Raw genomic sequence first — 57,195 nt, 5'->3', positions numbered from 1 at the left:
TCATGGACCAGGGCGCTTATTATGGCGATGCCGTCCCGGGCAAGTCGCCCTGGCTCGACAGCGACATGGGCATTACCGACTATGGTCATCGCGGCGTGCCGAACGTCTATCTGTCGGCGCCGTTGCTTTCGACCGGCACCTGGAACTCGGCGCATTTCGCCAACAAGGAATATGACGGCCTGGTCGCCAACTTCGTCGCTGCCCTCGATCTCGAGGCGCAAAAGGCGGTTGCCGGCAAGATCCAGACGCTGCTGCTTGACGAAACCCCGATCATCTTCGGCTATTTCTACGACTATATGTCGGCGGCCAAGAAGGGTGCGACGGGCATCGAAGTGACGGCCATGGCCCATCTCTTCCTGCACAACGCCAAGCTTCCGGCCTGATAACATCCTCGCGTTCCGTGCCGCCCCGCGTCGTCCGGGGCGGCTCCCTTTCCTTGGAAACCGGGGGATGCACCGATTTTCTACTATTCCTTGAAGCGCTTGCTCCTGTCGCTTCTGACGCTCTTTCTCCTGAGCGTGCTGGTCTTTGCGGGCGGTCGCATGCTGCCCGGCAATGTCGGACGCGCCATGCTCGGCCCCTTCGCCGATCAGCGTGCCGTCGATGCGCTCAATCACGAAATGGGCACCGACCGGCCGCTTATCGTGCAATATACCAGCTGGGCCGGCGGCCTGTTGCAAGGTGATCTCGGCAAATCCTACGCTTACCGCGCGCCGGTGTCGCAATTCCTTTGGACCGCCACGGTCAACTCGGCAAAGCTTGCCGGCGTGGTCTTCCTGATCGTCGTGCCGCTCGGCATTCTGGGCGGCGTGATTGCGGCGCTCAACCGAGGACGTGTCGTCGACAGGTCCATAACGGTGACGGGGCTGTCGTTGACGGTTGTTCCGGAGTTCGTCTCCGGCATCGTGCTGATCCTGATCTTCGGCGTCTGGCGACACTGGTTCCCGATTTCCGCCACTTGGCCCAACAATGCCGGCTTTTTCACCCAGATCTATTACCTGATCCTGCCGGCGTTCCCGCTGGTTTTCGTGCTGTTCGGCTATATCGCCCGCATGGCCCGCGCCGGCACGATCGAGGCGCTCGATTCCGAATATACGAGAACGGCGATCCTCAAGGGCCTGACCTATCCGCAGGTCATATGGCGGCATGTGCTGAGAAACGCCCTGCTGCCGACCATCAGCGTCGTCGCGACGCAGACGGTCTACCTGATTGGCGGCCTCGTCGTCATCGAGATCGTCTTCCACTATCAGGGCATCGGCAGCCTGATCTACACGGCCGCGAACAAGAAGGATTTCCCGATGCTGCAGGCGGGCGTCATGGTGGTCGGGGCATTGTTCATGATCGCCACCACGCTCGCTGACTTGCTGCAGGCCAGCCTCAACCCGCGCATCCGCTTCGGAGGCGTCCAATGACCGAGATCACGGCCTCGACTCCGATCATTGCGGAAAAGCCGCCGACCGCCTGGGACGACTTCAAGCACAATCTTGGTCGCATCCTGCGTTCGGGCTCGTTCCTGATCGGTGCCATTATCGTGCTGTTCTGGATTTTTTGCGCCATCTTCGGCCATTCGATCGTGCCTTACGATCCCTTTGCCGACGACATGCTGAATTCGCTGCTGCCGCCCGATGGCGACCATTGGTTCGGCACCGATCAGCTTGGCCGCGACGTGTTTTCGCGCGTCATTTCCGGGGCTCGCGACATCCTTACGGTCGCGCCGCTTGCAACAATGATCAGCACCGTGCTCGGCACCGCGCTTGGCCTGGCAATGGGCTATTTCGGCGGCTGGGTGGACGAAGTCATCAGCCGTCTCGTCGATGCGGTGCTGGCGCTGCCCACGGTTATCGTCGCTCTCCTGGCACTGACGGCCCTGGGCACCTCGACCGTCACCGTGCTTTTCGTCATCGGCTTTTCCTATTCGCCGATCATCGCGCGAACCGTGCGCGCTTCGGTGCTCGCCGAGCGCAGTCTCGATTATGTCGCGGCGGCCGAGCTCAGGCGCGAGAACCGGCTCTACATTATGTTCATGGAAATCCTGCCGAACGTGATCGGGCCGATCCTGGTCGAATTCACCGTCCGCCTTGGTTATTCGATCTTCACCGTGGCGACGCTTTCCTTCATCGGCTTCGGCATTCAGCCGCCGTCGCCGGACTGGGGCCTGTCGATTGCCTCCAATTACGGCCTGATCGGCGGCGGTTACTGGTGGACCGTCGTCTTCGACGGCGTCGCCATCGCCTCACTGGTGATCGGCGTAAACCTGATGGCTGATGGCATTGCGAGTGCGCTCGATGACTGACACGAACACCCCAACCGTCAAGATCGAGAACCTCGAAGTCCAGTACCGGGTGCGCGGCAAAGGCCGCAAGGTGCTCGACAACATCAACCTCGAAATCCGCAAGGGCGAGTGTTACGGCCTGGTCGGCGAGTCCGGCTGCGGCAAGTCGACCGCCGCCTATACGGCGCTGCGCTATCTGCCGCGCAATGGCTCGGTCACCAAGGGCCGCATCCTCATCGATGGCGACGACCTGATGAAGATGAGCGAGGCGCGCCTGCGCGACATGCGCCGCCACGAGGTCGCCATGGTCTACCAGGACCCCGGCAAGGCGTTGAACCCGTCGATCCGCATCGGTGACCAGGTGGCCGAAGTCTTCGAGCTTCTCGGCGTGCCGAAAGCCGAGCGTGCAAAGAAGGTGGAGGAGGTGCTGGCCAAGGTCCGCATTGCCGATCCGCATGACGTCGTGCTGCGTTATCCGCATCAGCTTTCCGGCGGCATGCAGCAGCGCGTGGCCATTGCCATGGCGCTGGCGAGCGAGCCGTCGCTGCTCGTGCTCGACGAGCCGACCACCGGCCTCGACGCCACGGTCGAGGCGGAGGTGCTGGACCTTATCCTGCAGCTGCGCAAGGAATTGTCGACCTCGATCCTGTTCATCAGCCACAATCTCGGCGTCATCGCCACAATGTGCGACCGCGTTGGTGTCCTCTATGCCGGCCGGCTGGTGGAGGAAGGCGATACGCAAGACATCTTCCACAATCCGCGCCATCCCTACACCGTCGGGCTGCTGCGCTGCCTGCCGCAGCGCGGCCGCTCGAAGAATGTCGCGCCGCTGACCACCATTCCCGGCTTTCTGCCCAATGCAGGTTCTGTCATCCCCGGCTGCATCTATGCCGATCGCTGTCCGCTCGCCGACGATCACTGTCGCAAGGTCGAGCCGCCCTTCTACGATCTCGGTGACGGCCGCCACAGCAAGTGCCACTATCATGAGCGGGTCGGCGAATTGCAGAACATCGTCGAGCCGCCGCTCGCCACCGTCGCCGACGATTCCTCCTTCCAGCCGATCCTCGAGCTCACCAATGTCAGCAAGACTTTTGGTCGAGGCGGGGTGAATTTCCGCGCGCTGAACGATGTCTCGCTTGCCATGTATCCTGGCGAAACGCTCGGCATTGTCGGCGAATCCGGCAGCGGCAAAACGACGCTTGCCCGCAGCATCCTCGGCATCATCAAGCCTGACCCGAAAAGCCATATCCGGCTCGAGGGCAGGGAGGTCGCGCCGACGCTCGGCAAACGCTCGCGCGCCGAGGTGAAATCGCTGCAGATCGTCTTCCAGAACCCGGATTCGGCGCTTAACCGCTCGCATACGGTCAAGCGCATGATCGGCCGCACCATCGAACGGTTGACGGAACTGGCCGCCTCTGCCCGTGTCTCCCGCGTTCTCGACCTCACGCGCTCCGTCCGTCTGGCCGACCGCTATCTCAACATGCGGCCGCGCCAGCTTTCTGGTGGGCTCAAGCAGCGTGTGGCGATCGCGCGCGCCTTTGCCGGCGATCCACGGGTCCTGGTGCTCGATGAGCCGACCTCGGCGCTGGACGTCTCGGTGCAGGCCGCGATCCTCAACCTGCTGGTCGAGCTGCAGAACACCAAGCGGGTGAGCTATATCTTTATCTCGCACGACCTCGGCGTGGTGCGCTATCTCTCCGACCGTATCGCTGTCTTCTATCTCGGCCGTGTGCTGGAGATCGGCCCCGCCGAGGCGGTGTTCTCCGGTCCGCATCATCCCTATACCGAAGCCTTGCTCTCCTCGGTGCCGACGATCGAGGGCACGCCGTCGGAGCGGGTCAAACTGACAGGCGAAATCCCGAGCGCCATGAAGCCGCCAAGCGGCTGCGTCTTCCACACCCGCTGCGCCCGCAAGATCGGCAAGATCTGCGAGGAACAGGTGCCGGAGCTGCGCGATATCGAGCGTGGGCATGCGATGCGCTGCCACTTGCCGGTGGAAGAATTGCACCGCGAGGCGATTCCTCAGGCGGCGGAATAGGGCGCCAAGCCTAACGGCAGGTGGTCTCTGAAATTATTTTGCGCTGCGGGACCGTCATGCCCGTGTCGGCGAAAATTTTTCCTCAATATTAGAATATATAATTGACAGATTTAGTGTATTAACCTAAATTGCTCTCATGATCGCGATGCCAGAGGCATTCGCCGTCGTGAAAGCAATCGAAGAAGGATGCGCCGCATGACTGAACTTGCCAGTTTCGCCGCCCCAACCGGGCCATTGGGCCGGACTTCTTCATGTCTCCGCCTGTGTCGAATGTGACCCGAGCCTAACCCAACTCATCACCATCGATTTTTGATTTCCCGTCGCCAAGCAGAGATATGTCTGCGTCGTTGCGCGATGGGTCAGGAGACAGTCATGCAGAAGCATGTCGTTGAACATGCCGGAATTCCGGTTGGCATCGTCGTTCCCTTTGAGGATTACCTGCAATTCGTTGCCGTCAAATTCCAGGTTTTCGGCCTAGACGGACAGCGCTTTCATTCGCTTCCGGATGTTCGCAGCGCGATTCAGGCGCATCTTGCAAGCGAGAAAGCTGCCGCCGCGTAGTAGATTTCAGGGAATTTCGCTAAATTCACTGGAAAACCACGAAAAATTAATCTGCTTGCCCCTAAAATGGCGTCTTCCGCGCTTCAATGCCGCTGCAAAGCAGTTTATGAAATGCATGCCGGGCGGGCAGGATTTGGTGGTCGATGCTTACGAATAAAGGTAAATATGGTCTGAAGGCGCTGATCGCACTTGCGAGCCTGCCGCCGGGCGAAACCGCGTTCAGCAACGAGATCGCAACGGCCAACAATATTCCGAAGAAATTCCTCGATACGATCCTGCTCGAACTCAGGAATGCCGGCATCGTGCGCTCGAAGAAGGGTCCGACAGGCGGCTATTCCCTGTCCAGGCCTGCTTCGGAAATCCGCGTTGGCCACGCCATCCGCGTTATCGACGGTCCGTTGGCGCCAATCCGCTGTGCCAGCCGCACGGCTTACGAAGCCTGCGACGATTGCATCGATCCGGAAACCTGCCTCGTGCGCCGGTCAATGACCGAGGTGCGCGACGCTGTCGCCGAAATCCTCGACAATATGACCCTCGAACACCTGATCGCCGACAATCCGGCACAGCCCGAGGCCGATCTGCTTCGTCAGAAGGTCGCTTCGTAAGCAAAAACTTTCAATCCAGCGAGAAGCTGCGATAGGCGCCATTCGCATAGATCAGCGATTGGCCAGCGCCCGAAATTGTTGCCAGCGCCCGGCCGAGGATGATCGCATGGCTGTGGCGTTCGATGATTTCTTCGACCTCGCAATCGATCGCTGCCAGCGCTTCCGACAGGACTGGCGCACCGCTGACCAGCGTCGTCCAGCGCGCCCCTTCATAGCGTGCCGTGCCCTTGATTCCGCCGATGCCGGCGAAACGGTTGGCGACATCCTGATGGTCTTCGGCGAGGATGTTGACGCAGAAATGTCCGTAGCGGCTGATCACCGGCCAAGTCGACGAACTCTTGTTGATATTGACGATCATCGTCGGCGGATCCATCGAAAGAGCCGTTGCCGAAGTCACCGTGGCACCGGTGCGTTCGTCGCCGCGGCCTGCCGTAATCACAGAAACGCCGCCCGCCATGCTGCGCATGGCCCGTTTGACGGCCGCCGCGTCGGCATGCGGCGCGCGAATCGCACCTTCGATGGGAAACGAAGCGGCGTTCTGGACGATGGTCATGACTGTCTCCGTCTTGTCGTTCATCGATCACGTCCCGCTGGCGATGCGGGCATAGAGGCAAAGTAGTCGCAAAATCCCTATTGTCAATAAAAATTATAGACAATATGTTTTGTGAATTCCTGCACGCTCTTTCGCTGAATCGAGAGAGCAGTGGCACGATTGCCGAACTTGACATATCCTCTCAATTCACGCCGAGGGAGACCATGGTGCCGACAAAAGACAGACCTTTCGCGTCGACTTTGAACCCATTCTCCGGGCGCGTCGTTGCGATCGTCGGCGGTGGGTTTACCGGCGGAGCTGTCGCCTGGCACCTCGCCTCGCATCTGCCGGCCGAAGCGGCGCGCATCGTCGTCTTCGAACCGCGCCAGAAACTCGGCGCAGGCCTGGCCTATGACACAGCCGATCCCGTGCATCGCATCAACGTTCCGGCGTTGAAGATGACCATCGATCCCGGCTTTCCGGACCATTTCGTCGACTGGATTGAAGCCACTGACGCCGTCGCCGGCGATCCCGATGCGCGTGCCGCCGATGGCCAGCTTTATCCTCGCCGGCAGGTTTTCGGCAGTTATGTCAACGCCCAGATCCAGCCCTTTGTCGACAAGGGCCGGATCGAGCATCGGCACGGGCTCGTCTCCGCGATCGAGCGGACGAACGAGGGCTGGCAGATCACCGCCGACGGAGGCGACGCACTCGACGCCGACATCGTCGTCATCGCCACCAGCCATCCGTCGCCCGCAGCACCGAAGATGCTGGCTTCGATCCTCGAAGGCCATCCGCGTTTCGTTCCCGATCCAACCGTGCCGAACGCACTGAAATCGATCCGCGAAAGCGATTCGGTGCTGGTGGTCGGCAATGGCCTGACCTCGGCCGATGTGATCGCCTCGCTGACGGCGGATGGTCACATGGGGCCGGTCACGGCCATCTCGCGGCGTGGGCTCAGATCACGCGGCCACCCGCTGAAAATCCAGGAGCAGCACGGCGATTTTACCACTCGGCCAATCCTTTCGGCACGGTTGCTTACCCGGCGAATCCGCGAGGCGATCCGCCAAGCTGCCGTCTTCGACGTCTCCTGGCATGCCGTGCTCGATGCGGTGCGAGCCCAGGCTTTCACCATCTGGCGGAACCTGCCGGTGGCCGAGCGTCGCCGCGTGGTCCGGCATCTCAGGCCGTTCTGGGACGTGCACCGGTTCCGCATCGCGCCACAGGTGGAGAACGCTATCGATGCCGCGGTTTTGACCGGCCGCCTCGAGATTCTCGCCGCCTCGGTCGCCGCTGTGTCCTATCATGAAGGCCGCATCCGGGCGGCGCTCAGGCTCGGGCATGGACGAGGCACGCGGGTGCGCGATTTCGACGCCGTCGTGGTCACCACCGGCCCGGCACATGGCGGCATCCTCGACAGTCAGCCCTTTCTGTCCCGGTTGGCATCCGAGCGTCTCATCCACGCCGATCCAGCCCGGCTTGGCATTGCCTGTGACGAGGGCTCGCGCGCACTCGATCAGGCCGATCGTCCGGTGGAAGGCCTCTATATTGCCGGTCCTCTGGCGCGCGGGACGTTCGGTGAACTCATGGGCCTGCCGCAGGTCTCCGAGCACGCCAAGGCGGTGGCAGGGCATATCATGACGTCAGTCGAAGCCGCCAATGTAGTCACCGACCAGAGGGCGAATTCTTCCGCTGCATGAGGCGGAAGTAGTTCCGCAGGCAGACCAACCCTTAAAGCCGGTAGCCGAATTTCTCGATTTCCCAGGCATTATGCTTCTCGACCAAAGCATTGATCTCAGGGTTGGCTTCGAAAATCTGCTTGCGGGTATACGTCTTGTCGCGGGTGCCGCCCTTGGCGTTCACGCCCTTGAATGCATCCCAGAGGCCCGCGAGAGCCGGCATCTCGCCTTCCAGCCGGCGCATGTCCTCTTCGAAATTTTCGCAGCGGATGAAGAAGTCGATGACGTTTTCGCCACCAACCATGTAATTGGCGTAATTCGTATCGAGGTAGAACGTGTTCTTGCGGAAGAAGGGCGTGAATTTGGAAATGTCCTGCTCACCCTTGTTGCGGAAATAGAACAGCGACACGGTGCGCTCCCAGGGATTCCTGACGAGCGAAATCTTCCGGTAATCCCGCCAGACGTCTGATGGTAGATACCACTTCGCCAGCCGCGCCGACATGTGGTTGTAGAATTTCGTCGGTGGTGTGATTCCGAACGGCTTGAATATGTCGTCGGGGTGTTTGAGGAACAGCTTGGCAAAGGCGAAATTGAAATTATGTGGCCCGGTATAGCCAAGACGCTGCCGGATTTTCTCGTCAGCCCGTGCGATCGGCGAGATAATGTCATCTTCCGTCAGGTATTTTGAAAGCGCGATCTCGAAGGAGGTGCCCGCAACCTTGCGCGGCTTCAGGAAGATCAGTTTGTGCTGATGCGATACGATCATGGGCTGCTTCACATGGTCCGGCCGAAGCCTGATTGATGCTATTCCTATAGGCGGCTGCCAGGCCGGTGTAAACATAAGCGACCCTCCGGTTTCGGGAATCGCCGAAGGCCCGCCCCCACCAGCCTTGGTGTGTATTCGTGCCGGCCAGTTTGAGGACAAAGTTTCCGGAATCCACGAGCCTTTCGGCACGTCAAATTTTGTCTATTGATTTTATAGACAAAGGATGCATTATGGGGTCGTTAACGAATCCGCGAGGAGCGCGACGATGATGAGCATGAACGGATTTACCCTCGGCTTCTTCTTCCCCAAGCAGGATTTTGTCCGGCCCGTCAAGGATACGGCCGTCTCCGATTCCAAGGCTACTCCGTCCAAGACGTTGGTGGCGTCGCTCTGCGCAGACGATGCAGCTGACCGTCCTGCGCCGCTTTCGCTTTATGCCTATCGGTTCTTCTGAACCGTTCTACCCGGCGACATCCGGATGGCGTGCTGTTCGGGCGTAGCTTGTTCTCCCCTCCCTAGATTCCGCCCCGTTGGCGCCCGGGCCCTGACCAGGGTCCGGATTTTTTTACGTCCCTCGCAAACCGGCTTGTCTTGCTGGCGCGATCGTCCTAGCATCGATTATGACTATACATAATCGCCTGTGGGGGACATGATGAAGATCCGGTCGATACGCGCTTTCCACTCTATCCAGCCCTTCGTCGATGGCCCTTATCGCATGTCGAAGGGCCGGGTCGCGGATTGCTTCGATTCGCTCATCGTCTCCATCACATCTGATGACGGCGTCACCGGCTGGGGTGAAATGGCGCCGCTCGGCACCTTCTACTCGGCCGCCTTCGCTTCCGGCGCCCGGGCCGGCATTGCCGAGATCGCGCCGCATCTGATCGGCCTCGACCCGCGCGGGCTCTCGACGCTCGGCCGCCTGATGGACACGGTCTTCAAGGGCCATCCATACATCAAATCGGCAATCGACATGGCGGCCTGCGACCTCTCCGCCCGTGCGGCCAACGTGCCGCTCGTCACTTTCCTGGGCGGCCAGGAAAGCGAGACGGCGCCGGTCTATTGCGTCGTCACCCATGGCACGCCCGACAGCATGGCGGAGCATGCCGTCCGTCTGACGACTGGTGGTGTCGACCGCATCCAGGTCAAGGTCGGCGGCGATGTCCGCGGCGATATCGAACGCGTCGAGGCGGTCGCTGCGGCGGTGCCGAAAGGCACGGTGATCTTCTGCGACGCCAATGCCGGCTGGACGATGTTTCAGGCGCGCCAATTCGCCGATGCGACGCGTGACATCGACTATGTCTTCGAGCAGCCCTGCATGACCATCGACGACAACCTGTCGATCCGCAGATCCTTCGGCAAGCCGATGGTGCTCGACGAGTCGGTGCAGAGCCTCGCCGACCTCCTGGAAATCCACCACAAGGGCGCTGCTGAAGGTATCACGCTGAAAATCTCCCGCCTCGGCGGCGTCTCCAACACCCGCAAACTGCGCGACGTCGCCGTCGATCTCGGTCTCATGGTGACGGTGGAAGATACCGGCGGGGCGGAAATCGACACGGCGGCAATGGCGCATCTGTCGCTGTCAACACCGGTCGAGCGCCGGCTACACACCATCGCCTTCCATGAATGGGTGACGGTCAAGACCGCCAGGAATGCGCCGCCGACCTGGAACAACCGCATGGGCATTCCGGAAGGGACGGGGCTGGGAATCGATGTGGACGAGAGCTTGCTGGATAAGCCGTTTGGCGTTTGGGGAGATTGAGGCGAGGGCGCTGGCCCTCAAGCCGCCAGCGCGATCTTCTCTGCCACCTTCTTCGCCTGCACGCGAATGTCCGGCACGGCAAAGATCTCGAAGAACTGCCCCACCGCCATCGGCCCCATCGCATAGGCATTGCTGACCGTCGCCCCATCGGACGAAATCAGCTCGGACTGCGGCGTCAGCGCCAGGCCGAGACCGAGCGGGTCGGCGGCGATCATGCCCTTGGCCGACATCTTCTTCAGCAGCGGCACTTTCGAGATCGAGCATTTCTCGATGCCGGTGCAGTTGATGAAACGCGCCGCTGACACTTGTTTCAACGTGCCGCTATGCCGATCCTTGTAGGCAATACGTGCCTGGCCCTGATATTCACGGATCGACTGCAGCCAGCCGGCATGCACCTCGACCTGGCCGCTCGTTTCGAGCGCATGGAAAGCCGCCGCGATCTCCGGTGCCATGCGATGGCGGTGAACGCTCCACCAGGCATTTGCATGGCGGAAGAAGCGCCGGCGCTCCTCGGCCGTTAGCTTCTGCCACACCGTTTGCGTCACCGGCCGAAGCCCGTCGATAACCGCGCGCCAGTCGGGGGCATCACGCGTCTCTCGCCGCAGGATATGCAGCATTTCGCTGAGAGCATGGCCGCCCGGCGTCAGCACCGGCTCGGTCGGATGGCTGCGCGGCACGACATGCGGAAGCGGCGTCAGTCCATGGCGCGACAGCACATGGATCTTGCCCTCATGCCCCTGCCGCGTCAGCGACAGGACCTGGTCGATCATGGTGAGGCCCGAGCCGAGCATGAATATCGTCGCTTGCGGGTCGACGCGTTCGAGCCAGTTGTCGCCCCAGGCATTGACCGAGATATATGGACGTGCCGCGGCATCGACGGCGTCGACCGGGATCGGCAGGCCGGCAGGCGTGCCGCCCAGACAGAGAACGGTGTGGTTCGCCTCGATGCGGTGGCCATTGCCGAGATGGAAGACCTGTTCCTCAGGGTCGAGCCGCTCGCAATCGATAGCCTCGGCATCGAGAAAGGTCACGCGGGTGCGGTTGTCCTTCTGCTGCAGCGCTTTCGACAATGTATCCCGGATATAATGGCCATAAATCTTGCGCGGCACGAAGGCTTCAGGCCCGAAGGGCAGGGCTTCCGCATGAAGCCATTCGACGAGATGGTTCGGCCGGTCGGCAAACAGGCTCATGCGGGCGGCTGAGACATTCAGGCGATGACCGTCATCACTGGTCGAATAGGCCGTGCCGAGCCCGAAGCTGCGATCTGCACCCGCGATAGCGACCGACTTTTCCGGCGGCAGCTGTTCGAGCAGGTTGATGACCGTCGCCGTCGCCGAGAAACCGGCGCCGAGCACCGCCACTTCCGTTTTCGCCATCCTGGCCTCCAGCAGATTCGTCCCTTAACCGCTGGCCATGATAATGGGTTCCAAAAGAAAATCTACTTTATTTATAGAAAATATTTTTCTTAAAAAACGAAAAAAGCGTGCGGATTTTTTCATCCGCACGCTTCAATTATTCTCAAGAATATGCCGAACGCGCAAAATCGGTTCAGAAGAAAGCCTGGATTCCTGTCTGTCCCCGGCCGAGGATCAGCGCATGCACGTCATGCGTTCCCTCATAGGTATTGACGGTTTCTAGGTTCTGGGCATGGCGCATGACATGGTATTCGATCTGGATGCCGTTGCCGCCATGCATGTCGCGGGCCTGGCGGGCGATGTCGAGTGCCTTGCCGCAATTGTTGCGCTTGACGATCGAGATCATCTCCGGCGCCATCTTGCCCTCGTCCATCAGCCGGCCGACGCGTAAAGATCCCTGCAGGCCAAGCGTGATTTCCGTTTGCATATCGGCGAGCTTCTTCTGGAAAAGCTGAGTGCCGGCCAGCGGCTTGCCGAACTGATGGCGATCGAGGCCATATTGCCGCGCACGATGCCAGCAGTCCTCGGCGGCACCCAGCACGCCCCAGGAAATGCCGTAGCGGGCGCGATTGAGGCAGCCGAACGGTCCGGCCAGACCGGAGACGCCGGGGAGAAGCGCGTCTTCGCCCACTTCGACGCCGTCGAGCACGATCTCGCCGGTGATCGATGCGCGCAGTGACAGCTTGCCGCCGATTTTTGGCGCGCTCAGACCCTTCATGCCCTTTTCGAGGACGAAGCCGCGAATTTTGCCGTCATGCGCCTCGGACTTGGCCCAGACGACGAAGACGTCGGCGATCGGCGCATTGGAAATCCACATTTTCGATCCGCGCAGCCGATAGCCGCCCTCGATCTTTTCCGCGCGGGTCTTCATCCCGCCTGGATCGGAGCCGGCGTCCGGCTCGGTCAGGCCGAAACAGCCGATCAGTTCCCCCGAAACTAGGCCGGGCAGATATTTGTCGCGCTGCTCCTCGGAGCCATAGGTGTAGATCGGATAGATGACCAGCGATGACTGCACGCTCATCATCGAGCGATAGCCGGAATCGACCCGTTCCACTTCGCGCGCCACCAGCCCATAGGAGACATAGTTCGCGCCCGCGGCACCGTATTTCTCCGGCAGCGTCACACCGAGCAAGCCGGCGCGGCCCATCAGGCGGAAGAGGCCCGGATCGGTCTTTTCCTCGAGATAGGCGTCCTGCACCCTGGGCTGTAGTTCGGCCTCGGCGAAAGCCTGTGCGGAATCGCGGATCATCCGCTCTTCCTCGGAAAGCTGGTCGTCGAGAAGGAAGGGGTCGTCCCAGGCGAAGGGCGCGGTTTTGTTGCTCACGGCGGCATCCTCATTGTTTCAAGCTTATAGTGTCGCTCTTCATTGCGGGAGGCAAACCATATTTACTCCCCGCGATATCAGCTTTAGGAATATCCGATGTCACTCACGCAAAGACGTCTCCTGCCATCCACCGGCGCGCTTGCGGCCTTCGATGCCGTGGCGCGGCTCGGCAGCTTTTCCGCCGCCGGCACCGAACTGTCGCTGACGCAGGGCGCGATCAGCCGCCAGATCGCGCTGCTCGAAGAGCAACTCGGCGTCCGTCTTTTCCACCGCAACGGCCGCGGCGTCGAACTGACGGAGACCGGCAAGGCTTATGCGGAAGGCATATCCGACGTCGTGCGCCGCATCCGCCAGCTTTCCCTTGATGCGATGTCGAACGCCGAGGAAAATCGCTTGAGCCTCGCCATCCTGCCGACTTTCGGTACCCGTTGGCTGATGCCGCGCATTCCGGATTTCGTCAAAAAACATCCGAAGATCATCATCAACTTCGCCACTCGCATCCAGCGCTTCGATTTCGTCGCCGAGCGTATCGACGCGGCAATCCATATCGGCCAGCCGGATTGGCCCGGGGCCGATTGCCAGTTCATGATGCATGAAGACGTTGTGCCGGTCACCAGCCCGGATTTCCTCGCCCGCAATCCGATAGGCTCGGCCGAGGCGCTGCTCGCACTGCCGCGCATAGAAATGGCCTCGCGCCCAGGCGCCTGGGAACATTGGTTCTCAAGCCTCGGCATCGAGGCGAAGCCCGGTGGCGGCATGCGCTTCGAGCAGTTTTCCAATGTGGCGCAGGCCTGCATTGCCGGGCTTGGCATCGCGCTGATGCCGATTTTCCTGATCAAGGCGGAACTGGAGGCGCGGCAGCTTGTCAGGGCCTATGACCATTCCGTGCGCAGTACCAGCGCTTATTATCTGGTCCGGCCGCTGAACAAGGTCAAATATCCGCCGGTGGTCGCCTTTTCCAACTGGTTGCTGGAGCAGGTTCGCCAGTTTGAGGCAGAGCGACGGCGTTAGCCGCCGCTACCCGGCATGCAGTTCCTTGAGCATGATTTCCATCCTCTCGGGGGCGCCGTTCTTGTGCCGTAGGCCTACTGCCGAGGATAGGACGTCCACCACCACCAGGGCGGCGATGCGCGAGATGGTCGGTGTATAGAGGTCGGCATTGTCGAGCGTCGCCACCTGGATATGGATATCGCAATGTTCCGAGAGCGGTGATTGCATGCCGGACACACCGATGACTTTCGCGCCGCCGGCCTGGGCCGCCTTGGCGGCCTCGATCATCGGCAGATTCTGCCCCGTATTGGAGAACACCACGGCGACATCGCCTGTCTGCATCGATGCGGCCGTCGCCAGCTGCTGGTGAATGTCGGCCTGGGCCCCGCAGGGCACGCCGAACAGCGGAAATTTCTGCTGTGCATCGAGCGCAACGATATTCGATGCGCCGATGCCGAAGAACTCGATGCGGTGTGCCGTCGCAAGCGCATCGACTGCCTTTTCGATCGTCTCGATGTCGAGATGGCTGCGCGCCCAGTCGAGGCTGGTCAGCGTATAGCCGAAAATCTTCTCCACCAAGGCATCCGGTTTGTCGGCCTCGGAGAGCACCGAATGCGTCGGCGCCACGCCGAGCGCCAGGCTGTGCGCCAGTCTGAGTTTGAATTCCTGATATCCCGTGCAGCCGATTGCCGTACAGAAGCGGATCACTGTCGGTTCGCTGACGTCGGACAGCGCAGCCGCCTCGGCAAGCGTCGCATTGAGCACCCGGTGCGGATCCTCAAGCACACGGTCGGCCACCTTGCGCTCCGACTTCCTGAGATCGTCGAGCGTCCGCCGGACGATCTCGACTATATTGGCACCTGTACCCCGCATCGGGCTCTTGTTGCGCAACATGTTGGCCCCCTTTCATTCCGGATCGTCAAGCGTCAAGACGGATTCGATCCAAAAATGATTTCCCATCAAAATGGCGCGTCTCAATATGTCTTAACTACCGCATGAAAATTCACTACATTGTCATGATTAGCATGTTTGTCGGCATATAAATAGTGAAATTCGCGTGAGAACGTAGAATTTACGGAAAGATAAGGCTTTCTTAGCACTTATGCCGGCCGTTCGCCGGCCGAATGCCATCCGTCCTTGTCGGCGAAAGACCGCGTATTTGGCGGAATTGTACAACATTCATCGGCGCCTGCGAGGTCGAATGCAAACAGATTGCCTCGTCGTCCGATAATAGTTGACATATGGCAAGAATTCAGGGCAAGCGCTATGCGCCTTTCCTCGCCTGTCTCGCTTTTTCATTCCCAGTGTGAAATTGCCGGGAAATAAAATCCCGTTCCTGTGCGTCCCTTACTTCAGTTGAAGAAGGATAAAGGCACACAATGGTAAAATTGGCGGCGGCAGTTCTGGGTGTTTGCCTGACATTTCCCGCGATGGCATATGCAGGCGGTGCACTCGACTGCAGTTTCAGCGACACGACCGGTGAATTCTTCTTCGGTGGGCTCTATGCGCAACTGGGCAATTCCAAACTGGAAAATATCTCCGGCAGTTTCGAAACCGCCAATCTCCGCTTGCCGCCGTCATTCAGTTCCTTCGAGTTCCGGCCGGAGCAACTGGTCGAGCAGAGTTTCGACGCGAGCGCCATCCATCTGAAATTCGACGTCAAAGCCGGCCTGACCGAAACCGCCCCGTCGATGACCATCACGATCGACAGCCGCCACGCACCGAACGACAAAATCGCCTATGTCGGGGGCTACTCGCTCGTCGTTTCACCGCCCCGACAGGAATTCACCGGCACGGTGTATTGCTACGTCCAGGATTGACGAATTTCAGCGGTTCGCCTTCTTGAGCGCCGAAAAGATCACGTCATAGCCGGCACGACGGAAATGGCCGAAATCGTCGGCGTAATTGGCGCAGACCGGCCCCTGATGGGCTTTCGCGGAGGCAACACGTAGCGGCGCGTCATAAAGGCCACAGGTAATTTCGGATGCTTCGGCCTCGAAATAATGGAGATAGGGCAGAGTTTTGGCCCAGTCGCGCATCTCGGCATTGACCGCGAGCCGCGCATCGTTGCGAAAGCGGAAATCGCTCCCGCGCGGCGGAATGCCCATGACATGGACCACCGCCATGGGCCACTGATTATGCGCCGCCAAGACGACCAATTTGATGCCGGCGGCGATCGCGCAGGCCGGCATGTCTTCCCGGGTCAGATTGTTGGTGCCGATCACCACGACCAGCGTTGACGGCTTTGTCTGGTCGGCTCTCGGTTTGCGCAGTTGCCACAATGTGTTTTGYGTCACGCTGCCGCCGACGGCGAAATTCCAGACCCTGTCCGTCCCGAACTGCTGGCGCGCCATGTCATCAGGCCAATTGGCGGCAAGCGAATCCCCGATCAGCACCACATCTGCCTCACCCGGCGGATGTTCCAGCAGTGTCGCCGACTTTTCCAGTCCTTCGGGATATTGGTAGGGCGCGGGATCCGTGGCGACCGCCACGGCAAAACGGTTGCACTCGCCAGCCGCGGGCTGGCTGCAGACCACCGCGCCGCAAAAGGCCGCAAGTGCAACCGGACGCACCAACATCGGCATCCTCTTATGGACTGCTTCAACGGCAATCATCTTCTGCCTCCGACGGCCGTTTCCGGCGACGTGAAATCTGCAATTGCAGGCCGGTCAGCTGCATCTGCCATTCGTCTGGCTGATGGCGTTACGGGATTGTTATTCAAGCAGGATTGATCGGCGTCAAGCCATTGCACCACGCTTCGGTATTGCAATAGTGAATGGCGCGAATAGTATGGCTCCATGGCGGCCAGCGCCTCAATATCCATGCGAGGCTGGCGGAGGTCTACGCTCTGACCGGGACGAGCTGACAAACAGGGAAACTATCACAATGACCAACGAACTTGACTACCTCAGCAGGCGCGTTGCCGCCGGTAAGCTCACCCGCCGCGATTTCCTCGGCCGCGCTGCGGCCCTTGGCGTCGCCGCCACTTTCGCCGATGGCCTGCTGGCCACCGCCGGCTATGCCGACACGCCCGTCAAGGGCGGCACGCTCAAGGCCGGCCTGCAGGGCGGCTCCGCCACCGACAGCCTCGACCCCGCCACATGGCAGAGCCAGGTGCCCTATTTCTTCGGCCGCCAGTGGTCGGAACAACTGGTGCAGGTCGATCACGCAGGCGTGGTCCAGCCGGCGCTCGCTGAAGAATGGGGCGCCTCGAAGGACGCCAAGGTCTGGACCTTCAAGATCCGCAAAGGCGTCGAATTCCATAACGGCAAGTCGATGACCCCGGCCGACGTGCTCGCCACCATGCAGCGCCATTCAGACGCCAAGTCGAAGTCGGGCGCGCTCGGCATCATGCAGGGCATCGACAACATCAAGCTCGACGGCCAAAACCTCGTCATCGCGCTGAAGGACGCCAACGCCGACCTGCCCTTCCTGCTCGACGATTACCATCTGATGATTCAGCCGAACGGCGGCAAGGACAATCCGACCGAAGGCATCGGCACCGGTCCTTACAAGATCACCACCAACGACGTTGGCGTCCGCCTCGGTGGTGAGAAGTTCAAGAATTACTGGCGCGACGACCGCGGCTTTGCCGACCAGATCGAGATCATCGTCATCAACGACGCCACGGCCCGCATGTCGGCGCTGCAGGGCGGCCAGGTGCACATGGTCAACCGCGTCGAGCCGAAGATCGTCAACCTGATCAAGCGCGTGCCGGGCATCACCATCCGCAACGTCGCCGGCAAGGGCCATTACGTCTTCATCTGCCACTGCAACACCGCGCCTTTCGACAACAACGACCTGCGCCAGGCGCTGAAATTCGCCATCGACCGCGACGAAATGGTGCAGAAGATCCTGATGGGTTATGGCTCGGTCGGCAACGACACGCCGATCAACAAGGCCTATCCGCTGTTCACCGAGATGGAGCAGCGCAAATACGATCCGGACAAGGCCGCCTTCCACTACAAGAAATCAGGCCATTCCGGCTCGGTCCTGCTGCGCACGTCCGACGTTGCCTTCCCTGGCGCCATCGATGCTGCCCAGCTCTACCAGCAGAGTGCCGCCAAGGCCGGTATCACGCTGGAAATCAAGCGCGAGCCGGGCGACGGCTACTGGTCGGAAGTCTGGAACAAGCAGCCCTTCTCCGCCTCCTACTGGGGCGGCCGGCCGACCCAGGACCAGATGTATTCCACGGCTTATTATTCCAAGGCCGACTGGAACGATACCCGCTTCTTCAACGACAAGTTCGACAAGATGCTGTTCCAGGCGCGCGGCGAACTCGACACTGAAAAGCGCAAGAAGCTCTATGCCGACATGGGCACGATCGTGAACCAGGAAGGTGGCGTCATCGCTCCGATGTTCAACGACTTCATCGACGCCACCGGCCCGAAGGTCGGCGGCTGGTATGACGACGGCAACCAGGAACTGATGGGCGGCTACGCACTTTCCAAGTGCTGGCTCAAAGCTTGAGCGTGGGCCGGCGCCCATGTCTTCGCCCGTATTGAAACTGATCGCCCAGCGCGTTGCGCTGGGCATTGTCCTGTTGCTCGCGGTCTCGGTGCTGATCTTTGCCGGCACGTTGATCCTGCCGGGCGACGTGGCGCAAGCAATCCTCGGCCAATCGGCGACGCCGCAAGCGTTGGCGAACATGCGCGAGTCCATGCACCTCAACGACCCGGCTTATATCCGGTATTTCCGTTGGCTCTGGGGTGTTTTGCATGGCGATCTCGGCAAGTCCCTGGCCAGCCAGCTCGATATTGCCGGCTCGATCGGCGAGCGGCTGTCGAACACATTGTTCCTGGCCTTCTGGGCGGCGGTCGTCGCCGTGCCGCTGGCAATCATTCTTGGGCTGACGGCAGTGCGCTACCGCAATGGCTGGGTCGACAAACTGATCACCGGCCTCGCGCTCGCCTCGACCTCGCTGCCGGAATTCTTCATCGGCTATCTGCTGGTCTATTTCTTTGCGGTCCAATATCAGATCTTCCCCGCGGTCTCGACCGTCTATCCCGGAATGTCTTTCCTCGAAAGGATGCAGGCGATCGCGCTGCCGGCGATGGCGCTGACGCTGGTCGTGCTGGCGCATATGATGCGCATGACCCGCGCCACCATCCTCAATGTCATGCAGTCGGCCTATATCGAAACAGCAGAACTCAAGGGGCTGACCGCGTTCGAAATCATTCGCAAGCACGCCTTCCCCAACGCTGTCGCGCCGATCGTCAACGTGGTGATGCTCAACCTTGCCTATCTCGTCGTCGGCGTCGTGGTGGTCGAGGTGATCTTTGCCTATCCCGGCATGGGGCAATATCTGGTCGACAATGTCACCAAGCGTGACGTGCCGGTGGTGCAGGCGGTCGGTCTGATCTTCGCCGCCATCTACATCGTGTTGAACATGATCGCGGACGTGGTGTCGATCCTCGCCAATCCGCGGCTCAGGCATCCGAAGTGAGGACGAGATGTTGAGACGCATCCCCATAGGCGCCCTTATCGGCCTCATCTTGACCGCGGCATTCCTGCTGATCGCGATCTTCGCGCAGTTCATCGCCCCGCATGGCCTCGGCGAGATCCTCGGCGATGCCTGGCTGCCGATGTCGGCGAAATACCCCCTGGGCACCGACCAGCTCGGGCGCGATCTGCTGTCGCGCATGATCTACGGCGCCCAGACGACGGTCTTCATCGCCGTGCTCGCGACGGCGCTGTCCTTCTCCCTCGGCGCCATCTTTGGCTTTGCCGCGGCGGTGATCGGTGGCTGGTTCGACATGCTCGTCTCGCGCGTGGTCGACATGCTGATGGCAATCCCGACACTGATCTTTGGCCTAGTGGTGCTCTCTGTGCTGCCGTCCAATGTCTTTACGCTCATCATGGTGATGGGCATCCTCGATTCGACCCGTGTTTTCCGGCTGTCCCGCGCCGTGGCTGTCGATCTCAATGTCATGGACTTTGTCGAAGCCGCGAAGCTGCGCGGCGAGGGCAGACTTTGGGTGATCTTCGCCGAAATCCTGCCGAATGCATTGACACCGCTGATCTCCGAACTCGGCCTGCGCTTCATCTATGCGATCCTGTTCCTCTCGGCCCTTTCCTTCCTCGGCCTCGGCGTGCAGCCGCCGGATGCCGATTGGGGCAGCATGGTCAAGGAGAACAAGGATGGCATCGTCTTCGGCGTGCCGGCCGCACTGATCCCGGCGGCGGCCATCGCGCTGCTGGCGATATCGGTCAATCTCGTCGCCGACTGGATCCTCAACCGCACCACCAGCCTCAAGGGAGGGCGCGGCAATGGCTGAGACCTTGCTCGACATCCGCAACCTCCGAATCGAGGCCACCGCTTACCCGCCGGGCGAGCCGCCGAAGAATGTGGTTCTGGTCGACGATGTATCGCTGACACTTGAAAAGGGCAGGGTTCTCGGCCTGATCGGCGAATCCGGCGCGGGAAAATCGACCATCGGCCTGTCCTCCATGGCCTATGGCCGTGGCGGCGTCAGGATTACCGGCGGCGAGATCGTGCTCAATGGCCGCGACATCCTCAAGCAGGGCCGCAATGGCGTCCGCAAACTGCGCGGCCGCGAGGTCTGCTATGTCGCGCAATCGGCGGCGGCCGCATTCAACCCTGCGCAGAAGCTGATGGACCAGGTGGTGGAAAGCTCGCTCAAGCACGGTGTCGCCAACCGCACCGAGGCGGAGCGCCGCGCCGTGGCGCTGTTCCGCAAGCTGAGCCTGCCCAATCCCGAAACCATCGGTAACCGCTATCCGCACCAGGTCTCCGGCGGCCAGCTCCAGCGCGTCATGACTGCGATGGCGCTCTGCCCCGAGCCGGACCTGATCGTTTTCGATGAACCGACGACAGCACTCGACGTCACCACCCAGATCGACGTGCTGGCCGCGATCAAGGAGGCGATCCGCGACACCCATGTCGCCGCTCTCTACATCACCCATGACCTCGCCGTGGTCGCGCAAGTGGCTGACGACATCATGGTGCTGAGATATGGCAAGATGGTCGAGAAGGGCTCGACGCACGAGATCATCAAGGAGCCGAAGGAAGCTTATACCCAGGCGCTGGTCTCCGTGCATCGCGTGCCGCACGAGGAAAAGCAGCCGACGCCCAAACCGATCCTTTCAGTGAAGAATGTCACGGCCGCGTACGGCCGCGGTACGGTCAAGGTGCTGAAGAACGTCTCGGTCGACATCCATCCCGGCCAGACCCTGGCTGTCGTCGGCGAATCCGGCTCCGGAAAATCGACGCTTGCACGCGCCATCACCGGTCTCCTGCCGCCCTCGGAAGGCGAGGTTGTATTCGATGGCCGGACGCTGTCGAAGCGGCTCGCCAATCGAAGCAAAGATGACCTGCGCCAATTGCAGATGATCTACCAGATGGCCGACGTGGCGATGAACCCGCGTCATACCGTCGGCACGATCATCGGCCGCCCCCTGACCTTCTACTTCGGCCTGCGTGGTGCTGCGCGTGAAAAGCGTGTCATCGAACTGCTCGACGAGATCGAGATGGGCAAGGGTTTCCTCAATCGCTACCCGGCCGAGCTGTCCGGTGGTCAGAAGCAGCGCGTCTGCATCGCCCGAGCGCTGGCCGCCAAGCCGAAGCTGATCATCTGCGACGAGGTGACCAGCGCGCTTGATCCCCTGGTGGCCAACGGCATCCTGAAACTGCTGCTCAACCTGCAACAGCACGAGCATGTCGCCTACCTCTTCATCACCCACGACATTGACACGGTGCGGTCCATCGCGGATTCGATTGCGGTCATGTATCGCGGCGAGGTGGTGCGCTATGGCGCCAAGAGCAAGGTGCTGGCGCCGCCCTTCGACGATTACACGGACCTGTTGTTGTCCTCGGTGCCGGAGATGGAAATCGGCTGGCTGGAAAAAGCAATTGCTAGCCGAAAGATGGCGAGCGCGGGGAATTAGGCAAAACGCTCATTTGCTTTTGGGGAGAGAAGCAAGTGACGCCCGGGCGCCCATTGTCGCCCGCCAACAACCATTGTAAGTCTGTCTTACCTTCCAGTCAGACTGCTTCGGTCCCCATGCCCCTCATTCCCGACGCCCTTCGCGGGCCTGTCTTCATGATCCTCTCAACCGCCTTCTACGTCGTCAACGACACGATGATGAAGCTCGCGACGCATGGCCTGCCGCCTTATGAAGTGCTGTTCCTGCGCGGCGTGGCCGCCACGCTCTGGGGCCTGCCGCTGCTTTACCTGCTGGGCTACGGCAAAAAGGCCGGACTGATGTTCGAGCGCCGTGTCCTGCTCCGCAATGTCATGGAATTCGCCGGCGTCTTCGCCTATGTCGTGGCACTGGCCAATATGCCGATCGCGGTTGCCATCGCGCTGGGGCAGGTGACGCCGCTTCTGCTTCTGCTGGGGGCTTCGATCTTCCTGCGCGAACGCATCGGCGGCACCAGGATGATGCTGATTTCTGCCGGATTTGTGGGAGCCTTGCTGGTCGCGCAACCGACGGCCAAAGGCATCTCGGTTTACGCCTTGCTTGGTCTTGCCAACGCCGTCTTTTCGGCGGTGCGCGATCTCGTCGGGCGCCGGGTCGCGCCTGATACGCCGGGAATGGTGGTGGCGATCTCGGCCGTGCTTGTCGTGCTTGTCGGCTCCGGCGTCGCCCATGTGACGGCTGAAACCTGGGTCATACCCGGCCCGCATCACATCGCGCTGCTGGCAGGCGCCGGCCTCTTTCTGATTTTCGGCCATTTCTTCATCTTTATGGCCTATCGCGTCGGACGCCCCAGGATCGTGGCACCCTTCTACTATTGCTTTTCCGTCTGGGCGGTGTTTTCCGGCTTCGTCGTGTTCGGCGAATTGCCGAACCTTCTGGCGATGATCGGCATTTGTCTGATCATGATTGCCGGCCTGACCATCGTCCTGCTCGACGAACGCAGGCGGCGGCTGATGATCGTGGCCTGATACGCGAAGAGGGGCGATCGGCGACGCTGGTCGCCGACGCGTGGTCAAGCTATTCCATCACTGCCGCATGATCCATCTTCGGCGCGGCGGCCTTGGGCTTGCGCAGCAGCAGCACCAGAGGCATCACCGCGATCGACATCAACATCAAAAGCTTGAAATCGTCCATATAGGCGATGATCGTCGCCTGTAGGTTGATGGTTTCGTTCAGTGCCGCACGTCCGGCGGCCGTCAGCGGGCTGAGGCTTTGCGCAGCCGCCTGATTGAAGGCGTGGTTGAACGGCGTGACATAGGCCGCGATTGATTCATGATTGCTCTGCGTGTTCGAGACGATCAATGCCGAGACGATCGAAATGCCGACGCTCGAGCCGATATTGCGCGACAGATTATAGAGGCCGGTGCCTTCGCCGCGCATCTGCGCCGGCAGTGTCGAAAACGCCATCGTAGTCAGCGGCACGAACAGGAAGCCAAGGCCCGCGCCCTGGACGAAGCCGACCCAGATGATCGTCGACTGCGACACATCAGGCGTCCAGCCGGTCATGGCGTACATCGCCCAGGCGGTCAGGCCGAGGCCGAGCAGCAGCAGCCAGCGGCTGTCGACGCGGCCGATCAGCCGGCCGACGATGAACATGCAGAGCATGGTGCCGAGCCCGCGCGGCCCCATGACGATGCCGGCGGTGATCACCGGATAGCCCATCAAAGTCTGCAGGTACGGCGTCATCAGGGCCAGCGACGCGAGATAGGTGATGCCGATGACGAAGATGAAGATCATGCTGACCGTAAAATTCTGGTCGAGGAATAGCCGCGGATTGACGAAGGAGTTCTTCTTTGTGAACGTCTGCACAAGCAGTAGGTAGAAGGCGGCGGCGCAGACGATCGCCTCGATGACGATTTCGCCTGACGAGAACCAGTCGAGCTGTTCGCCACGGTCGAGGAAAAGCTGCAGCGAGGCGATGAACAGGCTCATCATGGCGAAGCCGAACCAGTCCAGTTTCGCCAGCGCATCGATCTTGGTCTCGGTGACAAAGATGACGATGCCGGCGAAGGCCAGTACGCCGATCGGCACATTGATGTAGAACACCCAGCGCCAGCTGATATTGTCGGTCAGCCAGCCGCCGATCACGGGTCCAAGCACCGGACCGACCATGACCGAGACGCCGAACAGCGCCATGGCCGAGCCGCGTTCCTCCACCGTGTAGATATCGAGCAGGATACCCTGCGACAGCGGCACCAGCGAGGCGCCGAAAAAGCCCTGCAGCAGGCGGAAGGCGACGATTTCGTTGAGCGACTGCGCCAGGCCGCAAAGCACGGAAGCGACGACGAAGCCGAGGATGGCTGCCAGCAGCACGCGCTTGCGGCCGAACTTGGCGGCGAGGAAGCCCGACGGCGGCGTCATGATTGCCGCCGCGACGATATAGGAGGTCAGCACCCAGTTGATCTGGTCGGCACTCGCCGACACGCTGCCCTGGATATAGGGCAGCGCCACATTGGCGATCGTGGTGTCCAGCGCCTGCATGATCACCGCAAGGATGACGCAGGCAGTGATCGCGCCGCGATTGGCGATCGGGCTGGCCGAGGATGACGCCGCGTTGCTCATGGCTCGCTACTTATGGTCCGTTATGCGTGGCTCTTGACGATTGCCCGTTCCCAGCTTTCGAGGCCGACGCTTTTCAGGAAATTCGACAGGAATTTCGGCATGCCGTTGATATGGCCGGTATCGAGCTCGACTTGGGTGCTCATGCCGACGCGCAGCGGCGGCTTGCCGGCTACATCGGTAATGCTGACGCGCATCGGAATGCGCTGCACGACCTTCACCCAGTTGCCGGTGGTGTTTTGCGCCGGCAACAGCGAGAAGGCGGAACCCGAAGCCGGGCTGATACTATCGACCTTGCCATGCCATTCGACGCCCGGATAGGAGTCGACGGTGATCGTCGCGGTCTGGCCGGGCTTCACGTAGGTAAGCTCGGTTTCCTTCGGATTGGCGAGAATCCAGAGCTTGGTATCGGAGACCAGCGAGAAGGCCTGCTGCGACGCCGGCAGGTAGGTGCCGACCTGTAGCGCGCTGACATTGGTGGCGATGCCGTCGAACGGCGCCTTGACGACGGTGTGGTTCAGCTCACGCTCGGCATTGTCGACGGCCGACCTGGCCTGCAGGTAGAGCGGATTTTCCTCGACCGGCTGGTCGGCATTGCCGCCGAGCTGGGCTAGGGCGGTGGCCGCCTGCGCCTTGGCGACGTCGACCTTCTGCTGCGCTGCTTCGAGATTGTGCTTGGCCTCATCGTAATCGGCCTTGGTCGCGGCCGAACTCTTGACCAGCTGTTCCTGGCGCTCGAACTGCAGCTGGTAATAGGGGATATCGGCTTGAGCCTGGGTGATCTGCGCCAGCGCCTGCTTATAGCTCGCCTTGAGGTTCAGGATCTGGTTGCGCTCGATGCCGAGCTGCGCTTCGGCGCCGGCAAGCGCGATCTTGAACGAGTCCTGGTCGAGACGGAAGAGTTCCTGGCCAGCCTTGACCTGTTCGTTGTCATGCACGCTGATACTGGCAACGGTGCCGGAGACGTCGGTGTTGACGCCCACCATGTCGGCCTGGATATAGGCGTTGTCGGTGGACATCACCGCCCCGCCATTGACGTAGTAATAGCCGCCGGCAAGAAGCGCGATCGGCAGGAGTGCGAAGAGGATCGGACGCGTCACGCTGCGCCGGCGCTTGACCTTGACGAATGCAGGCGCAGCCGGAGCGGCTGGGGGTGCTGCGGTCTCCGGCTTGACGGCAGGTTCGGTTTTCGCGGCAGGTTCTGTCCGGGCAGCAGGCTCAGTTCTGGCGGCCGGCGCTTCCGCGGCTGTTTCCTTCTGCTGCATCTTTTCCTTGATGTCACCGCTCTCGGAGGAATTTGCCGCGTCCTCATCAGTCACAACGCGGAGGGAACTTTGCTCAGCCATGCTTCGTCTCATTCTCGGCCACCGGCATCCGGCAGGCCTGTATCAGGTTGGTCTTCACAGTGGACAGGATGTTGAACAGTTCGTCGCGCTGTTCATTGCTGACGCCATCGAAGGCTTCGCCGCGCGTCGCCTCGCCGATCTCGCGCATCACGTCGAGCAATGGCGTGGCTTCTTCGCGCATATAGAGCAGCCAGATGCGGCGGTCGGTCGGATGCTGGCGCCGCTCGATCAGGCCGCGCTCGGCGAGCTTGTCGAGAATGCGCACCAGCGTGATCGGCTCGATTTCCAGGATTTCGGCGAGGCCGCCCTGGTGGATGCCTTCGTTCTTGGAGAGATAGGCAAGCGTTTGCCACTGCGACCGGGTCAGCCCCAGGCCACGCGCACGCTGCTCGAAACGCTTGCGCATCAGCCGCGCCACGTCGTGCAGAAGGAATCCCACTGTCGGTTTGTTTGTCATTTGTCGCTTTGTCGGCTGAATATATGCATGCTTATGATTAGCCTACCTATGTTAAGGGAGCCTTGCGTTCAAGCCTGGCATTCAATATTTCATGCCTAAAGTACAAAATGTCGCGGTGCAGCGTCGCCGTTTGGCAACAGCGAAGGGGTCCGGCGCGCCATCTCGGGCCGGATCAGCAGTTTTCAGCGTGGAAAATATCAGTCGATCGGATGCACAGGCTCGGCCGCCGCCAAGCGATGGCTAGGAGCCACGACAGGATGCGTCCATTCCTTCCGCCCGAGCGATTTCACCGCTTCGACAATGCGGGTAAAGCTTTCGCGGGCGCGGGCAACGCTGTGGCGGGCGCGCAGGTAGCCGTGCACCAGGCCGGCCTCTTCATGCCACCACGCCTTGCCGCCGGCAGCGAGCAAGTGGTCGCGATAGGCTTCGCCGTCCGATGACAGCGGATCGCATTCGGCGGTGATTACCACTGTCGGCGGCAGGCCAGAGAAATCGCGATCGGCGAGCGGTGCAAACGTCGTGTCCCGGGAAATGTCGCGTTTGCCGGCGCGGATTTCCCTGTAAAAATCAAGATCGCGCACTGTCAGCATCGGCGCCTCGGCGTGTCTGATATAGGAGCCGTGGTTCGTGTCGCCGCCGAGGCCGGGATAGATCAGCACCTGGCCGATCGGCTTGCGGAGATGGTTGCGCGTATGATGTGCCACTGCGGCGGCGAGATTGCCGCCGGCGCTGTCGCCGGCCAGCAGGATCGGCAGTTCATAAGCATCTACGGCCCATTCGAAAGCGGCAAGGCAATCGTCGTAGGATGCGGGATGCTTGTGCTCCGGCGCCAGCCGGTAATCCACCGACACGACCTCGTAGCCCGTGCGGTGACAGATCTCAGCACAGACGTCGTCATGGCTTTCTAGCCCTCCGACGACAAAGCCGCCGCCGTGGAAATAAAGCAGCATGGCGCGGGAATCGTAGCGCATGGCGCGATAGCGGCGGATGGGGATCTTGCGGTCCGGCAGCGAAATTGCCTTGGTCTCCGCCGACACGCCATCCGGATAGCCGGCGAAGAATTCGTGGCACATGCGGTTATAGACGTCGCGCTGCTGGCCGACCGTGTAGTCGATCGTGTCAGGCGGATAGTAGGAATTGGTGCGGTCGATGAAGGCCCATGTCTCGGCGTCGATCAGCTTGCGGTAATCGGTCATCGGTCGTCCTCCTCGTATTTTTCGCAAGGATTGCAGATTAAGAAGACCGGCACAATTCCAATTGCGCCCTGCAGGCAATGTGCGTTTGACGCCCGGCCTGTGTGGTTCTTCGCCTTGACTTTGAACACGGGCGCGGATTTCCTCACCGCACGCGTTGGAGGACGCCAGCCTGAAGGGGGACTACCGCCATGTCGAACGGCAAATCGATCTATGAAATCCATGATCCGCGTTTCCAGCATTTGAGGGTCGGCAGCGCGGCGCTCGACGAGCTTTATTCCGGCTGCCGCTGGGCCGAGGGTCCGGTGTGGTTCGCCGATCTCAACTGCCTGATCTGGAGCGACATCCCCAATGAGCGCATGATGCGCTATTCGCAGGACGGCGACGTCTCGGTCTTCCGCACCAATTCGCATTTCACCAATGGCAATACCCGCGACCGGCAGGGCAGGCTCATCTCCTGCCAGCATGGCGCCCGCCGTGTCATCCGTACCGAGATCGATGGTTCGATCACGGTGCTTGCCGACAGCTACCAGGGCAAGCGACTGAATTCTCCCAACGACGTGATCGTCAAGTCGGACGACACGATCTGGTTTTCCGATCCGAGCTACGGCATTCTTTCCAATTACGAAGGCTATAAGGCCGAGCAGGAACAGGCGACCCGCAACGTCTACCGCCTCGATCCCGCGACCGGTGAATTGAAAGTGGTTTGCGACGATTTCGGCCAGCCGAACGGCCTGGCCTTCTCGCCGGATGAATCGAAACTCTACATTGCCGATTCCGCCTCCAGCCACGACCCCGAATGGCCACGCCACATCCGCGTGTTCCACGTCAACGATGACGGGACGCTGGGTGTCGGCCGCGTCTTCTGCAGTGTCAACGCCGGCCTACCGGATGGCTTTCGCATCGATATCGAAGGCAATCTCTGGACCAGCGCCGCCGACGGCGTGCATTGTTTCGCTCCGGATGGAACATTGCTAGGCAAGATCCTCGTGCCGCAGACGGTCTCCAACGTCGCCTTCGGCGGTCCGCGCCGCAACCGACTGTTCATCACCGCCACCAAGTCGCTCTACGCTGTTTATACGGCGACGACCGGCGCGCAATATTGCTGAGACGGGACCGCGACGAGGCCGACACCTCTTTAACGTCAGAAACAATTCTGCAATGTTGCCGGCCTGTCAGCAGAGCCGGCAACGATGTCGTTGCCAAAAAGGGGAGGTCCACATGAAGAAGTTGATTCTGGTTTCCATGCTCGCCGCATTTTCGCTGCCCGCCATCGCCCATGCCGACGACCCGCGCGCCGCTGTCCGCGCCGCCTGCCAGTCCGACGTCAAATCCAATTGCGGCATGGTGTTCAACCGCGACAAGGCGCTTGCCTGCCTGGTCAGCAATGCCTCCAAGCTCTCGGCCGGCTGCTCTGCGGCGCTGAAGAAAGCCTCGTGCAACGCCAAGGCGCCGGCCAATGTGAAGGCGACCTTCCCCTGCGCGGGCTAAGCACGTTTCATTGCTGAGACCGGACGGCGAGCGGCGGCAGGCCTGTCTCCGCGCGGAAGCGTGCCACCCAGTTCCGGCTCTCGCCATCGCTTAACCTTGCGGTCTTCGGCTCAATCGCCGAGGCAATGGCGGGGTCGAGGCCGAGTGCGGCCAGAACTGTCGCCAGCGCGGCCGTCGGGTCCTGCGACAGCGCTTCATAGGTCAGGCGCAACGGTTCGATGTCATTGTTGTCGAACCAATTGTTCCAGCTTTCGTCCTGCGCTGTCAGGTCATCGACATATCTGCCGATCTCGTCGCGATCATAGACGATGGCACGCGCCGGACTGGTTCGCTCGCGCTCTGTTCCGTCGGCGGCAATGTGCCAGAGCCCAGTCTGCATCGCCTTGACGCGCGAGACGGCCTGCGAAACTTTGTCGTTGCGCGACAGATGAATGAACAGCGATGGACCGAATACCGTTTCGAAACGGGCGCGGTCATTGGCCAAGCCAGGAAACAGATCGTCGAGCCGCGCCGATAATTCATCGCCGCTTTCCCGCATGATGCGCAAGCCGAATAGATCGGTACCGCCGCGTCCCGCGGCGATCACAGCTTCGATATAGTCTCTGCCGAAAACAGCCGCGCCTTCGCTGCCGGCGATCCCAACCTGCAGCCGGCTGGCCCAGCGCGGTATCGACTCCTTGCGGAAATACGAGGCAGGCCGACCGGCGACGCCAGTGCTTTCGATGAGATCGCATAGCAGCGTACTGCCGCTTCGCGGCGTTGCGCATAGGATATAGGATTGGACTGTCGGCATGCCGCCCTTACTCTCTGGATGTGGCAGGCCCTAACGACGCAGAATGATGGTTTTATGACAATGCTGACAAATCAAGTCACAGCACCGACGTGAAGCCGGCTTTCCCATGCGAGGGGTAAGCGGCAGATGATGAGAAGCGTTCTTTGGAATGGTATCAAGCGGATTTCTTGGCTTGTGCTTCGGCAAATGGCCTGAACAAAGTCCGATTGCGGCCCTGTGCCTTGGCATCATAGAGCGCAGCGTCGGCGGTCGACAGTAGCCGATGCGGTTGGACTCCGAGGCTCCGGCCCTTCGCGCAGCATATGCCGATGCTCGCGGTGACCTGCCCGAACGCGCTCGCGGAGTGGACGATATTCTCCACCTGTAAGAAGTGTGCAAATTGCTCCGCGACAACAGCCGCATTCTTTTCGTTGGTGTCGGGAAGCAAAACCACGAATTCCTCGCCGCCGTAGCGGGCAACGACATCCGTTACCCGTTTTGCTGCGCGCGACAGGCAATTGCTGACCCGCTTCAGACATTCGTCGCCCGACAGATGTCCATATGTGTCGTTATAGACCTTGAACCAATCGATATCGATCATCAGCAGGCTGAGCGGCGCGTTGCTTCTGGCGCTTCGGGCCGACTCGCGGGCAAATGCTTCGTCGAAAGCCCGGCGGTTGACGAGGCCGGTCAAGCCATCGGTCTCGGCGAGGCTTTTCAATTGCGCGGCCGACAGCCTGAGCGCAGCTTCAGCCTGCTTCATCGCGGTGATATCCGAGACCACCACCATCGCGGTGCCATCTTCGGCGAGCCGGGTGCGGATGCTGAGCCAGTTGCCGCTCGAGAGCTGGACTTCTTCGTCCTTGTTGCGGTGCAGGGTGGCTGCCGCCGCCTCGACCCACTCCTCCAATTTTTCCGCCGGCGCATCTGTCCGTTCCTGTTTCTCTGCGATCCGGCGAAGGATATCGCGGATATTGGCGCCGACGACACGAACTTCGGCCGAGTCCGGAAAGGCATTGCGGTATTGTTCGTTGCAGAAGATCAGAAATCCGTTGCGATCGAACATGGCAAAGCCGTCCGACATGCCGGCCATGGCATGCGACAACAAGTTCTTGCTCTCCCGCAACGCTCGTTCGAGTTCTATGCGTTCCGTGATGTCGCGCGTCACACCGGCAAGTCCGATGACATGCCCCTCCTTGTCCCGAAGGGGACTTTTGGAGGCGAGCAAGTGCCTGTCCTTTAGGCGCTCTTGGCTGTCGACCAGGGGCTCGCCTGTGCGCATGAGGCGTTGCTCGTAATAATAGAGCTCTTCGGCCACCGGTGGCGTCTGCAGGTTGAAATCAGTCAGCCCGATCATCTCCTCAGGTGTCGAGAACTGATAGAGGCGCGACATGTTTTCATTGACGATGATGAAGCGGCTGTCCCTATCCTTGACGTAGAGAAAGTCCGGCGACTGCGAAAATGCGGTCAGCAATGTGCTGCGGTCCAGCTCCACCTGACGGGTCTTCAGGATGATGAAGCCGCAGATCACCATCGTCAGACAGTTCATCAGCCCAATCGGCACGCCCATCAGCGCCAGACCTTGCACATTGTGAAGGATCGGCAGCGCTTCCATGAACACGGCAAGCACGACGCCAAAGGCGGCAGCGGTGATGGCGACATCCGAGAGTTTGGGTGGTCTTTTCCTTGTCAGGTGGTTGGCAAGCACACCGATAGCGCCAACCGCCGCCATGACGATCGCCGCGTCGATTGCCCCGGCTCCCCCAATCGCGATGCGAAAGATGATGGCGACCGTGATCGCAATGACAGCAGCCGGCGGGCCGCCGAACAGGCCTGCAAGCACCACAGGCACATAACGCAGATCGAGATAGATGCCGGGACTATACTGAACGGCAAGCACGATCGCGCCGATCGCGGTGCCGCCGGCGATCAGTCCAAGTACGATCCGTTCATAGCCAACCAGCTGCCGCTGGAACCAGATCGACACATGCGCCCAAATCGAGATCGCGAGACCGACAAACGCAAAGTTGCCGATAAGCTGTTCCCACAAGCCGTTCATCGAGGTGCGGCAGCCTTCCCAACATAGTTATTTCACTAATCTTAGACGTGAACTGGTGTGAGCTTCGTTAACTGCGYGCCTATTTGCTGCAGATTGCGAATATTTCTCAAATGTTTATGGAGTGATTCAAGGTTTGGAAGCCGATCTGTGCCGATCCGGGATGAAACATGGCCTGCGATCGCTTGAGGGCATGCCGCCCTCAAGCTGCAAGAATGGTCCGCTCAGGTAATTGCGCCGACCTGCCACGGCACGAATTCATTGTCGCCGTAGTCATAGACCTCGCTGACCGTCTTCTTGCCCGAGGCCACCGCGATGATGTCGTCGAAGATGCGCTGGCCGGCGGCTTCGATCGTGTCCTCGCCGGTGACGATGCCGCCGCAATTGATGTCCATGTCCTCGTCCATATGCTCGTACATCTCGGTATTGGTGGCGATCTTGATGCAGGGCGCCGGCTTCCAGCCCGAGACCGAACCACGGCCGGTGGTGAAGCAGACGACATTGCAGCCGCCGGCAATCTGGCCGGTGACGGCTACCGGGTCATAGCCGGGCGTGTCCATGAACACGAAGCCCTTTTCGGTCACCGGCTCAGCATATTCATAAACGGCTTTCAGCGGCATCGTGCCCCCCTTGGCAACCGCGCCCAGCGACTTTTCCAGGATCGTCGTCAGCCCACCCTGCTTGTTGCCGTAGGACGGATTGTTGTTGAGCTCGTCGCCATTGCGGGCGGTATAGTCGCGCCACCAATCGATACGCGACAGGAGCTTCTGCGCCACTTCCGGGCTGACCGCGCGGCGGGTGAGCAGGTGTTCGGCGCCATAGATTTCCGGTGTTTCGGACAGTACCGAGGTGCCGCCATGCCGTACGATCAGGTCCGACGCTACGCCAAGTGCCGGATTGGCCGAGATGCCGGAATAGCCGTCCGAGCCGCCGCATTCGAGCGCCACTTTGAGCGCCGACAGCGGCTGTTCGGTGCGCTCGATCGCATTCACGATCGGCAGCATTTCCTTGATGATCTCCTGCGCCGCGGCGATCGTCTTGCGCGTGCCGCCGGTCTGCTRGATGGTCATGGTGCGCAACAGTGCACCTTCTGCCAGCTTGTAGTGTTCCATGATCGGCTGGATCTGGTTGGTCTCACAGCCCAGCCCGATCAGCAGGATGCCGCCGAAATTCGGATGCCGGGCAAAGCCGTTGATGGTGCGCGTCAGAATCCGATAGCCTTCGGACTTGGTGTTGAGCGCACAGCCGCCGCCATGGGTGAGTGCGACGACACCATCGATATTGTCGAAACCGTCAAGCCCGCCATTCCGATTGAAATGCTCGGCAATATAGCGGGAGACGGTGGCGGAACAGTTCACCGAGGAGATGATGCCGATATAGTTGCGGGTGCCGATATTGCCGGCGCCACGATCATAGCCGAGGAACGTGCGGCGTTCGCTGACCGGCAGCAAGCGCTCATCACGGTTGTTGGAGCCAAGCTGATAGTCATGCTCGGAGGGCACCATCTGCAGATTATGCAGGTGGATATGCTGGCCCGGCTCGATATCGGCGGTGGCGACGCCGATCACCTGGCCGAACTTGTGCACTTCCTGCCCGGTCTTGATCGCCTTGAGCGCCATCTTGTGGCCGCGGCCGATCAGGTCCTTGGCCACAAGATCGTTGTAACCGGTGGCTTCGCCTTTCGAAATTTTCTGGCGCGCGACGCCGACATCGTCGAGCGGATTGAGAATGATGAGCGGAGCGGCGAGCGCGGACATGGGCGGTTCCTAGAACTGTTTCTTGCGGATAAAATACATTTGCCTGAAATGGCCTGCCGTCAAGGCGATAATATGTCAAACAACGGATTGTATTTATTGTTTTATTTTGAACAGGCCACCGTACTGGCTCGATTCTGTCGAGCGTGCGGCATGCGAAGAGACGGATTGCCATCTCTCTGCATTTCAGTCGCGATGATTTGTAGCGCCGTCGATCACCCCGCCTTCGCGGATCCAGTTCCAAGATAGGGGCGGCGTTCCAGCTCCGAGGATTTTACCGCGCTGCGCAGGCGCAACAGGTCCTTGCGGGCGATGAGGCCGACAAGCTTGCGGGTTTCGGCTTCGACGATCGGAATGCGGCCGACATCCGCCGACAGCATCAAGTCGGCAATGAAGCCGACCGTATCGTCCGGATGGCCAACCGGGATAGAGCTGTCGGAAACTCTGTCGGAAAGACTTTGCGCGAAAAACTCCTGCCTGCCCCGCCAACGCAAGGCATCGGCGCGGGAAACGACGCCGATCAACTTCCCATCCGTATCGACGACCGGATACACACGATGTGACTTTTCCGGGGAGGAGAGGAAGTCGCAGGCGCTGCCGACCGTCATCGCGGCCGGCAGTGTATCCACCTGGCGGATCATGATCTCGGCAGCACGTGTGAGCTCGAACGGATCGATGCCGTATTCGCGCGTGATATGCTGGCCCCGGCGCGCGATCTTTTCGGTCAGGATGGACCGGCGCAGCAGAAGGACGGTGACGGCATAGGCAGCGACGGTGGCTGCCAGCAGCGGTGCCAGCGTGCTGACATCACCGGTGATCTCGACGGCAAAGAATGTGCCGGTGAGCGGCGCGCGCATCGTGCCGCCCATCATCGCTGCCATGCCAAGCAGGGCCCAGAAGCCGGGATCGCCGGGCAGAGCGAGGCCGAAAATCCAGCCCATTGCGCCGCCCAGGATGAGCAATGGCGCAAGCACGCCACCGGACGTGCCGGATGACAGCGCCACCAGCCAGATACCCGCCTTAACCAGCAGGATGGTGACGACGGCGCCCACGGCGATATGATCGTGCAGCAGATCCGAAATGATGTCGTAACCGACGCCAAGCGCGCGCGGTTCGATCAAGCCGCCCAATCCGACGACAAGGCCGCCAAGCGCCGGCCACCAAATCCAATGGATCGGCAGCCGTTCAAAACCGTCTTCGAGCTTGTAGAGCAAGGTCGTCAGCACGCCGGACTGCAAGCCCGAGAGAATGCCGACTGCCACACAGAGCAGGATGCCCCACCAGGGAAGCTGAAGATGGAAAGTGGCTGGGAACAGCGGGCCGCTGCCGAACAGCAACGGCCGCCAGCCGATGGAAACGCAAGCTGCCACCACGACCGGGATGAAGCTGCGCGGCTTCCATTCGAACAACAGCAATTCGACCGCCAGCATCACCGCGGCAATCGGCGAGCCGAAGATCGCCGTCATGCCGGCCGCCGCCCCCGCGACCAGCAGGCTCTTGCGTTCGGCTGCGCTCATCTGGAAGAATTGTGCAAACAGCGACCCGATGGCGCCGCCGGTCATGATGATCGGGCCTTCGGCGCCGAACGGACCACCGCTGCCAATGGAGATCGCCGATGACAAGGGTTTCAGCAAAGCAACTTTCGGCGACATCCGGCTGCCGCCGATCAGGATGGCTTCAATCGCCTCGGGAATGCCATGACCGCGAATTTTCTCCGATCCGAACCGGGCCATCAGACCGATGACCAGGCCGCCGACAGCTGGTGCCGCGACCATCCACAGTGAACGGCCTGCCGTTGCGGGTGCGCTCGTCGCGATGCTGAAATGACCGAACCAGATGATGTTCGTCACCAGGGCAATCAGGTTGACCAGCACCCAGGCGGCGAGCGCGCCGCCGGTGCCGACGATGACCGCCATGCCCGTCAACACCAGAACGCGACTGTCCGTGGTGAAATCGCCCGCTTCGCGACGAGCAAGACCACCGGTAAAATCATGCAGGGGATATTGATGTCTGGCTTCGGGCTCTTCCAACGCGCTATCTCCGGATCACGCGCACGCCTTTAGGCTCCGCGTTCAAAACTGCGGCTGAATTATATCGTAATACGATATAATTCAATATCGAAATGAAGGAGATCGCTGTGACCGGACCGGAACAAAACGACACCCTTTCGCCTGCGGACTACCGGGCGCTTGCCGATCTCCGTTACAGCCTGCGGCGCTTCACGGAATTCAGTGCTTCGGCCGCGCAGGAGGAGGGGTTGCCGAGCCAGCAGCATCAGGCGCTGCTGGCAATCAAGGGCTACTCCGGAGACGAACCCATGACCATCGGCACATTGGCGAACCGGCTGCTCATTGCGCCTCATACTGCGACGGAACTGGTGGGGAGGCTAAGCGCATCTGATCTGGTGACACGAGAGTCCGACCCCGACGACAAGCGTCGCCATACATTGGCGCTGACAGAAAAGGCAGAAGCGATATTGCTGCGGCTGAGTGCAGCACACCTGCGGGAAATCCGCGAAATGGCGCCCGCGCTGATCGGTATCCTGCAGAGCCTGCAGCAAAAGATTTAGCCGAATTCTATTCCGGGATCGCCGGCAGTACCTTGTCCACCTTCTTCAGCGCCCGCTCGCGGAAGAAAATATAGAGGCCGGAAGCGATGATCAGCCCGGCGCCGATGAATTTGGCGGGTGACGGAAAATCGCCGAAGAACAGCCAGCCAAACACGATCGCCCAGAAAAGCTGCGTATATTGCAGCGGCGCCACCGCCGCTGCATCCGCGAGCTTGAAGGCCCAATTGACCATCACATGCGCCAACATGGCCAGCATACCGAGCATGAACAGCGGCACGATATCGCCCGCAGGCGGTGTATGCCAGGAAAACGGCACGACGAACGCGCTGACGATTGTCGCCGTCGCCGTTTGCCAGAAGATCATGGTGATCCCCGGCGTTTCCTTCAGCGAACGCGCCGAAAGCATCACGAAACCGAAGGCCATGCTGCCGAGGATGGAGATGACGGCCGAGGCGGAGAGCATCGCCCGCGACGGCTCCAGCGCCACCAGCACGCCGAGGAAGCCGCAACCGATCGCCGTCCAACGCCGCCAGCCGACATGCTCGCCGAGCAGCAGCGGAGCGAAACTGGCGACATAGATGGGTGCCGCTAGCCAATAGGTCATGACATCGGCGAGCGGCAGGGAGGCGACGGCGAAATAGAAGGCGTAGGAATCGATGATCGTCAATGCCACCCGCACCAGCAGCAGCAAGGGCCGGTCGAGGACGAACAGCTTGCGCCAACCGGCCTTCCACAGAAACGGCGACAGCAGGATCAACCCGGCAATGCCGCGGCAGAACACCAGCATGCTGATCGAATAGGACGACGTCAGCCACTTGCCGATCGCGTCATTGGTCGTGAAACAAAGCATGCTGGCAAGCATGATGATCACGGCCGCACTGGTGGAATGAAGGCCGGCAAACGGCCTGGTCAGGAAAGCGGGCATCGGGGACCTTGATGGGATATGCTCACGGTCATGCTGCGATTTGCTATCAAAGGCAACCGTAATGCGCCCATTTTCGCGCCACCAGAAAGGACAGAGGCGACAGGTCAAAGCATGCTCAAGCATTACAAATTTGCGGAATAGTCACGAAAGCTTTGCATTTCAGCTTTTCCGCCTCGGCGAAATAGGCCATAGCTCGTGCGAAAAAACTCGACTTAAGGCTTGGCAATGACCTCCTACGACGTGCTCACGGTCGGTAACGCGATCGTCGACATCATCGCGCGCTGCGAAGAAGATTTTCTCCTGAACAATACGATCCAGAAGGCGGCGATGAATCTCATCGACGCCGAGCGTTCGGCATTGCTCTATTCGCGCATGGGACCGGCGATCGAGACTTCGGGCGGCAGCGCCGGCAATACGGCGGCAGGCGTTGCGAGCTTYGGCGGCAAGGCTGCCTATTTCGGCAAGGTTTCGAACGACCAGCTCGGCGACATTTTCCGCCACGATATGCGTGCCCAGGGTGTGCATTTCGAGACCAAGCCGTTGCAGAGCAAACCGCCGACCGCCACCTCGATGATCTTCGTCACGCCGGACGGCGAGCGCTCGATGAATACCTATCTCGGCGCCTGCGTCGAGCTGGGCCCTGAGGACGTCGAGCCGGAAACGGTCGCCAATGCCCGCGTCACCTATTTCGAGGGCTATCTCTGGGATCCGCCGCGCGCCAAGGAAGCGATCCGCGAATGCGCCCGCATCGCCCATGAGCACGGCCAGGAAACGTCGATGACGCTCTCCGACAGCTTTTGCGTCGGCCGCTATCGCGAGGAATTCATCGACCTGATGCGCTCCGGCACGGTCGACATCGTTTTCGCCAACCGGGCCGAAACGCTGGCGCTGTACGAGACCTCGGATTTCGATACCGCGCTGGAGCAGATGTCCAGGGATTGCAAGCTCGCGGCCGTGACGATGAGTGAGAAGGGCTCGATCATCGTTCAGGGTGATCGGCGCATTCCGGTGCCGGCGCTTAAGATCGACAATCTGGTGGATACGACAGGTGCCGGCGATCTTTACGCCGCAGGCTTCCTGTTCGGCTATACGCACGGTTTCCAGTTGAGCGATTGTGGTCGCCTCGGCAGCCTGGCTGCCGGAATGGTGATCCAGCAGATCGGCCCGCGCATGCAGACGTCGCTGAAACAGGCAGCAATCGAAGCTGGCTTTATTTTGTAAAAGCCTCGCCCGGATAGGCTCCCCAGATCTCGGCCTGGCTGACATAGCCTTTGACGCCATCAGCAACGGCATGACACCAGGCGCCGTTGCATTCGTCGATCTTCATCACCACGCCGGGCTGCATCCGGGCGATGACGCTTGCCGTGTCGCGCTCGTCGTTGTGCATGTTGACGAAGACATTGGTCTTGTCCTTCATCCACGGCGCGGCGATCGCCGTCCGGTCACCCGACAGCATGGAATGAAACACCCAGCCTTCGGTGCCGTCGGCATCGCGGATGCGCCGCCAATTGTCGAATTCCTGGACGATCTCCACCGGCAGGCCGGATTTCACATAGAGCCAGGACACCGCATAGTCCTGGCCTGGGCCGACGCGCAGGTTGATCTTCTTGGCTTTCAGCGTCACGAAGCGCGGCAGCGGCAGGCCGGAGGCAGCCTTGGTTGCCTGCGCCTGGGCTGTCGAAGCAAAGCCGGCAGCCAGGATGACTGCGCCGAAAATCGCGGGAATGAGTTTATTCAGTTGCCTTGTCATGACCAGTCCCGAAGACGTCGGGGAGAGCCACGCACCATGCGCTCCGGAGGCCCGGGCCAGGAAGCGATTGTCTTCACCGCCGCGTCTGATTAAGAATGCGGTTATCGATCGCGAGTGTCGCGCAACTTGGTTAACGGTCGGTCAACGATTTGCCGGAACATGCGGATGACGAACAAGAAAAAACCTCTGGTCTACATTACCCGAAAGCTTCCTGATGCCGTTGAAACCCGCATGCGCGAGCTCTTCGATGCCGAACTCAACATCGACGATCATCCGCGATCGCGCGAAGAGCTGATGGCGGCCGTTGCCCGCGTCGACGTGCTCGTGCCCACCGTCACCGATCGCATCGATGCCGGCTTGATCGAGGCGGCCGGATCGCAACTCAAGCTCATTGCTTCCTTCTCCAACGGCATCGACCATGTCGATGTCGAGGCAGCCGCCAAGCGCGGCATCACCGTCACCAACACACCCGGCGTGCTGACCGAGGATACGGCCGACATGGCGATGGCGCTCATTCTCTCCGTGCCGCGTCGCCTTGCCGAAGGTGCGCGCGTGTTGACCGACAGCAAGGGCGATTGGGAGGGCTGGTCGCCGACCTGGATGCTCGGCCACCGCATCTGGGGCAAGCGGCTTGGCATTATCGGCATGGGCCGTATCGGCACTGCGGTGGCGCGCCGGGCCAAAGCCTTTGGTCTCTCCATCCACTACCACAACCGCCACCGTGTCACCGCCCAGACCGAAAGCGTGCTCGAAGCCACCTATTGGGACAGCCTGGACCAGATGCTCGCTCGCGTCGATATCGTCTCCGTCAACTGTCCCTCGACGCCGGCGACCTACCACCTCGTCTCGGCCCGCCGCCTCGCGCTGATGCGGCCGACGAGCTACATCGTCAACACCGCCCGCGGCGGCGTCATCGATGAGACCGCCCTGATCAAATGCATCCGCGAAGGCAAGATCGCCGGCGCGGGCCTCGACGTGTTCGAGAACGAGCCGCTGGTCAGCCCGAAGCTCCTGAGGCTGGCCAACGAGAACAAGGTCGTGCTGCTGCCGCATATGAGCTCGTCGACGATCGAAAGCCGCATCGATATGGGCGAGAAGGTGATCATCAACATCCGCACCCATTTCGACGGCCATCGTCCGCCGGATCGGGTGCTGCCGGGACGGAACTAACGTCAGCTCTTCCGTTTGTACTTGATCAYGTCGAACCGCGCCGCCAGCGCATCATACATCATCAGCCGCCCGATCAGCGGTTCGCCGATGCCGGTCAACAGCTTGATCGCCTCCATCGCCATCAGCGTACCGATGACCCCAGTCAGTGCGCCGACAACGCCGGTCTCGGCACAGACCGGCAGCATGCCCTCGGGCGGCTCTTCGGGGAAAAGATCGCGGTAGCGCGGATAGGGTTTGCCGTCAGGGTCGAGATCATAGGGCTTCAGCACGGTGACCGAGCCGTCGAAGCGGCCGACTGCCCCGGTGACCAGCGGAATGCCGGTCTTCTCCGCTGCATCGGCGGCGGCATAGCGGGTGGTGAAATTGTCGGAACCGTCGATGAGCAGGTCGTAGCCGAAGATCAGTCCGGCGGCATTGTCCGTATCGAGGCGGATTTCGTGGCGGTCAATTTCGATATGGGGGTTGAGTTCGCGCACGCGGGCAGCAGCGCTGCGCGTCTTGCGCTCGCCGACATGCGACGTGCCGTGGATGGTCTGGCGCTGCAGGTTGGAGAGCGAGACGCGGTCGTCTTCGACAATGCCGATCGTGCCGACGCCGGCGGCGGCGAGATATTCGATCACCGGCGAGCCGAGTCCGCCCGCGCCGATCACCAGCACGGCGGAATTCTTCAGCCGTTGCTGTCCCGCGCCGCCGATTTCCGGCAGCAGGATATGGCGCTGGTAGCGTTCGATTTCGGATGCGCTGAGGGGATCGTTCGTCATTCTTGGCCTGATGGGAAGATTTAGCAATATAAGCTATCAGGCTTCCGTGCCGCACTCCAGATGGGTGCAGCGCAAAGATGCCGCGGCGCACGGCACGCGGCGTTCTGTCGTGATCACGCCTTCGGGTCGCCCCGCCGCTCCAGCGCCGTCTTGCGGATGATGTCGGCGATATCCGGGCTGCTCGAGGAGAGCATCTGGAAATCCTCGGCATGGAGCGACAGCAACGACACCTCGGTTGTCGCGGTGACGGTCGCCGAGCGCGGCTCGCCGGTCACCAACGCCATCTCGCCGAAGAAACTGCCCGGGCCAAGCTCTACCGGGCTCGGCGTGGCAACGGTTACGCTGCCATCGACGATGAAGAACATCTGGTCGCCCTTGTCGCCCTTGCGGCAGATTATGGTGCCGGTCGGCACTATCCGTGGCCTGAGCGCGCGCACGATCTCCATCACCGAGGAGGCGCCCAGCCGCTGGAACAACGGCACTGCCGCTACCAGTTGCCATTTCTGCACGAAATCCTGGCGGCGGACTTCTTCCTGGAAGCCGGTGGCCAACATGCCGGCCCAGAGGCCGAATATGCCGATACCGCTCATCATCACCAGCCCGCCGAGCACCCGGCCGGCAAAACTGCGCGGAATTTCGTCGCCATAGCCGGTCGTGGAGAGCGTCACCACCGCCCACCACATCGCCTGCGGGATGCTGCCGAAGGTGTCGGGCTGCTCGTTGCGCTCGATGAGATAAGCGGCGAGCGAGGCGGCAAACAGCACGATGCAGAAAATCGAGGTCACGCCGATCAGGCTGCGCGCTTCATTGAAGAGCACCCGGCCGAGCAGTCGGAAGAAGGTGGAATCGCGCAACGGCTTCAGCAGCCAGATGGCGCAGAACAGGCTGTGATCCTGCGTGCGGATCGTCAGGAAGGCGGCCAGCGGCACGGTCACAGAAAGCAGATCAGCCGTCAGTGTCGGCAGATGATTGGGGATGTCGGCCTTTCGCCATGCCGACCAGTCGCCGACGAATTGCATGAGATAGATCGCCCAGATGCCGGCGAGCAGGATTTCCAGCGCCAGCCCAATCCTGGGATTGATGTCCGGCACGGTCAGCGCCGCCACGGCGAGCAGGCCGATCACCGCGAGCAATGTGTTGAGACGCCCGGAAACCCGCGCGAAAGGCCATGCTGACATGTCGATCCCCTGAAGCCCTGGCCTCACGTTCTGCCCTCTGGCCGCCGCGACGTCAACAGCGGCCATAGTCCTTCGGATCGCGATGGCGTTTCGCCATCGGCAGTGCTATCAGTTCAACAATCCGATCCGCTTTCCGAAGTTTCCATTATGGCTGCATCGCTTCGCCTCAATCACATGTCCGTCCTTGTCAGCAACCTCGAACGTAGCGCCGCGTTCTATCAGCGCGTCCTTGAACTGCCCGAGATCGAATGCCTCGCTGCCCGGCCAAATATCCGCTGGTTCGGCATCGGCCCGGAACAGTCCGTCCATCTGATCGAGGGCGACTTCGCCGACACGCATGTGAAGATGCATACGCATTTCTGCATCACCGCCCCGGATTTCGAGGCCAAGATCGCCCATATCGCCGGCGCTGGCGTCACTTATGTCAACGTGGCCAGGGAGCCGGGCAAGGTGCATGTGCGGGCCGATGGCGTCCGATCTGTTTATTTCCAGGATCCGGATGGCTACTGGATCGAGGTCAGCGAAGAATTCTGATCCGGAGGAGGTTGGCGCCGGTTTCTCCGCAATAGCAGCGAGCATTGCGGCGCGTCCTTCTGGGAGGAGGGCCCTATGCCAAACATGCATGCCTTGCTGCCGGCATTCTGGCTCACATTCGCGGTGCCCGCAACGGTCTTTGCCCACATCGACAGGCTGACGGGGCAGGATTACAACGGCTTCGAGCGCAATGACGGCAAGGGGTCATGCTGCGACTGGCACGACTGCCGGCCGGCGCTCACGCCTTTCATGGACAAGGATGGCGAGAAGATCACCGATCTCGCGGGCAACAAATATCTGCTCGATCCGGGAAAAATCGTCCGGCGGCCATCCGACGACGGCAACTGGCATGTCTGCGGCGATGCTCACCGGTTGAACTGCATTATCGCACCACAAGAGGCCAAACGCAGTCCAACGCCGCTCGATCGTCTGTTCGGGAAAACGTCGGTCGCGGCCTGGGGGGGAACTGCCGGGCCGCTCGATAGTGGCGAGATTGCCCGGCAATTGGCCGCCGCGCCAATTTGCCGGGCCGGAGTCCCCTGAGGGATGTCAGGCGTGCAGGCCGCCGACCAGCCAGAAGACGATCAGGATGATCAGCAGCAAGCCGAGCACGCCGCCGAGGCCGGAGCCGCCATAGCTGCGGTAGCCATAGTAGCCACCGCCGCCGCCAACAATGAGAATGATGAGTACAATCAGCAGGATCGTTAACATAGCCGGTCCTCTTCCACGTCCATTTGCGGGTTCTTGTTCGCACACAGAACGCATGAAAGGACGGGCAGGTTCCGTTTCGGGCAACAGCGGTGGCGGTATGCCTTCGCCGAATCCGTCCGGCTCGTTTGAGGATCGCCAATGCAGATTGCCGTATCGCCGGCTGTGGCTAGCGCATGCCGCCCACGCGCCGCGCGTAGTCCATCGCTTCTACGTCTCCGGGGAAACCGACGAAGAACATCCTGAGCTTCTGTTCCTGCGCCGCGCCGCGGCGGCGGTAGATCAGCTCGAGGAACATGGTCGGCCAGCGGTACTCCTCGGAGAATTTCTTGACCATGTCGAAATTGCCGGCATCCGGGGCGTGGCCATCCCAGGCCAGGAACTGGCCGTTACCGGCAAAACTATCGAATGCGGCAAAAAACGCGTCCCTGTCGCTCGGATGGTTGCCGCGATAGGCCGGATCGCCGATCGAGTATTTTTCGGTCGTGTCCTTGGGGCTATGCATCACGGCGCCGCCGATGGGCAGGCGATTGAGAGAAATGCCGCAGCGGAAGCCAAATTTGACGAAGCTGGAATTGCCGCCGCGATAGTCCTGCACCAGGCTGGCGATTTCCGTGACCAGATCCTTTTGCATCTCCTGCGTCATGGCTGCTCCTTGCATTCGTTCGGCGTGGACATAGCACAAACTCGTGACCGGACAATACCTGCCGGATGACAAGTTTTGAGCGTGCCGGAAGTCAGGCCGGTTCGTCGCAATCGTAGCCGCCCGTCCTTTTGTGGTGCACCGCATGCGCTTTCTCCATCCGCTCGGCAAATCTGGTGCGAAGGGCTTCGGGCCTATAAGGGCGGAGAAACATGTCCAGAGTGCCGATCGTGGCGCAGGCCTGGTAAAGGAAGGAGCCCTTGGCCGGCGCCCGCTCCTTGTTGTATTTAGAACGCCTGTAAAGTTCATGCCAGAGATGGAGGAAGGTTGATCGGGTGGCGAGGTGCGCCACCTCGTCGCGGTATTCCGGAAGCAGCACTTTCCAGAATTCGCGTGGCCGCAGTGGATAAAAGGCGTGACGCGGCTCCGCCAAAGTGTCGATGCCATGTTTCGAGGCAAGCTCGGTGATCAGCATCGGCCCCAGCACGCCCCAGTGGGTATCGATATCGATGCCGGAGCGGGCGCGCGCTTCGAGTTCCGCCAGCATCCGATGCCGGCGCGGCAGCCTGAGCACGGCGCCATTGCAGCGGTTGGTGTCGTCCTCTTCCGCCTGCGTGCCGAAGAGGATCGGCTTGCCGGCGAAGTCCGGCTTGCGCAGCACGAGCACATCGCTATCGACCCAGCATGCGCCGGTCTTCTGGATCAGCCGGTAGCGGAAATAGTTAGAAAACTTGGACAGCGACGGCTTGCCGCGCACCAGGTAGCGCTGCAGCATTCCCTCGTCGGCGATGATTTCGCGTGCATCGATCAGCGTCACACCTGCCGGGGCCCTCTCCGGCGGCTCGTAGCAATAAAGTCTGAGTGGCGCACCGTGGAACGGAAACGAGGCGAGGCAAGTATAAGTGATAGGATCGAGCGGACCGTGCCAGAACGTCGCGAAATCTTCTGTGGCGCGGACGCGGTCGAGCAATCGCCGCATCGTGTGCGTCTTCAGAAGTCGCGCAATGCGCAATGAAGGAATGTCTGCAATAGTCATGATTTCATTGGTTCCGGCTTCCCCCTGCCGAAATCTTTATGGTTTCAACTGAAATCGGTAGCTCCTATCCGTCGGTTTGTCTGTTACCCGCGAAACAGACCGATGTTCTGAACTTTTCAACCATGGGTCAACATCATTTCGCCGGCCATGGTCAATCTGCTTAAAAAGGTCGCTTCCGGCCGGCGGATGACCGGTACCGAAAGTGGCAGTGTATTTCGACAGCGGGGGTATTGCGCCTTCCCGATTTCCGGAGGCCATGCTAACAAGTCGGCCATGCAAAAAGGTGATCATCTCTTCCTCGTCGACGGTTCCGGCTTCATCTTCCGCGCTTTCCACGCGCTGCCGGCGCTTACCCGCAAATCCGACAAGCTGCCGGTCGGCGCGGTCAGCGGCTTCTGCAACATGTTGTGGAAACTGCTGGTCGATGCCCGCAACACCGAAGTCGGCGTCACGCCGACCCATTTCGCCGTGATTTTCGACTATTCGGCGGCGACCTTCCGCAAGCAGATCTATCCGGAATACAAGGCCAACCGTTCCGCGCCACCCGAGGATTTGATTCCGCAATTCGGCCTGATCCGCGAGGCGACGCGCGCCTTCAACCTGCCCTGTATCGAGATCGAGGGCTTCGAGGCCGATGACATCATTGCCACCTATGCCCGGCAAGCGGAAGCGGCTGGCGCCGAAGCGACGATCATCTCCTCCGACAAGGATCTGATGCAACTCGTCTCCGACCGCATCCATATGTATGACGGCATGAAGGACAAGCAGATCTCGATTCCCGAAGTGATCGAGAAATGGGGTGTGCCGCCGGAAAAGATGATCGACCTGCAGGCGCTGACCGGCGATTCCACCGATAACGTGCCCGGCGTTCCCGGCATCGGCCCGAAGACCGCCGCTGCCCTGCTGCTCGAATATGGCGATCTCGACACGCTGCTCGCCCGCGTCGGTGAGATCAAGCAGGAGAAACGTCGCGAAAGCATCATTGCCGCCAAGGACCTGATCCGCGTCTCCAAGGAACTGGTGACGCTGAGGACCGATACGCCGGTGACTTTGCCGCTTTCCGATCTCGTGCTGGAGAAGCAGGACGGCCCGAAGCTGGTCGGCTTCCTCAAGGCGATGGAATTCACCACGCTGACCCGCCGCGTCGCCGAGGCTTGCGATTGCGATGCGGCTGCGATCGAACCATCCGTCGTCAAGATCGAATGGGATGGCGCGGCGCATGGCCCGGATCTCGAAGTCGCCGAAAAGCCGGCCGCCGAAGCGGGCCAGCCCCAGGCGGCCAAGCCGAAGGGCGCCCTGAATGTCGGCTCCGATGGCCGCGAACCGGTTTTCGCGCCGCAAAAACTCGCCGACGACCGGGCCGCGCAATTTGCCACGCAACCCTTCGATCATTCGACCTATGAGACGGTCCTCGACATTGACGGCCTGAAGCGCTGGGTGGCGACGGCCAAGCAGATCGGTCTCGTCGCCTTCGACACCGAGACCACCTCGCTTGACCCGATGCAGGCAGAGCTCTGCGGCTTCTCGCTCGCAGTCGCCGACGACAGCGCCACGCCCTCGGGCCAGATCACCCGCGCCTGCTATGTCCCGGTCGCGCATAAGAGCGGCCGCGGCGACCTGCTCGGCGGCGGATTGGTGGAAGGCCAGATTCCCGTGCGGCAGGCGCTTGAGGTCCTGAAGAGCCTGCTGGAGGATGACAGCGTCCTCATCATTGGCCAGAACATAAAATATGACTGGCTGGTGATGAAGCGCCACGGCATCGTCATCGCGCGCTTCGACGACACGATGCTGATGAGCTATGTGCTCGACGGCGGCAGCAACACCACGCATGGCATGGATTCGCTCTCTGATCGCTGGCTGGGGCATAAGCCGGTCGCATATAAAGAGGTCACCGGTTCCGGCAAGTCGTCGATCACCTTCGACATGGTCGATCTGCAAAGCGCCACCCGCTATGCCGCCGAAGATGCCGACATCACACTGCGGTTGTGGATGGTGCTGAAGCCGCGGCTTGCCGCCAAGAGCCTCACACGCGTCTATGAACGGTTGGAGCGGCCATTGGTGCCGGTGCTGACCCGGATGGAAGAGCGCGGCATCTCGATCGACCGGCAGATCCTGTCGCGCCTCTCGGGAGAACTGGCGCAATCGGCTGCCCGCATCGAGGATGAAATCTATCACATCGCCGGCGAACGCTTCAACATTGGCTCGCCCAAGCAACTCGGCGACATCTTGTTCGGCAAGCTGGGGCTCGATGCCGGCGGTGGCAAGACCAAGACCGGTCAATGGTCAACGTCGGTGCAGGTGCTGGAGGACCTTGCGGCGGCGGGGCATGAATTGCCGCGCAAGATCGTCGACTGGCGGCAGATGACCAAGCTCAAAAGCACCTACACGGATTCGCTGCCGGGCTATGTCCATCCCGAGACCAAGCGGGTGCACACATCCTATGCGATGGCGTCGACCACCACCGGCCGGCTTGCATCCTCGGAGCCCAACCTGCAGAACATCCCGGTCCGCACCTCCGAAGGCCGCAAGATCCGCACGGCCTTCATCGCCGAGCCTGGCAATGTGCTGATCTCGGCCGACTATTCGCAGATCGAGCTGCGTGTGCTGGCTCACACCGCCGATATTCCGCAACTGAAGCAGGCCTTTGCCGATGGCATCGACATTCATGCGATGACTGCGTCCGAAATGTTCGGCGTGCCGGTGGCCGGCATGCCGTCCGATGTACGCCGCCGCGCCAAGGCGATCAATTTCGGCATCATCTACGGCATTTCCGCCTTCGGTCTTGCCAACCAGCTCTCCATCGAGCGCTCGGAGGCAGGGGACTATATCCGCAAATATTTCGAACGCTTCCCGGGTATCAAGGACTATATGGAGGCTTCGAAGTCCAAGGCACGCGATCTCGGCTATGTCGAGACCATCTTCGGCCGCCGCATCCATTTCGCTGATATCAAGTCGTCCAACCCATCCGTCCGCGCTTTCAACGAACGCGCCTCGATCAATGCCCCGATCCAGGGCTCCGCCGCTGACATCATCCGTCGGGCGATGATCAAGATGGAGGACGAGTTGGAGGCCGGCAAGGTCAATGCCCGCATGCTCTTGCAGGTGCACGACGAACTCATCTTCGAGACCGCCGAGTCCGAGGCGGAAAACTGCATCCCGATCATCAAGACGGTGATGGAAAACGCTGCGCTGCCATCCGTTTCGATGAGCGTGCCGCTGGCGGTCGATGCGCGCTATGCCAGGAACTGGGAGGAGGCGCATTGAGAGCGTGTTGGAGGCTGGCAACGGCATTCGCGTTCATGACGCTGATACTGGCCGCGCCGATCGCGTGGGCGGGAGAGACAAAGCTGGATCCGAATACCGAGGATGTCCTGACCGGGAAGGTTCGCCCGAGGCAGATACCTGACAATTGGATTGGCTCTCCGACGAAAAGCGCTCCCGGCTGGCGCTATGACGATCCAGACAATGCCGGAAACAGCGTCCGTATTTATAGGGGTGACCCAGAAGATTCTGACCCTTCTACGCGCGCGCCATACGTTGTCATCATCAAGAACGGTGTTCTACTCGACAGGCACGGAAAACCTTTGCCGGGCTACGTTCCATCGGAATAGAGCATGTTCTTGCCCTGAAGGTCGGTAGCGATGGCAAGTCCTGAAGACCATCCAGGCGCCAACTGTCAGGTCATGGCCAAGCTCGTCGCCCGCCACGGCCGCTGCCCCTGTGGGATATGACCTACACACCCTTGGAGAAATTGTCGGTCAAGGCCGCTGCGACGATCGAGAGCCGCGTACTCGCCATAACCGGTGGCATGCTGACACCCGAGGGCATCCTTGCCGCTGAGCCGGAAGCTCTGCGCGCCTGCGGCCTTTCCAACGCCAAGGTCAGATATGTCCGCGCGCTGGCTGAACGCGTCTATGCCGGCACGATGGATTTCGATGCCATAGTAGCGGAACTCGACAATGAGGTGGTGATCAAGGCGCTTGTCGAACTGCCCGGCATCGGCCGCTGGACGGCGGAAATGTTCCAGATCTTCGGGCTGCGGTGTCTCGACGTGCTGTCGCTTGGTGATGTCGGCCTGCAACGGGCAATCAGGCAGCATTTCGGCGAGGCAGGGACGCTGGTGGCACTCGGTCCGCGCTGGCGGCCTTACCGCTCCATCGCCTCCTGGTATCTGTGGCAAAGCCTCAACGCCGTACCCGCCGCCAGTAACCCAACAGAATCAATGTAGTTAAAGTGCATATTAGTTTTTATTCAAATTGAAATAACGAACCGAGAGCCGGCTCCAGGCAGACGTTTTTCGGCTACAAGCTTCAACAGGCCGTATTCTGCAACTATATTATTCAGCAAAAATAAACATGCTCACGTATACGATGCCGCAGCGGTGATGTGGGGATCGGCGGCTTTCCTCGGAGAACGATGAAAAGAATAGACAAATCGCAGCTTCAAGTCGGGATGTTCGTGGAGGATCTCGAATGCGCCTGGGAGGATAATCCCATCGGCGAACGGCGCTTCCTGCTGGAACGCGCCGAACAGGTCGATCTTTTGAAGCGCAGCAATATCAAGGCCGCGATCATCAATCCGGTGCTCGGAGGCGACATTGTCGAAACAGTCAACGTCCCCGTACGGAAACGCCAGAAGACCCCGCCGCTCGACCAGCGGCGGCGGGCGGCGAACACGATCCTGGCAAGCGTCCAGTCGACGACAGCCGACCTTTTCAATGGTGCACGGACCGGCAACAGCGTTGGCATGGCACAGACGGAGCCGGTCGTGCGGGAAATATCGCGCGCCATGGAGAGGGACCCGATCGTCTTCTTCAGCATCTCGCGGCTGAAGTCCAAGGACGAGACGACCTTCCGCCATTCGATCGCTGTCAGCGCGCTCCTGGTGCAGTTCGCCCGCTATATGAAATTCGATGCCGAGTTGGTGCAGGTCCTCGGCACGGCAGGCCTGGTGCATGATATCGGCAAGATGCGGATGCCCGACGAGATATTGCAGAAGGAAGGCAGCTTGACGGCATCCGAATTCGAGAAGATCCGCACCCATCCGGCACTTGGCCATGCCATTCTGTCGGCCGAAGGCGACATGCCGCAATTCGTGCTGGATATCTGCCTTCACCATCACGAGCGCCCGGATGGAAAAGGCTATCCGGCGGGGCTCTCAGGAAGCGAGATCGGCCAGCATGTCTCTATGGCGACGATCTGCGATGTCTATGAGGCGATAACCTCGGCCCGCCCCTATAAGAAACCCTGGCCGCGCGCCGAAGCGGTTGCCTGGATGCTGGAACGCCGGGGTCATTTCGACCGCGCCCTGTTGCGCGAGTTCGTCGCCTGCCTCGACCTGATGGGAAAACAGGTGCCGACCTCGTTGGCCGGTTGAAGTCCCACTCAGATATGTTTGTGGACGATGAAGTCGTCCGGGGTGAACAGGTCCATCGTGCCGAAGCCGCGGATTTCGTGTACGCCGAGTGCCCTGAGCATGCGGGCGCTCTCCTTGTTTGCCGCGGGTCCGACGCAGATCGTCGTGCCGAGGAACTTGTTGGCATCCTGTAGCCGGGCGGCGAGGTTGATGGCATTGCCGTGCGCCGTATAGTCGAGCTTGCCGCCGATACCGACCTCGCCCAGCACCGCCATGCCGGTCTCGATGCCGATGCGCGTCCGGCCGAAGGCATGTTCCTTGAAATTCCGCCGGTTGCGCATTTCCTCGGTGAGACGCGTGATATCGAGCGCGCAGTCGATCGCCTTGTTGACATGGTCGTCGAGGTCGTCAGGCGCGTTGAAGAAGGCATGCACGGCGTCACCGACGATCTTGTCGACCATGCCGCCATGGTCGGCGACCATTTTCGTCACCTCGGCGAAATAGATGTTGAGCAGACTGACAAGGACCTGCGGATGCACGCGGCCCGCAAGCGTGGAAAAGCTTTCGATGTCGGTGAACAGTGCGGTGACTTGCCGTTCCTCGCCGGCGACGGGCCGCGCATTCGGATTGTCGATATAGCGATTGACCACCGATTGCGGCAGGTATTGCGAGAAGCGCTGGCGGGCAACGCGTTCGGCTCGCCGGGTCTCGGCGAATTGCGAAAACGCGGCGACAAGAATGACCGCCAGAACTGCGAGGCTGACGGTAAAGCCGTCCGTCAGCCAGCCTTTAAGGTCATAGAGTCCGGCGGAGACAGCCAGCGTGACCATGATCATCCCGATGCCGCCCAGCGCGATCACCGAAGGGCGGAAACGCACTGTCAGCAGCGCAATCATCAGTCCGGCGACGAGCACGAAGCCCGCCTCGAAATCGACGAATGTGTCGTCGCGCAGCGGGACGAAATTCTCGATCAGCGAATTGGCAAGGTCGGCATGGATCTGGACGGAGGCGACCAGGGGCTCGGCGGCGCTGGCCCGCAACCCCCCGAGATTGGGCATGGATGAACCGATGAAAACGATCTTGCCGGTGAAGAAACCCTTGGGCGGATTGTCAGCCAATACGTCCGCTGCCGAAACCGTGCGCTTGACGATCTCCGCCAGATCGCTGGCGACGAAGCGCAAACTGCCGTCCTCAGCAAGACTGAATGTCTCGCGGCCGAGCTTGATCCAGGGCGGGGTGCCGCCGAGAATTGGCGTCTTGACTTTCAGGTAGCGGCGCGCCGCTTCGAGCCCGATGGCAGGGAACGGGACCTCGTCCAGGATCGAAAAAGCCTGCACGCGGCGAACACGCGAATCGTCATCGCCGATCAGGAAGGAGGCGCCGGTGCTTGACGCCGATTGTTGGAAGATCGGGCAGGCGATCTCGGCGCCGGGGAGGAACCAGATTTCCGGAACGGTGAGCGGACGGGCCAATGCCAGCGGCGGCAACGGGCGCGGTGCGGGACCGGGCGCGTCGGACAACAGGAAGCCGAGCAATGTCGGCGCTTCGGTGAGCGCTTTCGCCAGCGTTTGGTTGGTCGGACTCTTAGGGTCGCAATCCGTTGAGAAGATCAGGTCGAAGGCGATGACCGCCGGCTTCTCGGCGGCGATCTTATCGACAAGCCTGGCCGTGTCGACCCGTTGCCATTTCTGGTCCGTTACGGCGGCGATGGCCTTGCGGTCGATGTCGACCACGGCGATGTCTTGCGAATGCGGTGGCGGAAAAAGCTGGGTCAGCCGGTCGAAATAGAGTTCGCGCCCGCCATCGAGCCATTCATCCGGCATGAAAAATACCAGGAGAGCAGCTGCCAGGCTTGCCAGGATACCGATATGAAACGGCTTGAGGCGAAACGTCATCGCTGAGATTTACACTTTCGGCCGGGGGAACGGGGAGTCTTTTTTGTTGCGGCTGGGTGCCCCGCTTTCGCCCCAGCTAAATGCGCTGTGTCCCACTATTCGTCATCCGGTTCGGCAAGTTTCATCAGCCGCCCGACATCGCAATCGATCACGCCGCCCTGGCGTTTGATCGCGCCGTGCTCTTCGAGCGACAGGATCGAGCGGTTGATCTTCGGGCGGCTGGCGCCGAGAATGCCGGCGATCTCCGTCTGGCTGAGTGCGATCTGCAGGTTGGCATGGTCCGGCAAGTCCTCCTCGCCATGGATTTGCTTGAGCGTGGCAAGAAAGAAGCGGGCGACGCGGGAATCGAGATCGTAGAGCGCGATCGTCTCGAGCTGGTCGGTCGTCTCGCGCAGGCGCCGGCAGAGATAACCCATCACCGCTTCCGCGGCGTCGGGATTGCGGGTGATCAGCGCCATGAATTCGCTCTTGCCGATGACATAGCCTTCGGTCGCTACTGTCGCGGTGGCATCGGCCGAGCGCGGAGCGCCGTCGAGCACCGCCATCTCTCCCATCAGCGTGCCCGGTTCGAGATGGCGCAACGACAATTCCTTGCCCTGCGAGGTGATCAGCGACAATTTGATCCGGCCGTCCGTGACGAGGATCATATAGTTGCCCTCATCGCCGCGCTGGAAGATGACCGTGCCCGCCGGCCAGCGCCGCCATTGCGCCAGGCCGGCCACCTCGGCGATCAATTCCTTGGAAAATTCCTCGAAGATCGGAAAAGATCGCCAGAAGGCGACGCTCTTGTTGATCTCTGCCATGCCCGTGTCCCCGTTATGCAGCCCGTTGTCTGCCGCCGCTGGCTGCGCACGTTATAGCAAGTGTTCGAAAAGTTAAGAGCGATAATCCTGCTGTCGCTCGGATGAATGATCGCAGGGTCAAATTTGCCGGCGGCGCAAGCAGGCCATGCTCGCATTTGTCGCCGAGTCGAATGCCGCGGCCAGGTTCGCAGTCGAGAGTCGAGATTGAATCTATCCGCTAAAGTGACACCCAAGACCAAGCAAAGTTTCCAATGGAAGCATGGCCGCAGCAGGTTCGACTTTGTATATTAGGAGATCGTGCCAGATCGTCACGGGTATTATCCCTTTGTTCACCAATGATTGTTCTTTCCGGCCCGCTGCATTCCCGAAGCGCTGAATTTAGCATTTACGCAAGGTTCTCCAACCTAGGATCGCCCGTCTCAAACTGGGACTTCGCCGTCATGAGGACGGCGGAGCCAACGGGGTGTACATGGTGCGATTTCTGACTTCAGTCCTGGCGCTGCTGATGGGTCTGGCCGGTTTGGCGCTGATCTTGCTGCCGATCAGCCTGCAGGCGCAGCTCGTGCTGAGCTTCGGCGTGCTGGGCTTCATGTTCATCACCATGAGCCGTCCGGAAAACAAGGTTTTCCGGATGATGACCTATTTCTTCGTCGGTATCCTCGCCCTTCGCTATGCCTATTGGCGCACCGCCGACACGCTGCCGAGCATCTACGAGCCGTGGAACTTCATCCCGGGCTTCATCCTCTACCTCGCCGAAATGTACTGCCTGGCGATGCTTGCCGTGTCGCTGTTCATGCTCGCCGATCCGCTGAAGCGCTCGACGCCGCCATTCCCACCGATCGACGAACTGCCGACCGTCGACGTTTTCATTCCGAGCTATAACGAAGACCCTGAACTGCTGGCCACCACGCTCGCCGCCGCCAAGGCCATGGTCTACCCGAAGAGCAAGCTGCATGTCTTCCTGCTCGACGACGGCGGCACGGACGCCAAGCGCAATCACCGCGACCCGCGCATCGCCATGGCCGCCATCCGCCGCCATGAGCAGTTGAAAGCACTTTGCGAGAGCATGGATGTGATCTACCACGCCCGCAGGGAAAACAGTCATGCCAAGGCCGGCAACCTCAACGAAGGCCTGAAGATTTCCTCCGGCGAACTCGTCGTGGTGTTCGACGCCGACCATGCGCCGGTGCGCGACTTCCTGCGCGAGACCGTCGGCTTCTTCAAGGAACACAAGAAGCTTTTCCTGGTCCAGACGCCGCACTACTTCCTCAATCCCGATCCCCTGGAAAAGAACCTCCAGACATTCGCACGCATGCCGTCCGAGAACGAAATGTTCTATTCGATCATGCAGCGCGGCCTGGACAAGTGGAATGCCTCCTTCTTCTGCGGCTCGGCCGCGGTGCTGTCGCGCAAGGCGCTGGAGACGACGAACGGTTTTTCCGGCCAGTCGATCACCGAGGACTGCGAAACGGCGCTGGCGCTGCATAGCCAGGGCTGGCATTCGATCTATGTCGACAAGCCGCTGATTGCCGGCCTGCAGCCGGAAACCTTCGTCTCCTTCATCGGCCAGCGCGCCCGCTGGTGCCAGGGCATGCTGCAGATCCTGATCCTCAATCGGCCGTTCCTGGCCAAGGGTCTGACGCTGCCGCAGCGCATCTGCTACGCCGGCATCAACCTCTTCTGGCTGTTTCCGCTGTCGCGGCTGGCCTTCATGTTTTCGCCGCTGCTCTACATCTTCTTTTCGCTGGAAGTGTTCCGCTCCAACATCATTGAGTTCGCTTCCTATGCGGTGACCTATCTCGTCGCCTCCTTCGCCATGCAGAACTACCTTTATGGCAAGGTGCGCTGGCCCTGGGTCTCCGAGCTCTATGAATATGTGCAGTCGGTGATGCTATTCGGCTCGATCATCTCGGTGGTGCGCAATCCGCGCAAGCCGACCTTCAATGTCACCGCCAAGGGCCAGACGCTCGACAAGTCGGGCATGAGCCCGATCGCCAAGCCCTATTTCGCCATCTTCTTCATCCTGCTCGTCGCTGCCGTCTATTCCGTCTGGCGCTACTTCACCGAGCCGCTCTCCGGCGAACTGCTGCTGATCGTCGCCAGCTGGAACCTGATCAATCTGGCGCTTGCCGGCGCCGCGCTCGGCGTGCTTGCCGAACGCCGCGAACTGCGCCGCAACCAGCGCCTGCCGATCAAGCGCAACGGACTGATGCGCATCGAGGGCAAGCTGCATTCGGTCATCGTCCAGGATGCGTCGAGTGGTGGCGTGTCGATCGAGTTCCTTGATGGCGAACCGGAGGCCACGGCCGGCCAACCGCTCAACGCCACGCTGGAGTTGCGCCGCGGCGGCAATATCCTGCAGGCCGACATGGTGCTGCGCGGCGTCCGCCGCACGGCATCGAGTGCCGCTTTCGGCTTCGCCTATCGCGAACGCACGCCGTCGACCTTCGCCGTCATCGCCGATCTTATGTATTCGGATCAGGCCGTGCTGCAGGATCGCCTCAACCGCCGCCAGGTACGGCTCGGTTATTTCGCCGGCACGCTGCGATTTGCCCTCTGGACGTTTACGGAGACTTTCCGCGCGCTCACCTATGCGCTCGGCTGGATCCGCGAGGAGGAATTTGCCTCCGAGCCGGATGCGCCGATCCAGGTCAAGGCCAATGGCGCGACCATTCCGGGCGTCAATCCCGACCTGCCTGCCATGCTGACCGGAGGTGCCGGCCATGTCTAAATCCTCTCTCCGCGGCCTGCTGCTCGCCGCCTCCTTTCTCGTTACGCCCGCTGCCATGGCCGAAAGTCTGCTCGTGCCGAGCGACGATGGTGCCAAGGCGACGGCCACGATCACCGATCCGGTTCCGTCCATGCAGCCGGCCGACTTAAAAACACCGGCCTCCAGCCATGACAGGTTGATTCCGTTTGCAGAGCCGACGTCCAGCTTCACCTTGAGCGGCGAAAGCGACGCCCAGGAATTCACCTTCCGGCTCGATGCGACGCAGGCCGGCCGCGGCGGCAAGCTGGTGCTCGCTTATCAGAACGCGGTCTCCGTATTGCCGGACAATGGGGTGATGAGCGTCGAGGTCAACGGCAAGCCGGCCGGCGATTTTCCGATCGTCTCGCCGTTCGACTTCATCAAACAGGCGGTGCCGGTCTCCACCAAGCTTTTGCGCGAAGGCACCAATCGGGTGCGCATCTCCGTCGCCCAGCATCACCGCGTCGATTGCTCGCTGGACGCCACCTATGAACTGTGGACGAAGTTGAATCCGGCAATGTCCGGCTTCCAGGCGCCGTCGGCCGTGCAGTCCTTCGCCGCTTTCGATGACCTCAATTCCATCGRCCGGATGGATGACGGCGCCACGGAGCTCAGGCTGGTGCTGCCGGCACATGCCGATGCCGATATGCTCAATGCCGCCTCCGGCATCGTCCAGGCGCTGTCGCTTTATCTCGGTCGCGATGACATCCGCATCACGGTGGCCGACCAGCCGGGCGAGGGGCCTGGCATCGATCTTTATGCCGGCGTGTACGGCGTCGATCCGGCCAATGCCGGTGGTCAAAAGGCCTATGCCGATGCGCCCTATGGCGTGACCGTCAAGCCATCCGCCGATCCGCAACGCGCCGCTGTCATTTTCCGCGCCGCCGACGTCGAGCAATTGCGGCAGCTTTTGCTCAGTACCGTGCGTGGCCCGATGGCCCCAGGCCTGAAGGCCGGGCGCGAGGAACAGCGTGCCGGTACCATCAAGGTGGCGGCGGGCCAGGATTTCAGCCTGCGCGATGCGGGCGTCCGTTCGATCAGTTTTGCCGGACGGCTGTTGCGGACGCATTTTAATATCGTCATGCCGGCGGACTTTTATGCCGCCGAATATGGAACGTTCAATCTGAAGCTGGATGCCGCCACCGCACCGGGTCTCAATCAGAGCTCGCAGATGCTGGTGCGGGTGAACGACAAGATCGTCAATTCCTTCCCTTTCAGGAACACGGACGGTCAGAGCTTCAACGGCAAGCTGATCGAACTGCCGCTCCGCGCCTTCCGGCCCGGCGTCAACAAGATCGAGATGCTCGCCGAAGTGCCAGATGCCGCCGACAAGGCTTGTTCGCCGACCGGCCGCGACGATGCCAAAGCGCGTTACGTCCTGCTCGACACCACGACATTCTCGGTGCCGCCGCTCGCCCGCGTCACGCGCCTGCCGGATCTCGCCGCACTGTCCGGCAATGCCTATCCTTACGGGGCCGGCAAGCCGTTCAATATCTATCTGCGTGGCGCCGATAGCCATTCGGCAAGTGCGGCCATGACGGTGCTCGCCAAGCTGGCAATGGCCTCGGGAGCGCCGGTGAACGGCAATTTCCGCCCCGACACCACC

General features: G+C 61.0%; 51 protein-coding genes (2 of these 51 running past the window's edge). 28 read left to right on the top strand and 23 right to left on the bottom strand.

The genetic code is table 11. The features are described 5' to 3' along the window. The 6 genes from AC1DYF_RS06275 to AC1DYF_RS06250 form a co-directional block, all read left to right on the top strand. Positions 1–383: the 3' end of an ABC transporter substrate-binding protein gene (locus AC1DYF_RS06275; protein ID WP_477875830.1), read on the top strand. Its footprint begins 1,282 nt before the window's first position; only the last 383 of its 1,665 coding nucleotides appear in the window; the start codon falls outside the window, past its left edge; its stop codon occupies positions 381–383. Positions 384–473: 90 nt separating this feature from the next. Continuing rightward, the gene (locus tag AC1DYF_RS06270) at positions 474–1,412 is read left to right on the top strand and encodes an ABC transporter permease (protein ID WP_477875829.1); all 939 of its coding nucleotides are present in this window, start codon (positions 474–476) and stop codon (positions 1,410–1,412) included. Beyond that, the gene (locus AC1DYF_RS06265; protein ID WP_477875828.1) at positions 1,409–2,293 is read left to right on the top strand and encodes an ABC transporter permease; all 885 of its coding nucleotides are present in this window, start codon (positions 1,409–1,411) and stop codon (positions 2,291–2,293) included. The genes AC1DYF_RS06270 and AC1DYF_RS06265 overlap by 4 nt, the downstream gene beginning before the upstream one ends. After that, positions 2,286–4,310 (top strand): ABC transporter ATP-binding protein, encoded by a 2,025-nt coding sequence (locus AC1DYF_RS06260; RefSeq protein ID WP_477875827.1) that lies wholly within the window; start codon positions 2,286–2,288, stop codon positions 4,308–4,310. The genes AC1DYF_RS06265 and AC1DYF_RS06260 overlap by 8 nt, the downstream gene beginning before the upstream one ends. Positions 4,311–4,682: 372 nt before the next feature. Next, entirely contained in the window at positions 4,683–4,871 is a 189-nt protein-coding gene (locus AC1DYF_RS06255) for a hypothetical protein (RefSeq protein WP_477875826.1), read from the top strand. 143 nt (positions 4,872–5,014) lie between these two features. Next, positions 5,015–5,476, top strand: coding sequence for an RrF2 family transcriptional regulator (locus AC1DYF_RS06250; protein WP_477875825.1), 462 nt, complete (start codon positions 5,015–5,017; stop codon positions 5,474–5,476). Positions 5,477–5,486: 10 nt separating this feature from the next. On the opposite strand, the gene AC1DYF_RS06245 is transcribed toward AC1DYF_RS06250, so the two are convergent. Next, positions 5,487–6,029 carry a flavin reductase family protein gene (locus AC1DYF_RS06245; RefSeq protein WP_477875883.1) on the bottom strand — a complete coding sequence of 181 codons (543 nt, stop codon included), beginning with the start codon at positions 6,027–6,029 and terminating at the stop codon, positions 5,487–5,489. A 203-nt stretch (positions 6,030–6,232) separates the two neighbouring features. Between AC1DYF_RS06245 and AC1DYF_RS06240 the strand changes: the two genes are divergently transcribed. Beyond that, the gene (locus AC1DYF_RS06240; RefSeq protein ID WP_477875824.1) at positions 6,233–7,708 is read left to right on the top strand and encodes an FAD/NAD(P)-binding protein; all 1,476 of its coding nucleotides are present in this window, start codon (positions 6,233–6,235) and stop codon (positions 7,706–7,708) included. Positions 7,709–7,739: 31 nt separating this feature from the next. Here AC1DYF_RS06240 and AC1DYF_RS06235 read toward each other — a convergent pair whose 3' ends face one another. Next, positions 7,740–8,453 (bottom strand): sulfotransferase family 2 domain-containing protein, encoded by a 714-nt coding sequence (locus AC1DYF_RS06235; protein WP_477875823.1) that lies wholly within the window; start codon positions 8,451–8,453, stop codon positions 7,740–7,742. Positions 8,454–8,718: 265 nt separating this feature from the next. Here AC1DYF_RS06235 and AC1DYF_RS06230 point away from each other — a divergent pair, with 265 nt between their 5' ends. Both AC1DYF_RS06230 and AC1DYF_RS06225 read left to right on the top strand, forming a co-directional pair. Then, the gene (locus tag AC1DYF_RS06230) at positions 8,719–8,907 is read left to right on the top strand and encodes a hypothetical protein (protein WP_477875822.1); all 189 of its coding nucleotides are present in this window, start codon (positions 8,719–8,721) and stop codon (positions 8,905–8,907) included. Between the two features lie 198 nt (positions 8,908–9,105). Further along, entirely contained in the window at positions 9,106–10,212 is a 1,107-nt protein-coding gene (locus AC1DYF_RS06225) for a mandelate racemase/muconate lactonizing enzyme family protein (protein WP_477875821.1), read from the top strand. Positions 10,213–10,229: 17 nt separating this feature from the next. Here the strand turns inward: AC1DYF_RS06225 and AC1DYF_RS06220 are convergent, their stop codons facing one another. Both AC1DYF_RS06220 and AC1DYF_RS06215 read right to left on the bottom strand, forming a co-directional pair. Next, on the bottom strand, positions 10,230–11,588 hold the full coding sequence (locus AC1DYF_RS06220) for an FAD/NAD(P)-binding protein (protein WP_477875820.1): 1,359 nt from the start codon (positions 11,586–11,588) through the stop codon (positions 10,230–10,232). 172 nt (positions 11,589–11,760) lie between these two features. After that, a complete protein-coding gene (locus tag AC1DYF_RS06215; protein WP_477875819.1) occupies positions 11,761–12,951 on the bottom strand; it encodes an acyl-CoA dehydrogenase in 1,191 nt (396 codons plus the stop codon). A 96-nt stretch (positions 12,952–13,047) separates the two neighbouring features. Here AC1DYF_RS06215 and AC1DYF_RS06210 point away from each other — a divergent pair, with 96 nt between their 5' ends. After that, positions 13,048–13,962, top strand: coding sequence for a LysR family transcriptional regulator (locus AC1DYF_RS06210; protein WP_477875818.1), 915 nt, complete (start codon positions 13,048–13,050; stop codon positions 13,960–13,962). A gap of 6 nt (positions 13,963–13,968) precedes the next feature. On the opposite strand, the gene AC1DYF_RS06205 is transcribed toward AC1DYF_RS06210, so the two are convergent. Then, entirely contained in the window at positions 13,969–14,835 is an 867-nt protein-coding gene (locus AC1DYF_RS06205; RefSeq protein ID WP_477875817.1) for an SIS domain-containing protein, read from the bottom strand. Between the two features lie 485 nt (positions 14,836–15,320). Between AC1DYF_RS06205 and AC1DYF_RS06200 the strand changes: the two genes are divergently transcribed. Then, positions 15,321–15,761: a hypothetical protein gene (locus AC1DYF_RS06200; protein ID WP_477875816.1), complete on the top strand. Its 441-nt coding sequence runs from the start codon at positions 15,321–15,323 to the stop codon at positions 15,759–15,761. A gap of 6 nt (positions 15,762–15,767) precedes the next feature. Here the strand turns inward: AC1DYF_RS06200 and AC1DYF_RS06195 are convergent, their stop codons facing one another. Continuing rightward, a complete protein-coding gene (locus AC1DYF_RS06195; RefSeq protein WP_477875815.1) occupies positions 15,768–16,520 on the bottom strand; it encodes an SGNH/GDSL hydrolase family protein in 753 nt (250 codons plus the stop codon). A 307-nt stretch (positions 16,521–16,827) separates the two neighbouring features. Between AC1DYF_RS06195 and AC1DYF_RS06190 the strand changes: the two genes are divergently transcribed. The 5 genes from AC1DYF_RS06190 to AC1DYF_RS06170 all read left to right on the top strand — a co-directional run bounded on the left by AC1DYF_RS06190 (position 16,828) and on the right by AC1DYF_RS06170 (position 22,853). Further along, positions 16,828–18,411 (top strand): ABC transporter substrate-binding protein, encoded by a 1,584-nt coding sequence (locus AC1DYF_RS06190; protein ID WP_477875814.1) that lies wholly within the window; start codon positions 16,828–16,830, stop codon positions 18,409–18,411. A gap of 16 nt (positions 18,412–18,427) precedes the next feature. Then, positions 18,428–19,387 carry an ABC transporter permease gene (locus tag AC1DYF_RS06185; RefSeq protein ID WP_477875813.1) on the top strand — a complete coding sequence of 320 codons (960 nt, stop codon included), beginning with the start codon at positions 18,428–18,430 and terminating at the stop codon, positions 19,385–19,387. Positions 19,388–19,394: 7 nt separating this feature from the next. Then, positions 19,395–20,219, top strand: a complete 825-nt coding sequence (locus tag AC1DYF_RS06180) for an ABC transporter permease (protein WP_477875812.1) — start codon at positions 19,395–19,397, stop codon at positions 20,217–20,219. Then, positions 20,212–21,849, top strand: a complete 1,638-nt coding sequence (locus tag AC1DYF_RS06175; RefSeq protein ID WP_477875811.1) for an ABC transporter ATP-binding protein — start codon at positions 20,212–20,214, stop codon at positions 21,847–21,849. Before AC1DYF_RS06180 ends, AC1DYF_RS06175 begins: the two co-directional genes overlap by 8 nt. A 116-nt stretch (positions 21,850–21,965) precedes the next feature. Next, positions 21,966–22,853, top strand: a complete 888-nt coding sequence (locus AC1DYF_RS06170; RefSeq protein WP_477875810.1) for a DMT family transporter — start codon at positions 21,966–21,968, stop codon at positions 22,851–22,853. A gap of 49 nt (positions 22,854–22,902) precedes the next feature. Here the strand turns inward: AC1DYF_RS06170 and AC1DYF_RS06165 are convergent, their stop codons facing one another. The 4 genes from AC1DYF_RS06165 to AC1DYF_RS06150 all read right to left on the bottom strand — a co-directional run bounded on the left by AC1DYF_RS06165 (position 22,903) and on the right by AC1DYF_RS06150 (position 27,443). Beyond that, complete coding sequence (locus tag AC1DYF_RS06165; RefSeq protein ID WP_477875809.1) at positions 22,903–24,447, bottom strand: DHA2 family efflux MFS transporter permease subunit; 1,545 nt, start codon at positions 24,445–24,447, stop codon at positions 22,903–22,905. A gap of 20 nt (positions 24,448–24,467) precedes the next feature. Next, entirely contained in the window at positions 24,468–25,790 is a 1,323-nt protein-coding gene (locus tag AC1DYF_RS06160) for an HlyD family secretion protein (protein ID WP_477875808.1), read from the bottom strand. Next, positions 25,783–26,247, bottom strand: coding sequence for a MarR family winged helix-turn-helix transcriptional regulator (locus AC1DYF_RS06155; protein WP_477875807.1), 465 nt, complete (start codon positions 26,245–26,247; stop codon positions 25,783–25,785). The genes AC1DYF_RS06160 and AC1DYF_RS06155 overlap by 8 nt, the downstream gene beginning before the upstream one ends. 197 nt (positions 26,248–26,444) lie before the next feature. Then, the gene (locus tag AC1DYF_RS06150) at positions 26,445–27,443 is read right to left on the bottom strand and encodes an alpha/beta hydrolase (RefSeq protein ID WP_477875806.1); all 999 of its coding nucleotides are present in this window, start codon (positions 27,441–27,443) and stop codon (positions 26,445–26,447) included. Positions 27,444–27,631: 188 nt separating this feature from the next. Between AC1DYF_RS06150 and AC1DYF_RS06145 the strand changes: the two genes are divergently transcribed. Further along, positions 27,632–28,549: an SMP-30/gluconolactonase/LRE family protein gene (locus tag AC1DYF_RS06145; protein WP_477875805.1), complete on the top strand. Its 918-nt coding sequence runs from the start codon at positions 27,632–27,634 to the stop codon at positions 28,547–28,549. A 112-nt stretch (positions 28,550–28,661) separates the two neighbouring features. Continuing rightward, the gene (locus AC1DYF_RS06140) at positions 28,662–28,931 is read left to right on the top strand and encodes a hypothetical protein (RefSeq protein ID WP_477875804.1); all 270 of its coding nucleotides are present in this window, start codon (positions 28,662–28,664) and stop codon (positions 28,929–28,931) included. Between the two features lie 7 nt (positions 28,932–28,938). Here AC1DYF_RS06140 and AC1DYF_RS06135 read toward each other — a convergent pair whose 3' ends face one another. From AC1DYF_RS06135 to AC1DYF_RS06120, 4 genes are all read right to left on the bottom strand, one after another. Then, positions 28,939–29,724, bottom strand: a complete 786-nt coding sequence (locus AC1DYF_RS06135) for a Stf0 family sulfotransferase (RefSeq protein ID WP_477875803.1) — start codon at positions 29,722–29,724, stop codon at positions 28,939–28,941. Between the two features lie 154 nt (positions 29,725–29,878). Beyond that, positions 29,879–31,762 carry a diguanylate cyclase gene (locus tag AC1DYF_RS06130; RefSeq protein ID WP_477875802.1) on the bottom strand — a complete coding sequence of 628 codons (1,884 nt, stop codon included), beginning with the start codon at positions 31,760–31,762 and terminating at the stop codon, positions 29,879–29,881. A 221-nt stretch (positions 31,763–31,983) separates the two neighbouring features. After that, positions 31,984–33,516: a UxaA family hydrolase gene (locus AC1DYF_RS06125; RefSeq protein ID WP_477875801.1), complete on the bottom strand. Its 1,533-nt coding sequence runs from the start codon at positions 33,514–33,516 to the stop codon at positions 31,984–31,986. Positions 33,517–33,728: 212 nt separating this feature from the next. Beyond that, entirely contained in the window at positions 33,729–35,543 is a 1,815-nt protein-coding gene (locus AC1DYF_RS06120; protein WP_477875800.1) for a chloride channel protein, read from the bottom strand. A 92-nt stretch (positions 35,544–35,635) separates the two neighbouring features. Here AC1DYF_RS06120 and AC1DYF_RS06115 point away from each other — a divergent pair, with 92 nt between their 5' ends. Continuing rightward, positions 35,636–36,082, top strand: a complete 447-nt coding sequence (locus tag AC1DYF_RS06115; RefSeq protein ID WP_477875799.1) for a MarR family winged helix-turn-helix transcriptional regulator — start codon at positions 35,636–35,638, stop codon at positions 36,080–36,082. Between the two features lie 7 nt (positions 36,083–36,089). On the opposite strand, the gene AC1DYF_RS06110 is transcribed toward AC1DYF_RS06115, so the two are convergent. After that, a complete protein-coding gene (locus AC1DYF_RS06110) occupies positions 36,090–37,007 on the bottom strand; it encodes a DMT family transporter (protein WP_477875798.1) in 918 nt (305 codons plus the stop codon). A gap of 225 nt (positions 37,008–37,232) precedes the next feature. Here AC1DYF_RS06110 and AC1DYF_RS06105 point away from each other — a divergent pair, with 225 nt between their 5' ends. After that, on the top strand, positions 37,233–38,228 hold the full coding sequence (locus tag AC1DYF_RS06105; RefSeq protein ID WP_477875797.1) for an adenosine kinase: 996 nt from the start codon (positions 37,233–37,235) through the stop codon (positions 38,226–38,228). Here the strand turns inward: AC1DYF_RS06105 and AC1DYF_RS06100 are convergent. Beyond that, positions 38,218–38,757, bottom strand: a complete 540-nt coding sequence (locus tag AC1DYF_RS06100; RefSeq protein ID WP_477875796.1) for an SH3 domain-containing protein — start codon at positions 38,755–38,757, stop codon at positions 38,218–38,220. The two genes, AC1DYF_RS06105 and AC1DYF_RS06100, sit on opposite strands and share 11 nt — an antisense overlap. A gap of 165 nt (positions 38,758–38,922) precedes the next feature. Here AC1DYF_RS06100 and AC1DYF_RS06095 point away from each other — a divergent pair, with 165 nt between their 5' ends. Next, positions 38,923–39,927, top strand: a complete 1,005-nt coding sequence (locus tag AC1DYF_RS06095; RefSeq protein ID WP_477875795.1) for a 2-hydroxyacid dehydrogenase — start codon at positions 38,923–38,925, stop codon at positions 39,925–39,927. A gap of 2 nt (positions 39,928–39,929) precedes the next feature. Here the strand turns inward: AC1DYF_RS06095 and AC1DYF_RS06090 are convergent, their stop codons facing one another. Both AC1DYF_RS06090 and AC1DYF_RS06085 read right to left on the bottom strand, forming a co-directional pair. Beyond that, the gene (locus AC1DYF_RS06090; protein WP_477875794.1) at positions 39,930–40,688 is read right to left on the bottom strand and encodes a molybdopterin-synthase adenylyltransferase MoeB; all 759 of its coding nucleotides are present in this window, start codon (positions 40,686–40,688) and stop codon (positions 39,930–39,932) included. Positions 40,689–40,801: 113 nt separating this feature from the next. Further along, positions 40,802–41,866, bottom strand: a complete 1,065-nt coding sequence (locus AC1DYF_RS06085) for a cyclic nucleotide-gated ion channel (protein WP_477875793.1) — start codon at positions 41,864–41,866, stop codon at positions 40,802–40,804. Between the two features lie 147 nt (positions 41,867–42,013). Here AC1DYF_RS06085 and AC1DYF_RS06080 point away from each other — a divergent pair, with 147 nt between their 5' ends. Both AC1DYF_RS06080 and AC1DYF_RS06075 read left to right on the top strand, forming a co-directional pair. Further along, positions 42,014–42,400 (top strand): VOC family protein, encoded by a 387-nt coding sequence (locus AC1DYF_RS06080; RefSeq protein WP_477875792.1) that lies wholly within the window; start codon positions 42,014–42,016, stop codon positions 42,398–42,400. A 75-nt stretch (positions 42,401–42,475) separates the two neighbouring features. Next, positions 42,476–42,943, top strand: a complete 468-nt coding sequence (locus AC1DYF_RS06075; protein ID WP_477875791.1) for a hypothetical protein — start codon at positions 42,476–42,478, stop codon at positions 42,941–42,943. A 6-nt stretch (positions 42,944–42,949) separates the two neighbouring features. On the opposite strand, the gene AC1DYF_RS06070 is transcribed toward AC1DYF_RS06075, so the two are convergent. The 3 genes from AC1DYF_RS06070 to AC1DYF_RS06060 all read right to left on the bottom strand — a co-directional run bounded on the left by AC1DYF_RS06070 (position 42,950) and on the right by AC1DYF_RS06060 (position 44,787). Further along, positions 42,950–43,111, bottom strand: coding sequence for a DUF3309 family protein (locus AC1DYF_RS06070; protein WP_477875790.1), 162 nt, complete (start codon positions 43,109–43,111; stop codon positions 42,950–42,952). Between the two features lie 166 nt (positions 43,112–43,277). After that, positions 43,278–43,754, bottom strand: a complete 477-nt coding sequence (locus AC1DYF_RS06065) for a hypothetical protein (protein ID WP_477875789.1) — start codon at positions 43,752–43,754, stop codon at positions 43,278–43,280. Positions 43,755–43,845: 91 nt separating this feature from the next. Then, on the bottom strand, positions 43,846–44,787 hold the full coding sequence (locus AC1DYF_RS06060) for a hypothetical protein (RefSeq protein WP_477875788.1): 942 nt from the start codon (positions 44,785–44,787) through the stop codon (positions 43,846–43,848). Between the two features lie 273 nt (positions 44,788–45,060). Between AC1DYF_RS06060 and polA the strand changes: the two genes are divergently transcribed. The 3 genes from polA (at position 45,061) to AC1DYF_RS06045 (ending at position 50,163) form a co-directional block, all read left to right on the top strand. Further along, a complete protein-coding gene (gene polA, locus AC1DYF_RS06055; RefSeq protein WP_477875787.1) occupies positions 45,061–48,051 on the top strand; it encodes a DNA polymerase I in 2,991 nt (996 codons plus the stop codon). 463 nt (positions 48,052–48,514) lie between these two features. Continuing rightward, positions 48,515–49,015, top strand: coding sequence for a DNA-3-methyladenine glycosylase family protein (locus AC1DYF_RS06050; protein ID WP_477875786.1), 501 nt, complete (start codon positions 48,515–48,517; stop codon positions 49,013–49,015). Positions 49,016–49,203: 188 nt separating this feature from the next. Next, positions 49,204–50,163, top strand: a complete 960-nt coding sequence (locus AC1DYF_RS06045; protein WP_477875785.1) for an HD-GYP domain-containing protein — start codon at positions 49,204–49,206, stop codon at positions 50,161–50,163. A gap of 8 nt (positions 50,164–50,171) precedes the next feature. Here the strand turns inward: AC1DYF_RS06045 and AC1DYF_RS06040 are convergent, their stop codons facing one another. Further along, the gene (locus AC1DYF_RS06040; RefSeq protein WP_477875784.1) at positions 50,172–52,037 is read right to left on the bottom strand and encodes a CHASE2 domain-containing protein; all 1,866 of its coding nucleotides are present in this window, start codon (positions 52,035–52,037) and stop codon (positions 50,172–50,174) included. Between the two features lie 95 nt (positions 52,038–52,132). Continuing rightward, on the bottom strand, positions 52,133–52,840 hold the full coding sequence (locus AC1DYF_RS06035) for a Crp/Fnr family transcriptional regulator (protein WP_477875783.1): 708 nt from the start codon (positions 52,838–52,840) through the stop codon (positions 52,133–52,135). A gap of 469 nt (positions 52,841–53,309) precedes the next feature. Here AC1DYF_RS06035 and bcsA point away from each other — a divergent pair, with 469 nt between their 5' ends. Continuing rightward, complete coding sequence (gene bcsA / locus AC1DYF_RS06030; RefSeq protein ID WP_477875782.1) at positions 53,310–55,571, top strand: UDP-forming cellulose synthase catalytic subunit; 2,262 nt, start codon at positions 53,310–53,312, stop codon at positions 55,569–55,571. Then, positions 55,564–57,195: the 5' portion of a cellulose biosynthesis cyclic di-GMP-binding regulatory protein BcsB gene (locus tag AC1DYF_RS06025; RefSeq protein ID WP_477875781.1), read on the top strand. 714 nt of this gene lie beyond the right edge of the window; only the first 1,632 of its 2,346 coding nucleotides appear in the window; the start codon lies at positions 55,564–55,566; its stop codon lies beyond the right edge, outside the window. The genes bcsA and AC1DYF_RS06025 overlap by 8 nt, the downstream gene beginning before the upstream one ends.

Source organism: Rhizobium sp. P2_G9 (assembly GCF_056403475.1).
This window is presented reverse-complemented; position numbering and strand designations above follow the sequence as displayed.

Excerpts from the sequence above, each read along its gene's own strand:
- AC1DYF_RS06265 (WP_477875828.1), top strand. The coding sequence starts at position 1,409 with ATGACCGAGATCACGGCCTCGACTCCGATCATTGCGGAAAAGCCGCCG.
- AC1DYF_RS06260 (WP_477875827.1), top strand. The coding sequence starts at position 2,286 with ATGACTGACACGAACACCCCAACCGTCAAGATCGAGAACCTCGAAGTC.
- AC1DYF_RS06255 (WP_477875826.1), top strand. The coding sequence starts at position 4,683 with ATGCAGAAGCATGTCGTTGAACATGCCGGAATTCCGGTTGGCATCGTC.
- AC1DYF_RS06250 (WP_477875825.1), top strand. The coding sequence starts at position 5,015 with ATGCTTACGAATAAAGGTAAATATGGTCTGAAGGCGCTGATCGCACTT.
- AC1DYF_RS06245 (WP_477875883.1), bottom strand. The coding sequence starts at position 6,029 with ATGACCATCGTCCAGAACGCCGCTTCGTTTCCCATCGAAGGTGCGATT.
- AC1DYF_RS06240 (WP_477875824.1), top strand. The coding sequence starts at position 6,233 with ATGGTGCCGACAAAAGACAGACCTTTCGCGTCGACTTTGAACCCATTC.
- AC1DYF_RS06235 (WP_477875823.1), bottom strand. The coding sequence starts at position 8,453 with ATGATCGTATCGCATCAGCACAAACTGATCTTCCTGAAGCCGCGCAAG.
- AC1DYF_RS06230 (WP_477875822.1), top strand. The coding sequence starts at position 8,719 with ATGATGAGCATGAACGGATTTACCCTCGGCTTCTTCTTCCCCAAGCAG.
- AC1DYF_RS06225 (WP_477875821.1), top strand. The coding sequence starts at position 9,106 with ATGAAGATCCGGTCGATACGCGCTTTCCACTCTATCCAGCCCTTCGTC.
- AC1DYF_RS06220 (WP_477875820.1), bottom strand. The coding sequence starts at position 11,588 with ATGGCGAAAACGGAAGTGGCGGTGCTCGGCGCCGGTTTCTCGGCGACG.
- AC1DYF_RS06210 (WP_477875818.1), top strand. The coding sequence starts at position 13,048 with ATGTCACTCACGCAAAGACGTCTCCTGCCATCCACCGGCGCGCTTGCG.
- AC1DYF_RS06205 (WP_477875817.1), bottom strand. The coding sequence starts at position 14,835 with ATGTTGCGCAACAAGAGCCCGATGCGGGGTACAGGTGCCAATATAGTC.
- AC1DYF_RS06200 (WP_477875816.1), top strand. The coding sequence starts at position 15,321 with ATGGTAAAATTGGCGGCGGCAGTTCTGGGTGTTTGCCTGACATTTCCC.
- AC1DYF_RS06190 (WP_477875814.1), top strand. The coding sequence starts at position 16,828 with ATGACCAACGAACTTGACTACCTCAGCAGGCGCGTTGCCGCCGGTAAG.
- AC1DYF_RS06185 (WP_477875813.1), top strand. The coding sequence starts at position 18,428 with ATGTCTTCGCCCGTATTGAAACTGATCGCCCAGCGCGTTGCGCTGGGC.
- AC1DYF_RS06180 (WP_477875812.1), top strand. The coding sequence starts at position 19,395 with ATGTTGAGACGCATCCCCATAGGCGCCCTTATCGGCCTCATCTTGACC.
- AC1DYF_RS06175 (WP_477875811.1), top strand. The coding sequence starts at position 20,212 with ATGGCTGAGACCTTGCTCGACATCCGCAACCTCCGAATCGAGGCCACC.
- AC1DYF_RS06170 (WP_477875810.1), top strand. The coding sequence starts at position 21,966 with ATGCCCCTCATTCCCGACGCCCTTCGCGGGCCTGTCTTCATGATCCTC.
- AC1DYF_RS06165 (WP_477875809.1), bottom strand. The coding sequence starts at position 24,447 with ATGAGCAACGCGGCGTCATCCTCGGCCAGCCCGATCGCCAATCGCGGC.
- AC1DYF_RS06160 (WP_477875808.1), bottom strand. The coding sequence starts at position 25,790 with ATGGCTGAGCAAAGTTCCCTCCGCGTTGTGACTGATGAGGACGCGGCA.
- AC1DYF_RS06155 (WP_477875807.1), bottom strand. The coding sequence starts at position 26,247 with ATGACAAACAAACCGACAGTGGGATTCCTTCTGCACGACGTGGCGCGG.
- AC1DYF_RS06150 (WP_477875806.1), bottom strand. The coding sequence starts at position 27,443 with ATGACCGATTACCGCAAGCTGATCGACGCCGAGACATGGGCCTTCATC.
- AC1DYF_RS06145 (WP_477875805.1), top strand. The coding sequence starts at position 27,632 with ATGTCGAACGGCAAATCGATCTATGAAATCCATGATCCGCGTTTCCAG.
- AC1DYF_RS06140 (WP_477875804.1), top strand. The coding sequence starts at position 28,662 with ATGAAGAAGTTGATTCTGGTTTCCATGCTCGCCGCATTTTCGCTGCCC.
- AC1DYF_RS06135 (WP_477875803.1), bottom strand. The coding sequence starts at position 29,724 with ATGCCGACAGTCCAATCCTATATCCTATGCGCAACGCCGCGAAGCGGC.
- AC1DYF_RS06130 (WP_477875802.1), bottom strand. The coding sequence starts at position 31,762 with ATGAACGGCTTGTGGGAACAGCTTATCGGCAACTTTGCGTTTGTCGGT.
- AC1DYF_RS06115 (WP_477875799.1), top strand. The coding sequence starts at position 35,636 with ATGAAGGAGATCGCTGTGACCGGACCGGAACAAAACGACACCCTTTCG.
- AC1DYF_RS06110 (WP_477875798.1), bottom strand. The coding sequence starts at position 37,007 with ATGCCCGCTTTCCTGACCAGGCCGTTTGCCGGCCTTCATTCCACCAGT.
- AC1DYF_RS06100 (WP_477875796.1), bottom strand. The coding sequence starts at position 38,757 with ATGACAAGGCAACTGAATAAACTCATTCCCGCGATTTTCGGCGCAGTC.
- AC1DYF_RS06095 (WP_477875795.1), top strand. The coding sequence starts at position 38,923 with ATGACGAACAAGAAAAAACCTCTGGTCTACATTACCCGAAAGCTTCCT.
- AC1DYF_RS06085 (WP_477875793.1), bottom strand. The coding sequence starts at position 41,866 with ATGTCAGCATGGCCTTTCGCGCGGGTTTCCGGGCGTCTCAACACATTG.
- AC1DYF_RS06080 (WP_477875792.1), top strand. The coding sequence starts at position 42,014 with ATGGCTGCATCGCTTCGCCTCAATCACATGTCCGTCCTTGTCAGCAAC.
- AC1DYF_RS06075 (WP_477875791.1), top strand. The coding sequence starts at position 42,476 with ATGCCAAACATGCATGCCTTGCTGCCGGCATTCTGGCTCACATTCGCG.
- AC1DYF_RS06070 (WP_477875790.1), bottom strand. The coding sequence starts at position 43,111 with ATGTTAACGATCCTGCTGATTGTACTCATCATTCTCATTGTTGGCGGC.
- AC1DYF_RS06065 (WP_477875789.1), bottom strand. The coding sequence starts at position 43,754 with ATGACGCAGGAGATGCAAAAGGATCTGGTCACGGAAATCGCCAGCCTG.
- AC1DYF_RS06060 (WP_477875788.1), bottom strand. The coding sequence starts at position 44,787 with ATGACTATTGCAGACATTCCTTCATTGCGCATTGCGCGACTTCTGAAG.
- polA (WP_477875787.1), top strand. The coding sequence starts at position 45,061 with ATGCAAAAAGGTGATCATCTCTTCCTCGTCGACGGTTCCGGCTTCATC.
- AC1DYF_RS06050 (WP_477875786.1), top strand. The coding sequence starts at position 48,515 with ATGACCTACACACCCTTGGAGAAATTGTCGGTCAAGGCCGCTGCGACG.
- AC1DYF_RS06045 (WP_477875785.1), top strand. The coding sequence starts at position 49,204 with ATGAAAAGAATAGACAAATCGCAGCTTCAAGTCGGGATGTTCGTGGAG.
- AC1DYF_RS06040 (WP_477875784.1), bottom strand. The coding sequence starts at position 52,037 with ATGACGTTTCGCCTCAAGCCGTTTCATATCGGTATCCTGGCAAGCCTG.
- AC1DYF_RS06035 (WP_477875783.1), bottom strand. The coding sequence starts at position 52,840 with ATGGCAGAGATCAACAAGAGCGTCGCCTTCTGGCGATCTTTTCCGATC.
- bcsA (WP_477875782.1), top strand. The coding sequence starts at position 53,310 with ATGGTGCGATTTCTGACTTCAGTCCTGGCGCTGCTGATGGGTCTGGCC.